51 protein-coding genes (2 of these 51 cut by a window edge) are annotated in these 56016 nt (G+C 65.3%); 16 read left to right on the forward strand and 35 right to left on the reverse strand.

Features of this window, described 5'->3' with window-relative positions:
* From AC6H42_RS17765 to rfbB, 6 genes are all read right to left on the reverse strand, one after another.
* Nucleotides 1-268 carry the 5' portion of an H-NS histone family protein gene (locus AC6H42_RS17765; RefSeq protein ID WP_057153186.1) on the reverse strand. 44 nt of this gene lie to the left of the window's left edge, so the window shows 268 of its 312 coding nt (coding positions 1-268); it begins with the start codon at nucleotides 266-268; its stop codon lies off the left edge, out of view.
* 66 nt (nucleotides 269-334) lie between these two features.
* Nucleotides 335-1426 (reverse strand): glycosyltransferase family 4 protein, encoded by a 1092-nt coding sequence (locus AC6H42_RS17770; RefSeq protein WP_057153185.1) that lies wholly within the window; start codon nucleotides 1424-1426, stop codon nucleotides 335-337.
* Between the two features lie 144 nt (nucleotides 1427-1570).
* Nucleotides 1571-2440: a dTDP-4-dehydrorhamnose reductase gene (rfbD, locus tag AC6H42_RS17775; RefSeq protein WP_057153184.1), complete on the reverse strand. Its 870-nt coding sequence runs from the start codon at nucleotides 2438-2440 to the stop codon at nucleotides 1571-1573.
* Nucleotides 2437-2982 carry a dTDP-4-dehydrorhamnose 3,5-epimerase gene (gene rfbC, locus AC6H42_RS17780; protein WP_057153183.1) on the reverse strand — a complete coding sequence of 182 codons (546 nt, stop codon included), beginning with the start codon at nucleotides 2980-2982 and terminating at the stop codon, nucleotides 2437-2439. The genes rfbD and rfbC overlap by 4 nt, the downstream gene beginning before the upstream one ends.
* On the reverse strand, nucleotides 2979-3905 hold the full coding sequence (gene rfbA, locus AC6H42_RS17785; protein ID WP_057153182.1) for a glucose-1-phosphate thymidylyltransferase RfbA: 927 nt from the start codon (nucleotides 3903-3905) through the stop codon (nucleotides 2979-2981). The genes rfbC and rfbA overlap by 4 nt, the downstream gene beginning before the upstream one ends.
* The gene (rfbB, locus tag AC6H42_RS17790) at nucleotides 3902-4972 is read right to left on the reverse strand and encodes a dTDP-glucose 4,6-dehydratase (RefSeq protein ID WP_497548608.1); all 1071 of its coding nucleotides are present in this window, start codon (nucleotides 4970-4972) and stop codon (nucleotides 3902-3904) included. The genes rfbA and rfbB overlap by 4 nt, the downstream gene beginning before the upstream one ends.
* Nucleotides 4973-5086: 114 nt before the next feature.
* Here rfbB and AC6H42_RS17795 point away from each other — a divergent pair, with 114 nt between their 5' ends.
* Entirely contained in the window at nucleotides 5087-5932 is an 846-nt protein-coding gene (locus tag AC6H42_RS17795) for a symmetrical bis(5'-nucleosyl)-tetraphosphatase (protein WP_057153180.1), read from the forward strand.
* Nucleotides 5933-6026: 94 nt separating this feature from the next.
* On the opposite strand, the gene AC6H42_RS17800 is transcribed toward AC6H42_RS17795, so the two are convergent.
* From AC6H42_RS17800 to AC6H42_RS17825, 6 genes are read right to left on the reverse strand one after another with little or no spacing between them, the layout of a single operon-like run.
* Nucleotides 6027-6797, reverse strand: a complete 771-nt coding sequence (locus AC6H42_RS17800) for a lysophospholipid acyltransferase family protein (protein ID WP_497548609.1) — start codon at nucleotides 6795-6797, stop codon at nucleotides 6027-6029.
* An 11-nt stretch (nucleotides 6798-6808) separates the two neighbouring features.
* On the reverse strand, nucleotides 6809-8128 hold the full coding sequence (locus AC6H42_RS17805) for a dihydroorotase (protein ID WP_057153178.1): 1320 nt from the start codon (nucleotides 8126-8128) through the stop codon (nucleotides 6809-6811).
* Nucleotides 8125-9090, reverse strand: a complete 966-nt coding sequence (locus AC6H42_RS17810) for an aspartate carbamoyltransferase catalytic subunit (protein WP_497548610.1) — start codon at nucleotides 9088-9090, stop codon at nucleotides 8125-8127. Before AC6H42_RS17810 ends, AC6H42_RS17805 begins: the two co-directional genes overlap by 4 nt.
* Entirely contained in the window at nucleotides 9083-9616 is a 534-nt protein-coding gene (pyrR, locus tag AC6H42_RS17815) for a bifunctional pyr operon transcriptional regulator/uracil phosphoribosyltransferase PyrR (protein ID WP_057153176.1), read from the reverse strand. Before pyrR ends, AC6H42_RS17810 begins: the two co-directional genes overlap by 8 nt.
* Complete coding sequence (gene ruvX, locus AC6H42_RS17820) at nucleotides 9600-10001, reverse strand: Holliday junction resolvase RuvX (protein WP_373888152.1); 402 nt, start codon at nucleotides 9999-10001, stop codon at nucleotides 9600-9602. The genes pyrR and ruvX overlap by 17 nt, the downstream gene beginning before the upstream one ends.
* 13 nt (nucleotides 10002-10014) lie before the next feature.
* Nucleotides 10015-10674 (reverse strand): YqgE/AlgH family protein, encoded by a 660-nt coding sequence (locus AC6H42_RS17825; RefSeq protein WP_057153175.1) that lies wholly within the window; start codon nucleotides 10672-10674, stop codon nucleotides 10015-10017.
* A 161-nt stretch (nucleotides 10675-10835) separates the two neighbouring features.
* Here AC6H42_RS17825 and AC6H42_RS17830 point away from each other — a divergent pair, with 161 nt between their 5' ends.
* Nucleotides 10836-12305 carry a cryptochrome/photolyase family protein gene (locus AC6H42_RS17830; RefSeq protein ID WP_497548611.1) on the forward strand — a complete coding sequence of 490 codons (1470 nt, stop codon included), beginning with the start codon at nucleotides 10836-10838 and terminating at the stop codon, nucleotides 12303-12305.
* 51 nt (nucleotides 12306-12356) lie between these two features.
* Here the strand turns inward: AC6H42_RS17830 and AC6H42_RS17835 are convergent, their stop codons facing one another.
* Genes AC6H42_RS17835 through AC6H42_RS17860 form a run of 6 tightly spaced genes read right to left on the reverse strand, consistent with a single transcriptional unit; the run spans nucleotide 12357 to nucleotide 22341 of the window.
* Nucleotides 12357-18386, reverse strand: coding sequence for a hybrid sensor histidine kinase/response regulator (locus AC6H42_RS17835; RefSeq protein WP_497548612.1), 6030 nt, complete (start codon nucleotides 18384-18386; stop codon nucleotides 12357-12359).
* Nucleotides 18387-18405: 19 nt separating this feature from the next.
* Nucleotides 18406-20784 carry a methyl-accepting chemotaxis protein gene (locus AC6H42_RS17840; RefSeq protein ID WP_497548613.1) on the reverse strand — a complete coding sequence of 793 codons (2379 nt, stop codon included), beginning with the start codon at nucleotides 20782-20784 and terminating at the stop codon, nucleotides 18406-18408.
* Between the two features lie 26 nt (nucleotides 20785-20810).
* Nucleotides 20811-21365 carry a chemotaxis protein CheW gene (locus AC6H42_RS17845; protein WP_057153171.1) on the reverse strand — a complete coding sequence of 185 codons (555 nt, stop codon included), beginning with the start codon at nucleotides 21363-21365 and terminating at the stop codon, nucleotides 20811-20813.
* 3 nt (nucleotides 21366-21368) lie between these two features.
* Nucleotides 21369-21737, reverse strand: a complete 369-nt coding sequence (locus AC6H42_RS17850; RefSeq protein ID WP_056393017.1) for a response regulator transcription factor — start codon at nucleotides 21735-21737, stop codon at nucleotides 21369-21371.
* Nucleotides 21738-21754: 17 nt separating this feature from the next.
* Complete coding sequence (locus AC6H42_RS17855) at nucleotides 21755-22156, reverse strand: response regulator (protein WP_057153667.1); 402 nt, start codon at nucleotides 22154-22156, stop codon at nucleotides 21755-21757.
* A 32-nt stretch (nucleotides 22157-22188) separates the two neighbouring features.
* Entirely contained in the window at nucleotides 22189-22341 is a 153-nt protein-coding gene (locus AC6H42_RS17860; protein ID WP_057153170.1) for a rubredoxin, read from the reverse strand.
* A 95-nt stretch (nucleotides 22342-22436) separates the two neighbouring features.
* Here AC6H42_RS17860 and thiD point away from each other — a divergent pair, with 95 nt between their 5' ends.
* The 4 genes from thiD (at nucleotide 22437) to AC6H42_RS17880 (ending at nucleotide 26317) form a co-directional block, all read left to right on the forward strand.
* Nucleotides 22437-23291 carry a bifunctional hydroxymethylpyrimidine kinase/phosphomethylpyrimidine kinase gene (thiD, locus tag AC6H42_RS17865; protein WP_057153169.1) on the forward strand — a complete coding sequence of 285 codons (855 nt, stop codon included), beginning with the start codon at nucleotides 22437-22439 and terminating at the stop codon, nucleotides 23289-23291.
* A gap of 12 nt (nucleotides 23292-23303) precedes the next feature.
* Complete coding sequence (hemL, locus tag AC6H42_RS17870; protein ID WP_057153168.1) at nucleotides 23304-24593, forward strand: glutamate-1-semialdehyde 2,1-aminomutase; 1290 nt, start codon at nucleotides 23304-23306, stop codon at nucleotides 24591-24593.
* 181 nt (nucleotides 24594-24774) lie between these two features.
* Nucleotides 24775-25785 (forward strand): hypothetical protein, encoded by a 1011-nt coding sequence (locus AC6H42_RS17875; protein ID WP_497548614.1) that lies wholly within the window; start codon nucleotides 24775-24777, stop codon nucleotides 25783-25785.
* A gap of 124 nt (nucleotides 25786-25909) precedes the next feature.
* Nucleotides 25910-26317, forward strand: coding sequence for a hypothetical protein (locus AC6H42_RS17880; RefSeq protein ID WP_497548615.1), 408 nt, complete (start codon nucleotides 25910-25912; stop codon nucleotides 26315-26317).
* Nucleotides 26318-26335: 18 nt separating this feature from the next.
* Here the strand turns inward: AC6H42_RS17880 and corA are convergent, their stop codons facing one another.
* The 9 genes from corA to mpl all read right to left on the reverse strand — a co-directional run bounded on the left by corA (nucleotide 26336) and on the right by mpl (nucleotide 35021).
* Nucleotides 26336-27301, reverse strand: coding sequence for a magnesium/cobalt transporter CorA (gene corA, locus AC6H42_RS17885; protein WP_056393003.1), 966 nt, complete (start codon nucleotides 27299-27301; stop codon nucleotides 26336-26338).
* Nucleotides 27302-27389: 88 nt separating this feature from the next.
* The gene (locus AC6H42_RS17890; protein ID WP_057153165.1) at nucleotides 27390-27785 is read right to left on the reverse strand and encodes a hypothetical protein; all 396 of its coding nucleotides are present in this window, start codon (nucleotides 27783-27785) and stop codon (nucleotides 27390-27392) included.
* A 25-nt stretch (nucleotides 27786-27810) separates the two neighbouring features.
* Entirely contained in the window at nucleotides 27811-28533 is a 723-nt protein-coding gene (mtgA, locus tag AC6H42_RS17895; RefSeq protein ID WP_057153164.1) for a monofunctional biosynthetic peptidoglycan transglycosylase, read from the reverse strand.
* Nucleotides 28530-29348 (reverse strand): shikimate dehydrogenase, encoded by an 819-nt coding sequence (gene aroE, locus AC6H42_RS17900; protein ID WP_497548616.1) that lies wholly within the window; start codon nucleotides 29346-29348, stop codon nucleotides 28530-28532. The genes mtgA and aroE overlap by 4 nt, the downstream gene beginning before the upstream one ends.
* 18 nt (nucleotides 29349-29366) lie before the next feature.
* Nucleotides 29367-30251, reverse strand: a complete 885-nt coding sequence (locus tag AC6H42_RS17905) for a TonB family protein (RefSeq protein WP_057153162.1) — start codon at nucleotides 30249-30251, stop codon at nucleotides 29367-29369.
* A 126-nt stretch (nucleotides 30252-30377) separates the two neighbouring features.
* On the reverse strand, nucleotides 30378-32444 hold the full coding sequence (locus AC6H42_RS17910) for a ribonuclease catalytic domain-containing protein (protein WP_057153161.1): 2067 nt from the start codon (nucleotides 32442-32444) through the stop codon (nucleotides 30378-30380).
* Nucleotides 32445-32446: 2 nt separating this feature from the next.
* On the reverse strand, nucleotides 32447-33052 hold the full coding sequence (locus AC6H42_RS17915; protein WP_057153160.1) for a chorismate--pyruvate lyase family protein: 606 nt from the start codon (nucleotides 33050-33052) through the stop codon (nucleotides 32447-32449).
* Nucleotides 33049-33633 carry a YqiA/YcfP family alpha/beta fold hydrolase gene (locus AC6H42_RS17920; RefSeq protein ID WP_057153159.1) on the reverse strand — a complete coding sequence of 195 codons (585 nt, stop codon included), beginning with the start codon at nucleotides 33631-33633 and terminating at the stop codon, nucleotides 33049-33051. Before AC6H42_RS17920 ends, AC6H42_RS17915 begins: the two co-directional genes overlap by 4 nt.
* Nucleotides 33630-35021, reverse strand: coding sequence for a UDP-N-acetylmuramate:L-alanyl-gamma-D-glutamyl-meso-diaminopimelate ligase (gene mpl, locus AC6H42_RS17925; protein WP_497548617.1), 1392 nt, complete (start codon nucleotides 35019-35021; stop codon nucleotides 33630-33632). The genes AC6H42_RS17920 and mpl overlap by 4 nt, the downstream gene beginning before the upstream one ends.
* 96 nt (nucleotides 35022-35117) lie before the next feature.
* On the opposite strand from mpl, the gene AC6H42_RS17930 reads away from it, so the two are divergent.
* From AC6H42_RS17930 to AC6H42_RS17960, 7 genes are all read left to right on the forward strand, one after another.
* Nucleotides 35118-35744 carry a hypothetical protein gene (locus AC6H42_RS17930; protein ID WP_057153665.1) on the forward strand — a complete coding sequence of 209 codons (627 nt, stop codon included), beginning with the start codon at nucleotides 35118-35120 and terminating at the stop codon, nucleotides 35742-35744.
* 17 nt (nucleotides 35745-35761) lie between these two features.
* Nucleotides 35762-36310 (forward strand): TlpA family protein disulfide reductase, encoded by a 549-nt coding sequence (locus AC6H42_RS17935; RefSeq protein ID WP_057153157.1) that lies wholly within the window; start codon nucleotides 35762-35764, stop codon nucleotides 36308-36310.
* Between the two features lie 83 nt (nucleotides 36311-36393).
* Nucleotides 36394-36831, forward strand: a complete 438-nt coding sequence (gene aroQ, locus AC6H42_RS17940; RefSeq protein WP_057153156.1) for a type II 3-dehydroquinate dehydratase — start codon at nucleotides 36394-36396, stop codon at nucleotides 36829-36831.
* A 90-nt stretch (nucleotides 36832-36921) separates the two neighbouring features.
* Nucleotides 36922-37389: an acetyl-CoA carboxylase biotin carboxyl carrier protein gene (gene accB, locus AC6H42_RS17945; protein ID WP_497548618.1), complete on the forward strand. Its 468-nt coding sequence runs from the start codon at nucleotides 36922-36924 to the stop codon at nucleotides 37387-37389.
* Nucleotides 37390-37492: 103 nt separating this feature from the next.
* A complete protein-coding gene (accC, locus tag AC6H42_RS17950; RefSeq protein WP_057153154.1) occupies nucleotides 37493-38851 on the forward strand; it encodes an acetyl-CoA carboxylase biotin carboxylase subunit in 1359 nt (452 codons plus the stop codon).
* Nucleotides 38848-39783, forward strand: a complete 936-nt coding sequence (gene prmA, locus AC6H42_RS17955; protein ID WP_057153153.1) for a 50S ribosomal protein L11 methyltransferase — start codon at nucleotides 38848-38850, stop codon at nucleotides 39781-39783. The genes accC and prmA overlap by 4 nt, the downstream gene beginning before the upstream one ends.
* Before the next feature lie 14 nt (nucleotides 39784-39797).
* The gene (locus AC6H42_RS17960; RefSeq protein ID WP_497548619.1) at nucleotides 39798-41300 is read left to right on the forward strand and encodes a DUF3426 domain-containing protein; all 1503 of its coding nucleotides are present in this window, start codon (nucleotides 39798-39800) and stop codon (nucleotides 41298-41300) included.
* Nucleotides 41301-41326: 26 nt separating this feature from the next.
* Here the strand turns inward: AC6H42_RS17960 and AC6H42_RS17965 are convergent, their stop codons facing one another.
* A complete protein-coding gene (locus AC6H42_RS17965) occupies nucleotides 41327-42388 on the reverse strand; it encodes an RNA-guided endonuclease InsQ/TnpB family protein (RefSeq protein WP_497548620.1) in 1062 nt (353 codons plus the stop codon).
* Nucleotides 42389-42507: 119 nt separating this feature from the next.
* Here AC6H42_RS17965 and AC6H42_RS17970 point away from each other — a divergent pair, with 119 nt between their 5' ends.
* The gene (locus tag AC6H42_RS17970) at nucleotides 42508-43449 is read left to right on the forward strand and encodes a carbohydrate kinase family protein (protein WP_057153150.1); all 942 of its coding nucleotides are present in this window, start codon (nucleotides 42508-42510) and stop codon (nucleotides 43447-43449) included.
* Nucleotides 43450-43507: 58 nt separating this feature from the next.
* Here AC6H42_RS17970 and AC6H42_RS17975 read toward each other — a convergent pair whose 3' ends face one another.
* Nucleotides 43508-44020, reverse strand: a complete 513-nt coding sequence (locus AC6H42_RS17975; protein ID WP_057153149.1) for a YggT family protein — start codon at nucleotides 44018-44020, stop codon at nucleotides 43508-43510.
* A 358-nt stretch (nucleotides 44021-44378) separates the two neighbouring features.
* On the opposite strand from AC6H42_RS17975, the gene AC6H42_RS17980 reads away from it, so the two are divergent.
* Nucleotides 44379-45401 carry a hypothetical protein gene (locus AC6H42_RS17980; protein ID WP_200953903.1) on the forward strand — a complete coding sequence of 341 codons (1023 nt, stop codon included), beginning with the start codon at nucleotides 44379-44381 and terminating at the stop codon, nucleotides 45399-45401.
* Between the two features lie 528 nt (nucleotides 45402-45929).
* Here the strand turns inward: AC6H42_RS17980 and AC6H42_RS17985 are convergent.
* On the reverse strand, nucleotides 45930-46820 hold the full coding sequence (locus AC6H42_RS17985; protein WP_057153148.1) for a LysR substrate-binding domain-containing protein: 891 nt from the start codon (nucleotides 46818-46820) through the stop codon (nucleotides 45930-45932).
* Between the two features lie 119 nt (nucleotides 46821-46939).
* Between AC6H42_RS17985 and AC6H42_RS17990 the strand changes: the two genes are divergently transcribed.
* Nucleotides 46940-47326, forward strand: coding sequence for a RidA family protein (locus AC6H42_RS17990; RefSeq protein WP_497548621.1), 387 nt, complete (start codon nucleotides 46940-46942; stop codon nucleotides 47324-47326).
* Here the strand turns inward: AC6H42_RS17990 and AC6H42_RS17995 are convergent.
* From AC6H42_RS17995 to AC6H42_RS18015, 5 genes are all read right to left on the reverse strand, one after another.
* On the reverse strand, nucleotides 47323-48471 hold the full coding sequence (locus tag AC6H42_RS17995; protein WP_497548622.1) for a Fic family protein: 1149 nt from the start codon (nucleotides 48469-48471) through the stop codon (nucleotides 47323-47325). The genes AC6H42_RS17990 and AC6H42_RS17995 overlap by 4 nt on opposite strands.
* A gap of 239 nt (nucleotides 48472-48710) precedes the next feature.
* Nucleotides 48711-49811 (reverse strand): ribonucleotide-diphosphate reductase subunit beta, encoded by a 1101-nt coding sequence (locus AC6H42_RS18000; RefSeq protein WP_200953902.1) that lies wholly within the window; start codon nucleotides 49809-49811, stop codon nucleotides 48711-48713.
* Between the two features lie 68 nt (nucleotides 49812-49879).
* Nucleotides 49880-52810: a ribonucleoside-diphosphate reductase subunit alpha gene (locus tag AC6H42_RS18005; protein WP_057153145.1), complete on the reverse strand. Its 2931-nt coding sequence runs from the start codon at nucleotides 52808-52810 to the stop codon at nucleotides 49880-49882.
* Between the two features lie 412 nt (nucleotides 52811-53222).
* Complete coding sequence (locus AC6H42_RS18010) at nucleotides 53223-54794, reverse strand: sigma-54-dependent transcriptional regulator (RefSeq protein ID WP_497548623.1); 1572 nt, start codon at nucleotides 54792-54794, stop codon at nucleotides 53223-53225.
* Between the two features lie 28 nt (nucleotides 54795-54822).
* Nucleotides 54823-56016: the 3' portion of a sensor histidine kinase gene (locus AC6H42_RS18015; RefSeq protein WP_497548624.1), read on the reverse strand. It continues 492 nt past the right edge of the window; the window shows 1194 of its 1686 coding nt (coding positions 493-1686); its start codon lies beyond the right edge, outside the window; it ends in the stop codon at nucleotides 54823-54825.

Consider the following 56016-nt stretch of genomic DNA (forward strand, 5'->3'; position numbering starts at 1 on the left):
CCTTGACCCATTTCGGCTGGCGGCCGCGGCCGGTCCATTGCTGCGACGAGTCGGCCGGATTGCGGTAGCGGGCCGCCACCGTGCCGCCGGTTTTAACGCGCACCGCGTTGCCGATCAGGTCTTTCACCGGTACGCCAACGGATTGGGCGATGGCCAGTATCTGCTCGCGGGCTTTCGCCAGGTCTTCGCTTTCGCGTTTCTTCAATTCGCGCTCCAGTTGCTTTTGCAGATCGCGCAATTGAGCCGAAGACAGATTCGTCAGATCCATAACTTTATCCTTGTGTGATTGGGTAAAAAGATTCTGATCGAAATATACTACAAAATGTAAAATTTTCTAGTGTTTCTTGTGCCGTATCATCCATCGCGGTGCTTTAAATCGCACAATACGCACATATAACCAGATGTAGCTGGTCATAAACAACAGGCAGAAGATCATCAAAACCCAGGTGTGGCGCCAGAACACGGTGGCGGGAATAACCGCCATCAGCGAAAACATCCACAGATAAGGTGACGTCAATGAATTGCGGCGCAATAAGGCGCGCCCTTCCTTGCGGCCCACCGCCCATTGCACGATGCGGCGGAATATCAGGCTATGCAAATGTATGCCATCGGGCATGGTCGGCGATTTGCCGCGCACGAACATGCGGCGATAAGCGGAAAATAGCGTTTCAAAAGCCGGATAGATCAGCAGCAGCGCGGCGTACCAGGTCGATACCTGCGGGTTGCGCACCACCAGCAACAGCGCCAGTTCCCCTAGCATGAATCCAATAAAGTAGGCGCCGCCGTCGCCCAGGAAAATCAGGCCGACCGGGTAGTTCCAAATCAGGAAGCCGGCGGTGGCGCCGGCCACCATCAGCGCCGCCACCAGCACGAACATATCATTTACTTGCAAGGCCACATAACCGAGGGAGAGCAGCATGCAGATAGTGACCACGCTGGCCAGGCCATTAAATCCGTCGATAATATTAATTGCGTTGGCAATACCGGCCACCGCCAGTACCGACAGCGGCAGCGCCAGCCAGATGGCCAGCGGCCATACGGAGAATGGCCAATCGATGCGGTCCAGGCGGGCATCCAGCAGGAAATAGGCGAGCAAGGCGGCCGCCATGGTCAACAGCAGGCGGCGCATGGCGCTGACCTTGCCCGTATAATCTTCCACGATGCCGCCGGCGAAGGCGATAAAGGAACAGGCCATCAGCGACACCATCCAGCTGGTCATGGCCGGCACCCGCCAAATGGAGATGCACGCGCTTAATGCGACGGCAAAGAATATCGAAAGCCCGCCGATACGCGCCACCGAATGGGCGTGGTTTTTTTGTACGCCGCCGAAATCCGCATCAAGCGCCGGTCCGTGCAATTTCGCTTCTTTAATGACCAGCAAGGTCAGGAGCGCGGACGCAATAAAGCTGACTAAGAATGAAAACATTATTATTTATCAATACAAGATTCCGGAGCGCGTGCTAACCCGCAATGCGGCCAGCCAGGCGCGAACGCAGCGCGCGGCAGGATTTTATCAAATACCACCGCGCGCCGCGCCGCGCTTACCATTCGATACAATTGCGCGCCAGGCCTAGCGCATGCACAGGGCCAGTGCGTCGCGCCAGTGCGGCAGCCGGCAGAACTGCTGCTGCAGGCGCTGCGAAGACAGCACTGAATACTGCGGCCGGCGCGCCGGCACCGGATACTCGGCGCTGGTGATGGGCTGCAGCCGGCATTCGATGCCGGCCTGCTCGACGATGGCCTGGGTGAATTCGAACCAGGTGGTCTGGCCCTGGCTGCTCAGGTGATAGATGCCGCCATGGCGCGTCCACCAGTCCGCCGCGGCCGCCGGGCCTGCGGCTGCGGCCTGCGCCAGGATCAACGCGGTGGCGTCGGCGATGGTGCGGCTCCAGGTGGGGGCGCCGTGCTGGTCGGCCACGATGCGCAGCTCGTCGCGCTCGCGCGCCAGTTTCAACATGGTGAGCAGGAAATTTTTGCCGCGCATGCCGTACACCCAGCTGGTGCGGAAGATCAGGTGCGGAATGCCGGCCGCCGCGATGGCTTGCTCGCCGGCCAGCTTGCTGGCGCCGTAGACGTTGATGGGGCCGGTGGCGTCGCCCTCCGCGCGCGGCGCCGGGTCGTTGCCGGGGAACACGTAGTCGGTGGAGTAATGCACCAGCGCGGCGCCCAGCTTTTTCGCTTCCTCGGCCATGACCCCGGGCGCCTCGGCGTTGATGCGGAAGGCCAGTTCCGGCTCGCTTTCCGCCTTGTCCACCGCCGTGTAGGCGGCCGGGTTGACGATCAGCCCCGGCTGCTCGGCGCGGATCACGGCGCGCACCTGGTCCAGGTCGGCCAGGTCCATGCGGCTGCGGTCCACCGCCACCACCTGGCCCAGGCCCTGCAGGCTGCGCTCGAGTTCGTAGCCTACCTGGCCGCTGCAGCCCGTCAGCAATATCTTCATGGGAAAGTTTCCGCTTGCGCCAGCGGCACGCCGCCCTTGTCCTTGGCCGACAGCAGCGGTTCGCCGTCCAGCGGCCAGACGATGCCGACCGCCGGGTCGTTCCAGATCACCGAGCGCTCGAATTCGGGCGCCCAGTAGTCGGTGGTCTTGTACTGCACTTCGGCCATGTCGCTGGTGACGGTGAAACCGTGCGCGAAACCGGGCGGTATCCAGAGCTGCAGCTTGTTGTCCGCGGACAGCTCCACGCCATACCACCGGCCGAAGGTCGGCGAGCTCTTGCGCAAGTCCAGCACCGCGTCGAAGATGGCGCCGGCCGTCACCCGCACCAGCTTGCCCTGCGGCTGCTGGATCTGGTAGTGCATGCCGCGCAGCACGCCCTTGGCCGAGCGCGAGTGGTTGTCCTGCACGAACCCGGCCTGCACGCCGGTCAGCTCGGCGAAGCGGCGCGCGTTGAAACTCTCGTAGAAATAGCCGCGCGCGTCGCCGAACACGGTCGGCTCGATCAGCAGCAAGCCCGCGAGCGGGGTGGCGTGGATTTTCATCGCGGCACGACCTTGTCTTCCAGGATTTGCAGCAGGTACTGGCCGTAGTTGTTTTTCTTCAGCGGCTCGGCCAGGCTGCGCAGCTGGGCCGCGTCGATATAGCCCTTGCGGTAGGCGATCTCTTCCGGACAAGCCACTTTCAGGCCCTGGCGCTTTTCAATCGTGGCGATGAACTGCGAGGCGTCCAGCAGCGACTCGTGGGTGCCGGTGTCGAGCCAGGCCATGCCGCGCCCCATCACCTCCACGTTGAGCTGCTGCGCTGCCAGGTAGGCGCGGTTGACGTCGGTGATCTCCAGCTCGCCGCGCGCGGACGGCTTGATGCCGGCGGCGATGTCGCACACTTGCTTGTCGTAGAAGTACAAGCCGGTGACCGCGTAGTTGGACTTCGGCGCCGCCGGCTTTTCCTCGATGCTGACGGCGCGGCGCTCCTTGTCGAACTCCACCACGCCATAGCGCTCGGGGTCGTGCACGTGGTAGGCGAACACGGTGGCGCCCGACTCCTGCTCGGCCGCGCTGCGCAGCAAGGCGTCCAGGTCGTTGCCGTAATAAATGTTGTCGCCCAGGATAAGCGCGGACGGCGAGTCGCCGACGAATTCGCGGCCGATGATGAAGGCTTGCGCCAGGCCGTCCGGCGAAGGCTGCACCGCATAGCTCAGCTTGATGCCCCACTGGCTGCCGTCGCCCAGCAGGTCCTGGAAGCGCGGCGTGTCCTGCGGCGTGGAGATGATGAGGATCTCGCGCATGCCGGCCAGCATCAGCGTGGTCAGCGGATGGTAGATCATCGGCTTGTCGTAGATCGGCAGCAGCTGCTTGGACACGCTCATGGTAACCGGATACAGCCGGGTGCCGGAACCGCCGGCCAGGATGATGCCTTTACGGCCGCTCACGGGCGAGGCCGATGACTTGCTGACAGGATTGGTCATTGCGCGCCGTCCCGGTTGAAGTAATTGGTTGCCACCCAGTTCGCATAGCTGCCCGACTGCACGTCGGCCACCCAGGGCTGGTTGTCGAGATACCACTGCACGGTTTTCTGGATGCCGGTCTGGAAGGTCTCGGCCGGCTTCCAGCCCAGTTCGCGCTCCAGCTTGCGTGCGTCGATCGCGTAGCGGCGGTCGTGGCCGGGGCGGTCTTTGACGAAGGTGATCTGGTCGCGGTAGCTGCCGGCCGCCTTCGGTTTCAGCTGGTCCAGCATGTCGCACAGCGTGTGCACCACGTCCAGGTTGGCCATTTCGTTCCAGCCGCCGACATTGTAGGTCTCGCCCAGGCGGCCGCCGTCCAGCACGCGGCGGATGGCGGCGCAGTGGTCGCTCACGTAGAGCCAGTCCCGCACTTGCTGGCCGTCGCCGTAAATCGGCAGCGGCTTGCCCGCCTGCGCGTTGGCGATGATCAGCGGGATCAGCTTTTCCGGGAAATGGTAAGGGCCGTAATTGTTGGAACAGTTGGTGGTCAGCGTGGGCAAGCCGTAGGTGTGGTGGTAGGACCGCACCAGGTGGTCCGAGGCGGCCTTGGAAGCCGAATACGGGCTGTTCGGCGCGTACGCCGTGGTCTCGGTAAACGGCGCGTCCTCCGGGCCCAGGGTGCCGTAGACCTCGTCGGTGGACACGTGCAGGAAGCGGAACGCGGCGCGCCCGGTTTCGGGCAGTTCGCTCCAGTAACTGCGCGACGCTTCGAGCAGGCTGAAAGTGCCGTTGATATTGGTGTTAATGAATTCGCCGGGGCCGTGGATGGAACGGTCGACATGGCTTTCGGCGGCGAAATGGACGATGGCGCGCGGTTTATGGGTACGCAGCAATTCCAGCACCAGGGCCTGGTCGCAGATATCGCCGCGCACAAACACATGGCGGCTGTCGTTCTTCAGCGTGGCCAGGTTATTCAAATTGCCCGCGTAGGTCAGCTTGTCGAAATTCAGGACAGGCTCATCCGATTGTGCCAGCCAGTCGAGTACAAAGTTAGAGCCGATAAAGCCCGCACCGCCTGTAACAAAAATCATTTAGCATCCCGCTCAGAGCGTTGAATTAGTCATAGGCATGATTTTATGTGAAACTCGCCGGGTTCCGCGAGATTTTAGCGCCGCTTACAACTTATTTCTTCAATTGCAACACTTATGAAAACTTATGTGATTGGCGACCTGCAAGGCTGCCACGACCAGACCGTCGCCCTGGTCGACCGCATCCTTGCCCAGGAAGAACAGGCGCCGTCCATTTTGTTTACGGGCGACCTGATTAACCGGGGGCCGGACTCGCTGGCCACCCTGCGCTATGTGCACGCGCTGGCGCAAGCCAGCGACGGCCGCATCGACACGGTGCTGGGCAACCACGACCTGCACCTGCTGGCGGTGGCCAACGGCATCCGCCCCGCTTCCGGTTCCGACACGCTGGAGCACATCCTGGAAGCGCCGGACGGCGCCGAACTGCTGGACTGGCTGCGTGCGCGGCCCATGGCCATGCTGCGCGACGGCCACCTGCTGGTGCACGGCGGCGTGCTGCCGCAGTGGGACGCGGCGCAGGTGATGGCGCTGGCGGGGGAAGTGGAGACGGCGCTGCGCGGCGCCGCCTGGACCGGCTTCCTGGCGCAGATGTACGGCAACCAGCCGGACGCCTGGCACGACGAGCTGCACGGCCCGGCCCGGCTGCGCTGCATCGTCAACGCGTTGACGCGGCTGCGCTTTTGCAGCATGGACGGGGTGATGGATTTCAAGATGAAGGAAAGCGCCAAGGCCGATCCGGCCAGCGGCCTGATGCCATGGTTCGAGGTGCCGGGGCGGCGCACGCAGGACGTGACGGTGGTGTTCGGCCACTGGTCGGCGCTGGGGCTGATGCTGAAACCGAAGCTGATCGCGCTCGACACCGGCTGCGTGTGGGGCGGCTACCTGTCTGCCGTGTGCCTGGACGACCGGTCGCTGATGCAGGTGCAGTGTCCGGAGTACCGCGAGCATTCCGGTAAACAGTAGGCCGGCGGTGCGCCGGCCGGCTACGCGGGCGCCCGCCAAGCCGTCCTGCCGCCGCCTGCGCGCCCGCAGCCCGTGGGCCCCGGCGCAGGGCAGCTTAGGCCGCGTGCGGCCGCAAGCCGCCGGGCTGCGGCGCAATGCCCAGCCCGGCCGCGACGGCGTCGTGCGCGGCCTGCGCCAGTTCGCGGCGGTGGCCGCCGGCGGCGTCCATGGCCGGCATGTACTTCAGGCGCGCGCACACCGGCGAGCCGCGCAGGATGGCCAGCACGCTCTCGGCAAAGGTGGTCTCGCCGATAAAGTCCACGTTTGGATGATGCCCGCCGGACGCGTCCGAATAGCTGAGTGCGAGCGGCTGCACCATCACCTTGGCGTCCACCGCCGCCTCGAACAGATTGGCATGGAACGGCAGCAGCGAACCCTGCGGCGCGGTGGTGCCCTCCGGGAAGAACGCCACCCGCTCGCCGACCTGCAGGCTGTGCACCAGGCCCTTGAAGATATTGCGCAGGTCGCGCTTGCTGCCGCGCGCAATGAACACCGTGCCCGCCTTCTCGGCCAGCCAGCCGGCCAGCGGCCAGGAGCGGATCTCCGCCTTGGCCACGAAGCGGCAGGGATAGAGCGCATCGACCACGAAGATATCGAGCCACGACACGTGGTTGGCGACGATCATGGCGTGCTCCAGCGGCTGGGCGCTGTCCGGCGCCATCTCCACCGTCACATTGCAGATGCCAAGCAAGGTGCGCGACCAGCGCCGGATATGGCGGTTGCGCGCCTCGACGCCGATCCACGGAAAGATGGTGGCGCACACGGCCATGCCGTACAGCACGTGCAACACCATCCGCAGCAAGCGGAAAATAAGCAAAATGTTCAACCCTGCGGCAGTCAGCGGGCGTTGCGCTGGTAGGCGACGCGGCCGGCAACCAGGGTGGCTTGCACTTGCCCTGCCAGCTCGTAGCCGAGGAAGGGCGTGTGCTTGCCCTGGCTGGCCAGCGCGCTGCCGTCCACCGTCCAGCGCACGGCCGGGTCGAAGATGCAGACGTCGGCCACGCTGCCGACACCCAGCTGGCCCGCGCCCAGGCGGTCCAGGCCGGACACGCGCGCGGCATCGGCGCTGATGCGGCTGATGGCCAGCGCCAGCGCGCCGCCCTCTTGCATGCCCGGCTGCGCGGCGGCGTAGTCGTCGGCCCATTTCAGCGCCAGCGACAGCAGCAGTTCCAGGCCGGTGGCGCCCGGCGAGGCTTCGCCGAAGGGCAGCAGCTTTTCGTCGTCGTCGACCGGGGTGTGGTCGGAGCAGATGGCGTCCACCGTGCCGTCCAGCACGGCGGCGCGGATGGCGTCGCGGTCGCGCTGGGATCGGAACGGCGGCGTGACGCGCGCATTGGAGTCGAAGAAGCCGATGTCGGCGTCGGTCAGGTGCACGTGGTGGGCACCCACGTCGCAGCTGACCGGCAAGCCTTCAGCCTTGGCGGCACGCACCAGTTCCAGGCCGGCGGCCGAGGAGATGCGGCACAGGTGCACGCGGGCGCCGGTGGCGCGCATCAGTTCGAAAATGGTGTGCAGGGCAATGGTCTCGGCCATCACCGGCACGCCCGACAGGCCCAGGCGCGAAGCCAGCGGGCCGCTGTGGGCCACGCCGCCACGGCCGATGTGGGCGTCCTGCGGACGCAGCCAGACGGTGTAGTCGAAGGTCTTGGCGTATTGCAGCGCGCGCAGCAGCACGGTGGTGTCTTCCACCGGCACTTCGGCCTGCGAGAAGCCGATGCAGCCGGAGCCGGTCAGCTCGGCCATCTCGGTGATGGACTGGCCCTTCAGGCCCATGGTGAGCGCGCCCAGCGGGTGCACGTGGGCCTGGTTCAGGCGGCGCGCGCGGTGCTTGAGCATTTCCACCAGGCCCGGCTCGTCCAGCACCGGGTCGGTGTCCGGCGGGCACACCAGGCTGGTGACGCCGCCCTGCATGGCGGCCTGCATTTCCGATTCCAGCGTGGCCTTGTATTCGTAGCCCGGTTCGCGCAGGCGCACGGCCAGGTCGACCAGGCCGGGCGCCACCACCAGGCCGGTGGCGTCGACGCTGTGCTCGGCGACGAAGCCCGCAGGCGCGCTGCCAAGCGCAGCGATTTTGCCGTCTTCAATGTACAGGTCCTGCACGCCGTCCACGCCGTTGGCCGGGTCGATCACGCGGCCGTTCTTGATTACCAGTTTCATTCCTTCGCCCCTGCCAGAATACTCATCACCGCCATGCGGACTGCAATACCGAACGTCACCTGCGGCAGGATCACCGCCTGCGGGCCGTCGGCCACGGCGGAGTCGATCTCCACGCCGCGGTTCATCGGACCCGGGTGCATCACGATGGCGTCCGGCTTGGCCAGCGCCAGGCGCTCCGGCGTGAGGCCGTAGTTCTTGAAATATTCCTGCGCCGACGGCAGCAGCGCGCCGTTCATGCGCTCGTTCTGCAGGCGCAGCATGATGATCACGTCCACGCCCTTCAGGCCCTCGTCCATATTGGTGAAGGTGCGCACGCCCATCTGCTCCAGGCCGCCCGGCAGCAGCGTGTGCGGGCCGATGGCGCGCACTTCCGGCACGCCCAGCGTGGTCAGCGCGTGGATATCGGAGCGGGCCACGCGGCTGTGCAGGATGTCGCCGACGATGGCCACCGTCAGCTTGGTGAAGTCGTTCTTGTAGTGGCGGATGGTGTACATGTCCAGCAGGCCCTGGGTCGGGTGCGCGTGGCGGCCGTCGCCCGCGTTCACCACGTGCACGTGGTTCTGCTTGTGGTCGTTCAGGTGCTTGGCGATCAGGTAGGGGGCGCCGGACTGCGAGTGGCGCACCACGAACATGTCGGCGTGCATGGCCGACAGGTTGTCGATGGTGTCGAGCAGCGATTCGCCCTTGCTGGCCGAGGACGCCTGGATGTTCAGGTTGATCACGTCCGCCGACAGGCGCTTGGAAGCGATCTCGAAGGTGGTGCGGGTGCGGGTGGAGTTCTCGAAGAACAGGTTGAACACGCTCTTGCCGCGCATCAGCGGCACTTTCTTCACTTCGCGGTCGGACACGCCGACGAAGGAGGACGCGGTGTCCAGGATGTGGTTGACGATGGACTTGGGCAGTCCCTCGATCGACAGCAAGTGCTGGAGCTCGCCGTGTTTGTTCAGTTGCGGATTAAGCATGGTCGTTTTCGATGGTAAGCGTGAATTGTCCGGCGTCGCTGCGTTTCAGGCGCAGCGCCTGGCCCGGCTGCACCGCGACCCGCGCGGCGACGAAGTCGGCGGCCACCGGCAACTGGCGCTCGCCGCGGTCGACCAGCGCGGCCAGCATGATGCGCGCCGGGCGGCCGTAGTCGAACAGCTCGTTGATGGCGGCGCGGGTGGTGCGGCCGGTGTAGAGCACGTCGTCCACCAGCAGCAGGGTGGCGCCGGCCACGTCGAAGCCGATCTGGGTCGGCTTCACTTCGGCCGGCAGGCCCTTCTTCGCGAAGTCGTCGCGGTAGAAGGACACGTCCAGCACGCCGCAGCGCGCCGACAGGCCGAGGTCGGCCGCGAGCCGCTCGGCCAGCCAGGCGCCGCCGGAATGGATGCCGACGATGGCCGGTTCGTGGGCGTCGGCCAGGCCGGCCTTCACCTGCTGCAGCAACTCGGCGTACAGCGCTTCCGCGTCCAGCGGGGCCGGCGCGGTGGGGTTAGTTGGTAGGGACATATTCGTCAAAGTATTGTTGCAGAATGATGGAGGCGGCGCGGTCGTCGATGACCTCCCCGCGCTTGGCCGGGATGACGGCCGACGAGTAGCGCTCGTCGACCAGCACCACCGGCAGGTTGAAGCGGCCGTTGAGCTGGTTGGCGAACTTGCGGCAGCGCGCGGTCATGTCGTGCGCGGTGCCGTCCGGATGGCTGGGCAGCCCGACCACGAAGCGGGTCGGCTCCCATTGCTTGATCAGTTCGGCGATTTCGCCGAAGCGCGCGTCGTTGCCGATGCTGGCAATGACCGCCAGCGGCGTCGCCTGGCGCAGCACGCTGTTGCCGATGGCAACGCCGATGCGCTTGATGCCGAAATCGAAGCCGAGGATGGTGTCGAGTTGCTCCACGCTCAGCACCGCATCAGGCGTGGCCCGCTTCGGACGCCAGCATCAGCGGGTCGAAGCCAAGCAGCTTCATGGCCGCGAAATAGCGCTCCTCCACCGGCACCTCGAACAGGATGTGGGCGTCGGCGCCGACCGTGAGCCAGCCGTTGCGGCTGATTTCGTCTTCCAGCTGGCCCGGGCTCCAGCCCGAGTAGCCGATCGATACCAGCATGCGTTCCGGGCCGGCGCCGCGCGCCACCGCTTCCAGCACGTCGATCGAGGTGGTGAAGGCCACGTCGTCGGTCACCGTCAGCGACGACGAGTAGCGGGCGCCGGGCGTGTGCAGCACGAAGCCGCGGTCGTCTTGCACCGGACCGCCGAACATGATGGGTTCATCGACGATAGCGGGCGCCAGGCTGGGCGCCGGCTCGAGGTCGATGCGCTCGAACAGCACTTGCATGGTCATGTCGGTGGGTTTGTTGATGACCACGCCAAGCACGCCGTTTTCGTTGTGTTCGCACACGTAGACGACGGTGCCGCCGAATACGGGGTCTTGCATGGCGGGCATGGCGATCAGGAAGTGATTCGCCAGGTTCAGCGCGGCGGGGTCCTTGGACGCGGCGGGCGCCAACGGATCATCCGGCTCCTGGAGTCGGCCGGGAGCGGGCAGAGCGTGACCAGCTTTAGTTTTCTTCATACGCGTTGCTCTCTCTGCTGGGCTGCGGGTGTTCTTTTATAATGGTTCAGGCGATAGTTTACTATGAAACGCCGTTGCGGCCACTTCCGGTGCTGCCGCACCCCTATATTAGGCCGGAAATCGGCCCCGGTCTTGACCCGGCACACGAGTTTGGCAATCCCATGACACTGACTACTTCGCTGGTGTGGTTCCGGCGCGACCTGCGCGCTTTCGACCATGCTGCCCTGCACCACGCCTTGCAACGCAGCGAACGCGTGCATTGCGCTTTCATTTTTGACAAGACCATCCTGGACAGCCTGCCGCGCGCGGACCGGCGGGTGGAATTCATCCACGCCTGCGTGGCGGAACTGGCGGCGGAATTGCAACAGCTGGGCGGGCATCTGATCGTGCGGCACGCGGTGGCGGAGCAGGAAATACCGCGCCTGGCGGCCGCGCTGGCGGTGGACGCGGTGTTCGCCAGCCACGACTATGAACCGGCAGCCATTGCCCGCGACGATGCCGTGGCCAAGGCACTGGCGGCCGATGCGCGGCCCTTTTTCACCTTCAAGGACCAGGTGGTGTTCGAGAAAAGCGAAGTGCTGTCGCAGTCGGGCACGCCGTTTTCGGTGTTCACGCCGTACAAGAACGCCTGGCTGAAAAAGATGCTGGCCGAGCCGGAGTGTCTGGCGGCGCTGCCGGTGGAGCCGCTGGCGGCCCATTTCGCGCCGGCGCCCCCTTGCGGGCCGGACGCCACGTCCGCCCTGCCCACGCTGGCGCAGCTGGGCTTCGAACCCACCAACCTGGCCGAGCTGAAGATCCCGGCCGGCATGAGCGGCGGCGCGCAGCTGTTCGGGGACTTCCTGACGCGGGTGGCCGATTACGGCACGGCGCGCGATTACCCGGCCGTGAAGGGGCCGTCGTATCTGTCGCTGCACCTGCGCTTCGGCACGGTGTCGATCCGGCACCTGGTGCGCACGGTGTCCGAGCTGTCGGCGCGCGGCCTGGCGGGAGAAGGCGGCGCGGTATGGCTGTCGGAGCTGATCTGGCGCGAGTTCTACATGATGATCCTGTACCACCATCCGCATGTGGCGGGAGCGTCGTTCAAGCCGGCGTACGACGCCATCGAATGGGAAACCGGGCCGGAGGCGGACGTGCTGTTCGCGGCCTGGTGCGACGGCCGCACCGGCTATCCGCTGGTGGACGCGGCCATGCTGCAGTTGAACCGCACCGGCTACATGCACAACCGGCTGCGCATGGTGACGGCCTGCTTCCTGATCAAGGACCTGGGCATAGACTGGCGCCGCGGCGAGGCGTATTTTGCGCAGCACCTGAACGACTTCGATTTGTCGGCCAACAACGGCGGCTGGCAGTGGGCGTCCTCGTCGGGATGCGATGCGCAGCCCTACTTCCGCATTTTCAACCCGGTCACGCAGTCGCAGAAGTTCGACAGCGAGGGCAAGTTCATCAAGCGCTATCTGCCGCAGCTGGCGCAATTGGACGGCAAGGAAATCCACGCGCCGTGGCTGGCGCCGCGCATGCTGCTGGCCGACAAGGGCGTACGCCTCGGGGACAACTATCCCGAGCCGCTGGTGATGCACGACGAGGCTCGCAAACGCACCCTGGAGCGCTACGCGGTGGTTAAAGCCGGATGACGCGCTTGGGCGGGTTACGGCCCGTACTCCGTAGGCCGGGTTAGCGTACTGCTACGCGGGTGCGATTACGCGCCGCTGGTCCGCCAGCAGTCCCTCGATCGCGCCCAGCAGCACCGGCTCCTGGAACGGCTTGCCAAAGTAGGCGTTCACCCCCAGCTGCATGGCGTAGTTGCGGTGCTTGTCCGCGCTGCGCGATGTGATCATGATGATGGGGATGTCCTTGGTGCGCTCGTCGCCGCGCACGTTGCGGGTCAGGTCGAAGCCGTCCATGCGCGGCATTTCGATATCGACCAGCATCAGGTCCGGGCGCCCTTCCTGCATCTGCTCCAGCGCGTCCTGGCCGTCCTTGGCCAGCAGCACGCGGTAGCCTTCGCGTTCCAGCAGGCGCTGCGACACGCGGCGCACGGTGAGCGAATCGTCCACCACCATGATGGTGCTGCCCAGCGCGCCCGGGGCCGCCGGGGCGCAGGCCGGAACAGCGTCGCCGGCAGCGGCGGCAGCGCCGTCCTGCCGTCCCACCAGGTCCGGCCGCGCGGCCAGGTGCTGCGCCAGCGCCACCGGATTCAAAATCAGAACAATCTCGCCGGAACCCAGTACGGTGGCGCCGGAAATACCGGGCATGCGCGCCAGCTGCTGGCCGATGTTCTTGACCACCACTTCGCGGTTGCCCACCACTTCATCCACTTGCAGCGCCACGCGGTCGTTACCGCTGCGTAGCATCAGCACCGGCGCCGAGCGCTGCGCCGGCGGCTGCGGTTTGGCCAGGCCAAGCATCGCCGGCAGGTAGTGCAGCGCCGATTGCTGCCCTTGCAGTGTCACGTGGCCTTTGCCGCGCGCGTCATGCAACGCGCTTTCCTTCATCTGCAGCACCTGTTCGACCAGCGTCGACGGCAGCGCGTAAGTGCGGCCGCCGGCGGACAGCAGCACCACCTGCGTGACGGCCAGCGTGAGCGGCAGGTGGATGGTGAAGCGCACGCCTTTGCCGCTTTCGGTGGCGGTGTCCACGCGGCCGCCGAGGGCCTGCGCTTCGGAGCGCACGATGTCCATGCCCACGCCGCGGCCGGCCAGTTCGGTCAGCGCGTCCGCCGTGGAGAAGCCTGGCTCGAAGATCAGGCCGGCCGTGTCGGCATCGCTCAGATGTTCGCCCTCTTGCAGCAGGCCGATGCGGCGCGCCTTGTCGCGGATGCGCTCCAGGTCCAGGCCGGCGCCGTCGTCGCTGAACTCCAGCACCACTTCGTTGCCTTGCTGGCTGACCTGCACCAGCAGCTCGCCGGTTTCATCCTTGCCGGCCGCGCTGCGCTGGGCGCGGCTTTCCACACCGTGCACGATGGCGTTGCGCAGCAGGTGCTCGAACGGGGCGGCCATGCGTTCCAGCACGCTGCGGTCGATTTCAACCGCGCCGCCCCGGATGTCGAGGTTGACGCGCTTGTCCATTTCCTTGGCGCTCAGGCGCGCCACGCGGAACAGGCGTTCGGAGATGCTGGCGAAAGGCACCATGCGCACGCGCATCAGGTCGCGCTGCAGGTCGCGCGTCATGCGCGCTTGCTGGGCCAGGTCGCCGCTGGCGCTGTCCACGCTGCGGGTAAGGCTTTCGTGGAAAGAGGCCACGTCGTTGACGCTTTCGGCCATCATGCGGGTTAGTTCCTGCAGGCGCGTGAAGCGGTCGAACTCAAGCGGGTCGAATTCGCGGTCGCTGGAAATGGCCATGCGGGAGGCGATCTGCGATTCGGCCTGCATCTCGATCTCGCGCAGCTGGCGGCGCAGGCGGGTGAGGTTGTCCGAGAAGTCGGCCAGCGAAGTGCGCAGCGTGCCAACTTCGTTTTCCAGGCGCGAGCGGGTGATGGAGACCTCGCCGGCCTGGTTCACCAGGCGATCCAGGATGTCGGCGCGCACGCGCACCAGCGGTGAGCGGGCGGCGGGGTCGCCTTCGTCGGCGGGCGCGGCGCGCGGGGCGGGTGCTGCTGCGCGCGGTGGGGCGCCGGCTTCGGCTGCGGCGGCGTCGGGCATTGGCACGCTGTCCGCATGAAGCGATGCAGCGGCTTCGGCTGCGGCACGGCCTGAGGCTGCATCGGGCACGGGGTGGCCGGCAGCGGCGCCGGCCAGCGCGGCCGGGTGCTGGAGCTGTTCGAACAGCACCAGCGCGTGGTCGTAGTGGGCCAGCAGTTCCTCGAACGCCTGGGGCGACGCGCTGTTGGCGTGCACCATGTTTTCGATATGGGTCTCGATCTCGTGCGCGTGCTGGCCGAGGCGCATGGCGCCGGCCATGCGGGCGCTGCCCTTCACGGTGTGCAGCACACGCTGCAGCATGTGGGCGTGGCTGAAGTCGGCCGGGTTGCGCTGCCAGGTACGCAGCGACTGGCCGATTTGCGGCAGCAAGTCGGCGCCCTCTTCCAGGAACACCGGCAGCAGGTCGGCGTCCAGTTCGTCATGGAAGCCCGCGGGTGCGGCGCCCGACAATTCGGCGGGCGCTTCCGGCAGCGGGATAACGACGACGTCCGGCTCGGCTTCAGGTTCGGGAACGGCGGTGTCCGGCCCGGCGGCGGCAGCTTCCGCTTCGGCAGCTTCCGCTTCGGTAGCGTCGGCGACCCGTTCGGCTTCGGCGCCCACTTCGGCGACAGCGCCGGCGGCGGGGGCCGCCGCGTCGGCGCTTGCTGCCGGCAGCGGCTCGACGGAGGCGGGAGCTTCGGCGTCGGCCAGGGATTCGGCTTCGGTGGGGGCGGCGATTTGCGACAACGGAGCGGCGAAGGCGTCGTCAAAGGCGGAGTCGAACAGGTCGTCGAAGTCGTCGCGTGCGACGGGGGCGGATGGATTCGGCGCCGAGCCGCTTCCGGCCGGAGCGCGGCTGGCGAAATCGGAGGCCGGCGGTGGGCTGGCGATCAAGCTTTCATAGGCGGCGGCGAACAGCGCGTCCAGTTTGGCGGCCGGGTCCTCCAGGCCGGCGGCTGCCGCGTCGCCCGCGCCAGCGGCGGCGAATGCGGCGTCGGCTTCGGCGGGCATGCCTTCGCCGGCGGCGGCAAACAGCGTGTCGAGGCGCTCGTCCAGGTCGGGACTGGCGCCGGCCGGGACGGACAGTTCGTCGCGCAGCTTGTGCAGGGCGCTGATCAACTCCGGCTGCTCGGGCGCGACCTCGCCGAGCGCAAAGCTCTGCAGCATCTGGCGGATGCGTTCGACGGCGAAGTCCAGCAAGTCGTGCTGGGCATGGTCGAGGTGCGGCGCAGGGGCTTGCAGGCCTTCCAGCGTCTGCTCCAGCGCGTGGGCCAAATCGCGCAGTGATTTGAAGCCCACCGTGCCGGAGGTGCCGGTCAACGTATGCGCGGCTTGCAGCGCTTCGGGATTGACCGGACGGCGCGCCTCATGGCGCCACTCGCCAAAGTCGCGCGCCAGCAGGCGCACCAGCTCGTCGGTTTCGGCGAGGTAGATGTTGTAAAGCGGCAGCGGGATGGTCAGCGCGCCGATGTGCTTGACGTTGTCTTCCTCGGGCGGGACCAGCGGCACGGCGGTGGTCGGGAATTCGATCACGTTGCCGTTCGATGGCACAGGCTCGCGGGATGGAACGGGCGGCGCGCCGGCTGCCAGCGTGTCTTCGGGGATGACGTCGGTGGCGGACGCAGCGTCTGCGGCCGGCACGGCCTCTTCCGGCTCGGCGGGCGCTGGCGGCGTTGCTGCGGAAGCGTCTGCGACGACGGCGTCATCGGTGGCGGGCGGGGAATCTTCGGCTGCTTGAGGCAACCCGGCGGAGGTATCGGCGGCGCTGTCCAGTGGCGGGGTGGCGGCGATATCAGCGGCGGCGCCCGGCGGCGTGGCGATAGGGGCATCGATCGCGGCGGGCGGCTCGAACGGGGCGCCTTCCTGGACGCGGGCGGCAGCGGCGCCGAGCGCGTCGGCGCTGCGGCTGGAGACGCCTTGCGCAATCAGCTCGGCTACCCAGGCAGACATGTCCTGCGCGGCGTATTCGAGCAATCCGAACAGGGCTTCCGTTGCAGGACGCTCTTCGGCCAGCCAGACGTTCATGGTGCGCTCGATGCTGGCGGCAGCTTCGGCGAACTGGTTCAGCCCCACCATGCGTCCGCTGCCCTTGAGCGTGTGGAAGGAGCGCCGCAGCATGGCGAGATTTTCGGCGCTGCCGGCTTCCGCGCGCGGCCTGGCCAGCGTGCCGCGGACGAACTCCAGCACTTCCTGCGCTTCGGTAATGAAGATCTCCAGCAGCTCCGCTTCGACCGCCGCGTCGCTCGCTTCAGGCGCCGGTTCGGGCGCCGGCGCGGGCGTCGGCGAAGTAGTGGGCGAAACCTTTTCTTCGAGCACGGGCACCGGCACCAGACCGGCGGCGGCCAGTTTCTTGAACGGCACGGCGCGGAAGGTGCCCTCCCCTTCGTCAAACGCAAAGCGCTCGCGCGCGGCGGCCGCGTTCTGCGCCAGCATGTCGACGAAGAAGCCCAGCGCACCAACGTTCTGCGCAATGTCGTCCAGTTGCCTGGACTCCAGGGCCGCGTCGTCCTGGCCGGAAGCCAGTTTGGCCACCTCGCCTTTCACATGCAGCGCGGCGCGCATGGCGTCGTCCTGGTCCAGGATGGCCAGCGCCCCTTGCAGCTGGTGCAGCACGCTGTCCAGGCCTTGCAGCGGCGCGCGCAGCGACGGATCGCTGTAATACTCGTCCAGCACTTTTTCGACCTGGCGCAGGCCGGTCTTCATTTCCAGCGCCAGCGCCGCCACGGTGTCGTCCTGCTGCATCTGCTGCGCCAGGCCGCCCTGCCACTGCGCGGGATCGGGCGCCTCGCCGCCGGCCAGCAGCGCCTTCAGGCGCTCGGCGATGGTGTCGGCGTGCACCGAGAAGTCGTCCGGCAGGTGGCGGATGTGTTCCAGGCCGTGCTCGGCGAACAGCAGCGCGGTGGTCATTTCCATCGCGAGCGCTTCGCTGCGCCCGGCAGTGATGGCGGCATTGGCCACTTCGGCCAGTTGCCGCATCAGCGTGGCCAGCGCCGCCATGCCCAGTTTGTCACTGGTGACGGCCACCACCGCCAGCGCCTGGCCGAAGGCCTCGTCCAGCGCCGGATCGATCACCGCTTCCGACAGGTGCTGCCAGGCCGCCTTGGCCTCGGCCATGGCCTGCCGCGCACGGGCCAGCACCTCCGCGTCGATCTGGCCGTAGCGGCGCGCTTCGTAATCCTTCGGCACCGCGCCGTCCAGGCCGAATACGCTGCCCAGGTGCAGCACCAGCGGCGACACGTCGTCCGCATGCGGGCCGGCCAGCACGGTGGCGATGAAGAACAGCGCTTCGCGCAGCATGGCGTCCGGCAGCGCCGGGGTGCCCTGCGTGAGACGGCGCATCTGCAAATTGATCAGGCCGAACAGCTGCTTTACATACAGTCCCCCTTCCAGGTGGCCGGCCGCCACCAGCTCGGCGAAGCCTTGCAGCACCAGCCAGAAGGTGCGCGCCTTGGGGTCCTGCTGCGCGTCCGCCACTTGCGCCACCGCGTCGCGCAGCGCTGCCGCATGGGTTTGCTGGGCCGCAGCGTCCGTGCTTTTCAGGTAGGGCAGCAAGGCGCGCTCGAAACGCTGGCGGCAGGCCGGATAATCGGCGGCGCCGGCGCCAGCCGAGGCCGGGGCGGGCATGCGCGCCTGCAGCGACAGGTCCGGGAAGAACAGGTCGGCCGGGTGGATGCGTTCGGCGCCCAGCATTTCCTGCAGGGCGCGGTAGTAAGGGAACAGCCGCACCGGCTGGAACGGCGCACCGGCCAGCAGCTCCTCCAGGTATTCGGTGAGTGCCTGGTACAGATTGGCCACGGTCTGCGCGTTGTCCGGGCTGCATTTCAGCGCGCCGGACTTGAAGCGCTCCAGCGCCTCCTCGGCGGCCTGCGTCATGACTTCCACACCGTCCACGTCCACCATGTGCAGCGCGCCGTGCGCCTGGTGCAAATGGCTGCGCGCGTGCTGCAGCGAGGTGGCCTGGTCTTCCGGCGCCCGCCCGCCCGCCTCGAACAAGGCGGTCCTGGAGCGGACCAGCGCCTCGCGGATTTCCACCATCACCCACGACAGGGGGCCGGTGTCGAATTGCGCTGCGGTCGGAAAATCAGGTTTGGTCATGCTGGGGCTTTCAAAATAATCAGGATGCCGAGATGCGGAAGCGCGAAACCGAGTTTTTCAGTTCCTGCGCCAGCATGGACAGCTTGTGAATCGACTGCGCGGTTTGCTGGGTGCCGTCCTGCGCCTGCTCGGTGACGGACAGGATATGCTGGATATTCTGCGCTACTCCGCTGGCCGATGTCGCCTGCATGCCGGTGGCGTAGGAGATGCCCTGGATTAGCTCGGCCAGGCGGTTGGACACCTGCGAGATGTCCGACAGCGCCGCACCGGCCGCGTCGGACAGGCGCGCGCCCTCGACCACGCCCTGGGTGGACTTTTCCATTGCCGCCACCGCGTCGTGGGTGTCGGTCTGAATGGTGCGCACCAGCGCGCCGATCTGCTTGGCCGCATCGCCGGAGCGTTCGGCCAGGCGCTGCACCTCCTCGGCCACCACCGAGAAGCCGCGTCCAGCCTCGCCGGCCGACGCGGCCTGGATGGCGGCGTTCAGCGCCAGCACGTTGGTCTGCTCGGTAATGTCCGAAATCAGTTCGGTGATCTCGCCGATCTCCTGCGACGATTCGCCCAGGCGCTTGATGCGCTTGGAGGTTTCCTGGATCTGCTCGCGGATCTCGTGCATGCCCTTGATGGCGTTTTCCACCGCCGTCGAACCCTGGCGCGCCGCCGCCACCGACTGGCGCGCCACGTCGGCCGATTCGGAGGCCGATTTCGACACCTCGGTGATCTCGTTGGCCATCTTCACCACGGTGGCGCTGGCGTCCTGGATTTCGCGCGACTGCTGCTGCGACGCCAGCAGCAGGTCGCTGGAGATATTCTGCGCATGGCTGGAGGCGGAGGTGACCTGCTCGGCGGTGGTGGTGACGCGGCCGACCAGGCCGCGCAGCTCTTCCACCGTGTAGTTGACCGAGTCGGCGATGGCGCCGGTGATGTCCTCGGACACGGTGGCCTGCACCGTCAGGTCGCCGTCGGCCACTTCCTGCAGTTCGTTCATCAGGCGCAGAATCGCGGCCTGGTTCTGGTCGTTCATGGCCTTGGCTTCCTCCTCCTTGCGCTGCGCCTGCAGGCGCATGGCTTCCGCTTCCTGGCGGCGGCGGTCGGCGCCGCGGGTGCGGTTGTTGGAGTCCTGCAGCAGCACGCGGCCGATGGCGGCGGCGGCCAGCAGCGTGAGCAGGCCGGCGGCCACCATCAGCCAGAAGCTCAGCGTGAGCGAATCCTGCTGCGCGCGGTATTCCGTCAGTACGGCGCCCAGGCGTTCGCGCAATGCTTCGTTTTCGCTGAAGATCTGCTGTTCGGCCACCTTGGCGGCGGTGAATTTATCGAGCTTGTCGAGCACCGAGCCGACCAGCTGCTGGTAGGTTTCGAACGGGGTTTTCAGTTCGGTAAACAAGGTGCGCAGCTCGGCGTCGCGGGTGGCCGGCAGGGCCAGCGCCTCGCTGCCGTTGAGGAAGCCGTCCACCGTGTTGCGGAACACGGTGATGTCGCGCCCCAGCTGGAAGGCGGTTTCCGCGCTGATGCCGCCGGCGGTGATGAATTCGCTGACGCTGCGGTTCATGCGCTGGGTCAGCATGGTGAGCTTGCCGAGGGCGGCCATCTCGCGCGCCGTGCCGCCGCGCAGCAGCTTGAGCGCGGCAATCGCTTCGGTCTGCTCCAGCAGGTCCGGCGACAGGCGGTCCAGCTGCTTGAGGGTTTTCTCCAGTCCGGTCAGCTCCGGTTTCAGGCGCAGGATGGTGTCGGCCGAGCGCTCGGAGGTGTCCCACACCTTGCGCGCGGCCGCCACGGCGCTGGCCATGGCGGCGTTCGGCGAGCCCACGTTGCGGCCCTGGTAGGCGCCGCCGGCCTGCATCAGCTTGAAGTCCTGGTTCAGTTCCTTGCGGCTGTCCTCCAGCTGGCGGAACGCTTCCGGATTGCCCTGCACCGCGTTGGGCGCGGCCTTGCCGACGCGCTGCGAGTGCATCAGCGCATCGGCGGCGATCTGGGTCTGGGCCGAGGTGATGCTGCTGTTGCGGATGTTGAGGCCGACCGCGCCCACGCTGAGCAGGATGCAGGCGGCCAGCGCGGTCGACAGGATGTTGAGCTGGCGCTGTGCGGGCAGGTGGCCGATCAGCGGCAGCTTGATACCGGGGGCGGTGTCCGCCACGCTGCCGCTGCCACGGCGGCGCAGCGCGTCGCGCAGGCGCAGCGGTGCGCTGGCCTCGCCGCTGTCGGCGTCGGACGATGCGGCCGGGACGTCTACGTGGGCCGGCCGCGCTGCGGCCGCAGCCGAGGCGGCAAGCGATGCAGCAGCAGACGGCGCCGCAGCGGCCCCGCTTCCGGCGCCATAGCTGGCGAATTCCGAATCAGGGGCCGCTTCCTGGAGCGCGTCCTGCTTGGAGCGTGCGAACAAATTCTTGATGAATCCCATTACACCGTCCCTCATTTGCAAAAGTATTACAGACCGACGTGCAGGAACCTTTCTTCCTGCACCAGCAGGGCCAGGTCCAGCCGCGACCACAGCTGTCCTTCCTGGTCCAGGAACTGCTGCACGCACCAGGATGGAACGTCGTCCGCCAGCGGCGCCGGCGTCATGTCGTCGAGCTTGCGCAGGCCCAGCACCCGCGCGCTGAGCAGCGCGCAGTTGAAGCCCAGGCCGGGCGCGAATGTGATGATGCGGCTGTCCGCCGCGGGAGGGGTGGCAGCGTAATCGAGATAACGCGCGAAATCGATGATGCCGGTGAGCTGGCCGCGCACATTGGCCAGGCCCAGGTACCAGTCCTGCGCCAGCGGCACCGGGCTGACCGGCTGCCACGGCACGATCTCGCCGATCTGGGTCAGGTCCAGCAGGCAGCGGCTGGCGCCGAACTGCACGCCCAGCTCGCGCCCGGCGGCGCTGCCGCCGCTTTGCGCGTCATGCATGCGCTCGAGCAGCTGCGCCTGGTAACGGCGCAGCCGGCTGCGGCGCTCGGCGCCGGAGGGGGTGGGCAGTCCAGTCTCGGCGCTGCTCATCGCTTAGCCGCCAAGGGCGGCGATCTTGGCCAGCAGTTCGGCCGCGTCAACCGGCTTGACCAGGTAATCCTTGGCGCCCTGGCGCAAGCCCCAGATGCGGTCGGTTTCCTGGTTTTTGCTGGAACAGATAATCACCGGCACGTCCTGCAGGTCAGGATCGCGCGCGATGGAGCGCGTGACCTGGAAGCCGTTCGCGCCGGGCATCACCACGTCCATCAAGATGAGCTGGGGCTTGTCGGCCTTGATTTTCACCAGCGCCTCTTCGCCGTTTTCGGCGGTGGAAACGGAAAAGCCGTTCTTGACCAGGATGTCGGTCAGGTAGTAGCGCTCGGTCGGCGAATCGTCGACGATCAGTATTCTTTGTATGGCCATAATGCCCTCGCTGTTCTTCAGACCCCCGCCGCGCCTGCGGTATGCTCGCGCACGGCCGCCAGCAGGCTGTCTTTGGTAAATGGTTTGGTCAGGTAGGCGGCCGAGCCGACCATGGTGCCGCGCGCGCGGTCGAACAGGCCATCCTTGGAGGACAGCATCAGGACCGGCGTGGCATGGAATTTGGCGCTCTTCTTGATCAGGGCGCAGGTCTGGTAGCCATCCAGGCGCGGCATCAGGATGTCGCAGAAGATGAGAGCCGGGTGGTGGTCGTTGATCTTGGCCAGGGCCTCGAAGCCGTCTTCGGCCAGCACCACCTGGTAGCCGGCCTGGCTGAGGAATATCTCGGCCGACCGGCGAATGGTGCTGCTATCGTCGATCACCATGATCTTCAAACCTGTCGCTTGCGGCGTAGTCGTCATATTCATTCACCGGGATGTACCGACACGATAGCTTAAATCGCCACCATTTCAAAATCGTCCTTGCGGGCGCCGCATTCCGGGCAGGTCCAGTTGATCGGCACATCGGCCCAGCGCGTGCCCGGTGCGATACCTTCTTCCGGCAGGCCGGCTTCCTCGTCGTAGATCCAGCCGCAGATCAGGCACATCCAGGTTTGGTATGCCTGCGTTGTATCATTGCTACTCACGTTGTGTCACCTTCTATCAAGTAAAATGCCGAATCAGGTATCTTAATCTACCAGCCGTGCAAAACCAAACTTCTCCCCTTATCCTGACATTCGGCGCCGTCGATCCGGTAGGCGCCGCCGGCGTGACCGCCGACCTGGCCGTGTTTTCCGCCCTGGCCTGCCAGGGCCTGGCCGTGACCACCGCGTTGCTGATCGGCGACAGCGCCCGCATCGAGGACTTGCAGGAGACCGATCCGGACTGGGTCTCCGACCAGGCCCGCGTGCTGCTCGAGGACGCGCAAGTGTCGGCCTTCAAGATCGGCGCGCTGCAGAACATGGAGCACGCCTCGGCCATTGCCGAAATCGTATCGGACTATCCGGACGCGCCGCTGGTGCTGGATCCGTTCAGTTCGCGCCTGCCCGATGCGGGCGAGGACGCCGACGAATTGCTCACCATCGTGCGCCAGCTGCTGGTGCCGCAGGCGTCGGTGCTGATGCTGTCGCAGGTGGAACTGGGCCGCCTGGCCGAGACCTGGCGCGAGATGGATGGCAATGCGGACGGCAGCCCGGACGGCAACGGCGAGCCCTCGCTGGAAGACGATGTGCGCTACCTGATTGAACTGGGCTGCGAATTCGTGCTGGTCACCGGCACTCCGGCCGGCGCCGGCCATGGCGACGCGGTGCGCGCCAACACGCTGTACGGCGCCGACGGCATCGTGCGGCACGACGCCTGGCAGCACTTGCCCGGCCCCTTCCTCGGCGCGGGCGGCACGCTGTCGGCCGCCATCGCCGCCTATCTGGCGTGCGGCGCGGACACGCCGACCGCCGTCGCACTGGCACAGGACTATACCCAGGGCGCGCTGGCCCATGCGCAACGCTACGGCATGGGCAAGCTGGTGCCCAACCGGACCTTCCGGTCCACTCCAACTTAGCAAAGAGACATCATGACGACTGAATCGAAGAACGACACGCTGTTCGCGCGCGCCCAGAAAACCACACCCGGCGGCGTCAATTCACCGGTGCGCGCTTTCCGCTCGGTGGGCGGCACGCCGCGTTTCATCACCCGCGCCGAAGGCCCCTACTTCTGGGATGCGGACGGCAAGCGTTATATAGATTACATCGGCTCCTGGGGCCCGGCCATCGTCGGCCATGCGCATCCGGACGTGGTGAAGGCAGTGCAGGAAGCGGCCACGCGCGGCCTGTCCTTCGGCGCGCCGACCGAAGCTGAAATCGAGATGGCGGAAGAGATCTGCCGCCTGGTGCCGTCGATCGAGCAGGTGCGCCTGGTGTCGTCCGGCACCGAAGCGACCATGAGCGCGCTGCGCCTGGCGCGCGGCGCCACCGGCCGCGACAAGATTATCAAGTTCGAAGGCTGCTATCACGGCCATGCCGATTCCTTATTGGTGAAAGCCGGCAGCGGTTTGCTGACTTTCGGCAATCCAACGTCGGCCGGCGTACCGGAAGATTTCGTCAAGCACACCCTGGTGCTGGACTATAACAATGTGGAACAGATTACCGAGGCATTCGCCAATTTCGGTTCCGACATCGCCTGCGTTATTGTGGAGCCGGTGGCGGGCAATATGAATCTGATTAAAGGTACGCCGGCATTCCTGCAAGCCTTGCGCGATTTGTGCACCAAGCACGGCGCGATACTGATATTCGACGAAGTGATGTGCGGTTTCCGCGTAGGCCTGGGCGGCGCGCAGGAACTGTATGGCATTAAACCGGACCTGACCGCGCTGGGCAAAGTAATCGGCGGCGGTTTGCCGGTGGCGGCGTTCGGCGGCAGCGCGGAACTGATGGGCAAAATGGCGCCATTGGGCGCGGTTTATCAGGCCGGCACCTTGTCGGGTAATCCGGTGGCGGTGGCTGCCGGCATGACCACGCTGAAGATTATCCAGCAGCCTGGTTTCTACGACAAACTGGCCGCCTCGGCGAAACGCCTGGCGGCCGGATTAACCGCAGCAGCCAAAGAAGCCGGCGTGACTTTCTGCGCCGATGCCGAAGGCGGCATGTTCGGTTTGTATTTCAGCGAGGTACCGCCCAATAACTACGCTGAAATGATGGCCGGCGACCGCGCCAAATTCAATACCTTCTTCCACGCCATGCTGGACCAGGGCGTCTATTTCGCCCCGGCGGCGTTCGAAGCGGGATTCGTCTCCGCCCAGCACGACGATGCGGTGATCGACGAAACCATCGCGGCAGCGCGGAGAGTATTTGCGTCGCTGAAGTAATCCGGCGCCGTGAAAAGCCGCCGCAATGCCCTGCCCGGGCTGCGGCGGCTTTTTTTCGTCCATTTCATGCCAGTTTCTGGCTTGAACACGCCAGAATCGGGCAGGTTAAGCCCTTCCGGCAGGCGGCGGACAAAGCTTGGCTGAGGTATAGTACTTAGTAAAATCACCCAACGAGACAAGCATGGCTCTACTGCCGCAACGGAAATACTGGTTCGCCCTCATTCTGCTGGCGATGACGGCCAGCTATTACATCGCGTTCCGATTGCGCGTGGTGCCGGAATGGACATTGCTGTTCGACTTTACCGTAACACTGCCGCTGATTTACTGGTGGCTGTACCGCCCGGGATTAAAGAAAATGCTGATGCGCTGGCTGTCGCTGGCGATGCTGGCCATCTTTATCGGTCGCTATATTATTCCCGAGCAAAGCAAGGCGATATTCCACGCACTGGAGGACTACCGGTATATTTCGCTGGCATTGGGCGCAATCGCGGAAATCGCCGTCGGCGCCTTCCTGATTTATAAGCTGACCGGCATGCTGAGGCTCTCCCGCAATGCCGACGAGGCATTAAAACAATCCATAGCGGGGTTGCTGGGGCAGAATACCTATGCCGCGCTTGCGCTGTTCGAGGCGCGGATCTGGTATTACGCGCTATTCATGCGCAAAGGCGCGTCGCTGGAATTCAGCGGCGGGCGGCGTTTCGGCTATGCACGCAACGGCGGCAATGCGTCGAATCAGCTCGGCTTCATTATTGCCATCCTGTTCGAGCTGCCGCTGATGCATATGCTGCTGCATTTCATCTGGTCGCCCACGGCGGCTATCGTGGCAAGCGCATTGAGCGCGTGGGCATTGCTGTATATGGTTGCCGACTACCGCGCGACTTTATATCGGCCGGTATCGCTGGCAAATGACGCGATTTTAATCCGCTGCGGCGTGCTGGCAGCCGACGCCGCGATTCCCTATTCCATGGTGCAGGCGGTCCACGCGGCCGGCGGCACGGTGCGGCGGCGCGCCGGCGTACGCCGCTATATCCAGTTGGGCGCGCCGAACGTGCTGATCGAATTGAAGCCCGGCAGCGGCCTGCCCGACCTGTTCGGCCGCCAGCAGAGCCTGGAAAAGGTTTACCTGAGCCTGGATGACCCGGCTGAATTCATCCAGGAAGTATGGAAAAAGGTTTTCGTGACCGTTGGATAGAATTCAACAATGTTAAAAAAGGCATACTGCTGCAATGAAACTTATTGCAGAAAAACGTTCCAGTAATGACAAGTATGATGTACTCCGCTTTGTGCGCAACAACGGCAGCGCCACGGATGCGCTGATGCCACGCCAGGGCATCCTGCCGCATGACCTGATCCATTACGTGGTGGAATCCGCGCTGCCGCTGCGCCATGGTTTCCTGAGCCAGGTGGCGCTGGGCGCGGACGCGCAGCTGCTCGAGCAGGCTGGGCACGGCGCAGGCAACCCGGCGGCGCACCAGCAGGCGGCGCAGGTGGAAGCCATCGTCGAAGGCCTGCAAACCCAGCTCTGGTGCGGCAGTTTCAATCTGGACGCCTTCCTGGCAGCGGCCAACAGCGCCTGCGCGGCGCGCGGCCACCGGCCGTTCGACCTGAGCGGCATCGATGTGCACGCCACGCTGTACCAGCGCGCCCAGGCGCTGCACGCGCAATGGCAGGAAATTCCTTTCAATCACGCCCTGTCGCTCGATTTCAGCCCGCGCGTGGTATAGCCTGCGGGCCGCACGGCGTTATTTCAGCCAGCCGCGGTGGCGGAAGTAGAGGAAGGGGGCGATGGCGCTGGTGATCATCAGGCCCCAGGCCCACGGATAGCCCAGCGCCCATTTCAGCTCGGGGATATTGTCGAAGTTCATGCCGTAGACGCTGGCGATCAGCGTCGGCGGCAGGAAAGCCACGCTGGCCACCGAGAAGATCTTGATGATCTTGTTCTGGTTAATGTTGATGAAGCCGACGGTGGCGTCCATCAGGAAGTTGATCTTGTCGAACAGGAAAGAGGTGTGGCCGTCCAGCGATTCGATGTCGCGCAGAATCTGGCGCGCTTCCTCGAACTGCTCGGAATTGAGCAGGCGGCCGCGCATCAGGAAGCTGACCGCGCGCCGCGTGTCCATCATGTTGCGGCGGATACGGCCGTTCAAGTCTTCCTCGTGGGCGATGGCGCTCAGCGCGTCGGCCGCGTCCTTGTCGGTGAATTCTTCCTGCAGCACGCGGCCCGACACTTCCTCCAGGTTCTGGTAGATGCCTTCCAGCGCATCGGCCGAGTACTCGGCGTCGGTGGCGTACAGGTCCAGCAGCACGTCCATGTAGTCGGCGATGGAGCCGGGGCGCGAACGGGCGCGCATGCGCACCAGGCGGAACACCGGCAGGTCGTCCGTATGGACGGAGAACAGCATTTTCTTGGCCAGGATGAAGGCCACGGTGACGATGCGCGAGGGGCCGTCGTCTTCTTCCAGCAGGAAGTCGGTGCGCAGGTGCAGGTCGCCGTTTTCCGCCTCGTAATAGCGGGCCGAGGCTTCAATGTCTTTGACTTCGTCTTCGCCCGGCAGCGTTACGCCGTAAATGGCTTTGACCCAGGCACGCTCGTCGTCGTTCGGGTCGGTCAGGTCGACCCAGACGGGTTCGAGCTTTTCCAGGTCTTCACGGGATTCGATGGGAACCTGGTTGAGACGGCCATTTTGTAAGACGAAGACATTGATCATAGGCACTCTCAGCCAGCGGTGGGAACGAAACAGCGCAAGTGTACCCGCAAGCCCTTTTTTCGGCCACCTTTGCTTGCTGTTTTTTGCCTCAGCGGGTGGCGTTTTCTATCATTTTCGCGCGCAGGTCCTGCGGCGCGGCGGCGGCCGGGTCCGGCTTGGGCGCCTTGGGCGCTTCTATGCCCTTTGTTTCATGCACGATAACGTTTTTGGCGGTGGCGTTGGCGGCGCCGCATTCGGTGTCGGAAAACACGGTTTTGCCGTCGATGACGCAACGGCGCAGCTGGTTGGCGGGGGAGGGAGCCACGGCAGCGGCGGCAGCCGTCCCCTGTCCGGCCGCCGGCTTGCCGGCCAGCTTGGCGAGCCCCTCGGCAAACAGGTTGCGCTCGTAGCGCATGGAGAAGATGGCCGCCATCGCCAGCGCCGCCACGCCCGCCATCAGCACCGCCACTAGAACCAGACTGATACCGCGCTGCCGATGAAGCATGAAGCCCCCGAAATAGAATGATGCCCTATGGTAACTCAGCCGAGCCCATCCGTCTCAAGATCACGCCGGTGCGGCGCGCCAGGTAATTCGAGTCGCGGTGTTTGTCGTAAAAACGCGGATTGGGCAGCATCACGGCCAGCTTGGCGGCCTGGGCCGCGCCCAGCTTGGATGCACTGATGCCGTAGTAATGCTTGGCGGCCGCTTCCGCGCCGAAGATGCCTTTGCCGAACTCCACCACGTTCAGGTAGATCTCGAAGATGCGCTCCTTGTCCATCAGCGCTTCCAGCATGTAGGTAATGATCAGCTCCTGGCCCTTGCGCAGATAGCTGCGCGAGCCGGACAGGAACAGGTTCTTGGCCAACTGCTGCGTGATGGTGGAGCCGCCCGACACCACTTTCTTCTTCTTGTTGTTCTTTTCGTAGGCCTTTTGCAGCGCTTCCCAATCCACGCCTTCATGATCGGAGAAATTGGCGTCTTCGGAGGCGATAATCGCCCGCTTCAGGTTGCCCGAAATGCGGGCGTACGGCACCCACTGCTGCTGGATGTTGGCCTTGGGGTTGACCTCCTGCAGCGCGGCGCGCTGGGCGCGCATGAAGGCGGTGGTGGTGGGGTTATGCCCCACCCACCACCAGATCTGCAGCAGGAAATACAGCTGCACCACCACGAACAGCAGCACCGGGGCAATGAAGAGCCACTTCACCCACCACCACTTGCCGCGCTTTGCAGCAGGGTTGCGCACTTTTGTCATAATTTTGCACGCAGTTGTGCCAGTAATTCCGTGGTTTGCGGGCGCACGCCGCGCCAGGCCAGGAACGCCTCGGCGGCCTGCTCGACCAGCATGCCCAGGCCGTCGCGCACGATCGCGCCGTGATCGGCCGCGAACTGCATGAACACCGTCGGCTCTTTGCCGTACATCATGTCCAGCGCCAGGGTGCCGGGGCCGAATATCTCCGGCGGCACCGGCGGCAGGTCGGCGCTCAGGCTGGCCGAGGTGGCGTTGATGACGATGTCGTACTGGCCGCGCGGCGCGTCGAAGCCGCAGGCCGACAGTGCCGCGCCGCCGGACAGCGCGGCGAACTGTTCGACCAAGGCCTCGGCCGTGGCGACGGTGCGGTTGGCAATGGTGAGCTGGGCCGGGTGGTGTTCCAGCAGCGGCAGCACCACGCCGCGCGCGGCGCCGCCGGCGCCCAGCAGCAGCACCCGCTTGCCGGTGATGGGCACGCCGGCGTTCGAGACGATGTCGTTCACCAGGCCGGCGCCGTCGGTATTGTCGCCGATGGTGCCGTCGTCGGTGAACAGCAAGGTGTTGACGGCGCCCGCCGCCTGCGCGCGCATGGTCAACGCGCCGCACAGCTTGTGGGCCTCGAGCTTGAAGGGCACGGTGACGTTGGCGCCCTTGCCGCCTTCGGCGACGAAGGCGCGCACGGCGGCCGGGAAGCCGTCCAGCGGCGCCAGCCGCTTTTCATAGCTCAGCTGCTGGCCCGTTTGCTGCGCATAGGCGGCGTGGATGTCGGGCGATTTGCTGTGGCCGATGGGGTTGCCGAAGACGCAATACTTATCCATTGAAGCGATCCATGTTTTCTAGTTTGTTCCGCTCAGGTCGGACTCCAGTTTTTCTTCACGGGTGAATTTGAAGCGGGTGATGATGACCCACAGGTCGTCGCGCTCGCTGGACAGCATGTTCGGCGGGAATTTGCCGAACGGCGCGGAGCGGCGCACGATGCGCAGCGCGGCCTCGTCCAGCGCGTCGTTGCCGGAGCTTTTCTCGACGCGCACGCCGCCTTCCTTTTCGTAGATGGTGCCGTCCTGGAAGATGGGGATGTAGACCACCAGTTCGCCGTACAGCTTGCGGCCATTCTTCTGCGGGAAGTTCAGCGTGCCGATCTCTTCCACCTTGCGCTGCAGGCGCTGGTAGTACATGGCGTAGCCCACTTCGCGCGTGCTGGGGGTGATGAAGGTTTTCTTGGGGCGCTTGTTCTGGTCGTCGATGGTCTGGGTAATCTCGGCGGCCATGCGGGCGATCGCTTTGCTGCTTTCCAGCAGGTCGGCGCCGCTGGGCATGGGGTCGGGCTTGACCTTTTCCGTCACCGGGGCGGCGGTCAGCGGGTTCGGCCTGGCGGCCTGGGTCAGCAGCTTGCGCTGGGTTTCCTCCAGCTCGGCGATGCGGCGCTTGGTGGCTTTCACGCTTTCGCCGGTTTCGTTCTTGCGCATGTCCGGCAGCGGCGACTTGGCGCGGCCGGCGTCGGCCTTGCCGCCGCCGTCCAGGTTGGCTTGCGCGAGCGCGTCGGCCTTCAGCGGCGCCTTGTCGTGCTTGGCGTTCACCAGGATCACTTCCAGGCCGGGGTCGGTGGGCTCGATCTTGAAGTTTTTCGGCGCCACAAAGGTCACGGCCAGCAATACGCCGTGCGCCAGCAGGGAAACGCCAGTTGCGAAATACAGGAAGCGGTTTTCTTGTAAAGACTTCACGCAGGGACCGTCGGCAACATCAAAGATGGGACATTCTACGACAAGCGGAGGCTGGCGGGGACCCGGGCTTGGCATAGTCGGGCCACGGCGCGCACGCCTGACCCGGCCTGCCCGCCCGGACCTGGCCTATGGCGCCTCGGGGGCCGGCTCGGTAACGGCGGTTTCGCTGGCGAGCTCGGCCACCTCGGCTTGCTCGTCGGTGGGCGCGGCGGCGGCGGCCAGTTCCTGCTCATGCTCGGCCGGGGTTTCCTCTTCCTCTTCGTAATCCAGCTCGGCATCGGCGGCGGCCGGGGCGGTGACGATTTCCAGCAGGCGCGCTTCGATGCTCAGGTCGACCTCGTCCCAGCGCAGGATGTCCAGCTTGACCTGGGCGCCGCGCGCGGCGGGCGGCATGCCGGCCAGGCGGATGATGAGCGGGATGTCGGACAGGCGCAACACCTCGTCCTTGAGCACCACCGCCTCAACGTGGCGCTGCTCCTGCTGGCCCAGCCAGCGCAGGCACCAGTAGCGTTCCATATTGCTCTGGTGATCGTTGTAGGCCGAGTAGGCGGCGTCGAACTGCGAAACGATGGCAAACAGATTGGCGTCCTTGTGCTTGAACGGCGCCACGAACGGCGCGGCCACGCCCTTCTCGGCCACGGCCAGGATCTGCCACTGGTTCACCAGGTCGGTGTAGCGGCGCAGCGGCGAGGTGCTCCACGCGTACTGGTCCACCCCCAGGCCCTGGTGCGGCGCGGCGTGCGTGAGCATGCGCACCTGCATCTTGGCGGCCCAGCCGCCCACGCCCTGGCCCTGGCTGCGGTAGATGCCGGGCACGCCATGGTCGTGCATCAGCTTGCCCCAGGTGCTGTTGGCGAAGATCATCAGTTCGGCGACGATCTTGTCGAGCGGCGCGCCGCGCTTGCGCCGGGTCACCGTCACCACGTCGTCCTCGACGTAGAAGTTGTAGTCGACCCGGTTGTTCTGCTCCGGCTTCAGGCCGAAGCCTTCGCGCTTGACCATGCGGCCCGCTTCCAGCTGCAGCGCCCATTTCCACAGCAGGCCCAGCTCGGCCTTGCGCGGGTACTCGCCCTCGCCGCTGGCCAAGGTCTCTTCGTTGACCAGGTCGTCCAGCGTGTTGTGGCGCAAATTGTTGGCGATGGGCACCAGCTCGGCGCGCGTCTCGGTACCGACCACGCTCCAGTCGGCCGGGTCTAGCGTGGCGTACAGCGACAGCGCCGGGCAGGTCTTGCCTTCGGCCAGGGTGAACGCGTCGACGATGGCGTCCGGCAGCATGGTGATCTTGTCGCCGGGCATATACACGGTGGACATGCGCGCGCGCGCCATCTTGTCGACCGCGTCGTCCGGGCGGATGCCCAGGCCGGGCGCGGCGATGTGGATGCCGACCTTGACCTTGCCGTCCGCCAGGTGCGTGACGGAGAAGGCGTCGTCGATCTCGGTGGTGGTGACGTCGTCGATCGAGAACGCTTCCACGGCAGCCAGCGGCAGGTTGGCCGGCGCGCTGGGCACCGGCACGTCCGGGAAGCCGGCGCCTTTCGGGAAGTTCTCGAACAGGAACTTGGACATGTGCAAGTCCTTCGGCGAGGCAATGCCGCCGGCGGCCAGCATCAGGCGCTGCGGGCTCTGGTGCGTGTCATTGCAGGCCGCTTCCAGCGCCTTGTATTCGATGGTGTTCTTGTCCGGCTTGAACAGCAGCTGCCAGACGATGGGCTTCATGCTGTCGGGCAGTTTGTTGGCTTTCAGCTCTTCCACGTACTGGGCCTGGATCACGGCCTGCTGCTTTTTCTTTTCGATGCCGGCCAGCGCGGCGCGCAGCGACTGCTCGGGCGCCTTCTTGTAGCGGCCGCGGCCCTTCTTGTAGAAATAGATGGGCGCGTTGTGCAGGCCCAGGATCAGGCCGGCCGCCTCGTGCGGCAGCGGCGCGTGGCCGAAGTACTCGGCGCCCAGCTCGGCAAAGCCGAACTCTTCTTCGCCGGCCACTTCCCACAGGAATTCCAGGTCGATCTCGGCGGCGACCGCCTTGGCCTGCTCCAGCAGCTCGGCCGGGGCCGGCTTTTCGTACTGCAGCAGCACGTCCTTGGCTTTGACCTTGTTGCGCTTGCCGCTGGCCATTTCCACCTGGTAGGCCTCGCCCGCGTGGGACATGACGGAGCCGACCTTGAAGTCGCCGGATTCTTCGAAAAATACGTTCATTATTATGTTCTGTTCTCTAAAGTCGAGTTGACTGCGGATGGGACCAGGTCCAGCACTTGGGGCATGAACACTTCGGTCACCAGCAGCAATCCATTGTGGCGCTGATACAGGCAGCGCCGTGCATACAATATCTGTTCGTCCTGCAAGCCCGTCGCCGCCTGCCCCACAGCGGCCCGGGCGCGCCGGGCCAGCGGGTGGCTGGCGCGCAGGCGCGCGAACTCCAGCTCGCCGCGCCGCACCTGCGGGTCGCCGAACAGCGTGGAGCCGAGCGAGCGTTCGCCCAGCGCGCTGAACAGCGGCCAGTCGCCGGCGTCGGCCGAGGTCGGCACGACCGTGTGCCCGAACACCACGGGCGTATTATCACACCGCAGCAGCACCTCGCGTTCAATCACCCGGCTGGGCCGGTGCAGGCCGATGGCGGCCGCCTCGTCGGCCAGGCAGAGCGCCGGGCTCTGGTGCAGTTTCTGCACGCGGAAGGCGCGGCTGTGCGCTTTCAATTTGTTCGTCAGCGAACCGCCGCCGGTGAGCCAGTGGCGCACGGCTTCCGGCGCGTTGACGGCGATCACATGGCTGTGCCAGTTCGCAAGACGCAGCGAACGGCCCTTCACCGCGGGCCGCCGGCGCCGATGCCGCAGAACGCCAGCACCTCATCTATATAGTCGGCGAATTCGCTGATGCCGTGGTCGCTGCCCTGGATCACATGCTGGCGCGCGCCTTGATAGTGCGCCACCATGTCGCGGTAGTCCAGCACTTCGTCGCCGGTGGCGGCAATCAGGAAGTAGCGCCCGGGCTGGCTGATCCGCGCCACATCCAGCGCGCGCAGTTCGTCTATATATTCAGGCTTGAACTCGAACGGCGCGTCGGAATGGTACTGGGTGGTGACGCCGACGTGCTTCTGCAGGTCCTGGCGCGGCACGATGGCCGGGTTGAGCAGCACGGCGCGGCAGCCGAGGCGCTCGGCCAGCCAGGTGGCGTAGTAGCCGCCCAGCGAGGAGCCGACCACCGCCAGTTCCCCGGCTGGCACGCCATCCACCAGAGACAGCGCCAGTTCCATGGCCAGCCTGGGCGAGGCCGGCAACTGCGGGCACAGGTAGTCGGCGCTGCGGCCCAGCCCGGCCATGCGCTCGCCCATCAGCCGCGCCTTCATCGATTGCGGCGAGGAGCGGAATCCGTGCAGATACAAAATCATCGGGCCAGCGCCTCCAGCAGCTTCTGGTGCACGCCGCCGAAGCCGCCGTTGCTCATGACCACTACGTGGTCGCCCGGCCGCGCGTGCCCGACGATGGCTTGTACCATGGCGTCGAGGTCGTCGTAGGCGCTGGCCACCTCGCCCATGGGCGCGAGCGCGGCGCCCAGGCTCCAGCCGAGCGACTGTTCGCTGCCGAAACCGAACACCAGGTCGGCCTCGGCCAGGCTGCCGGGCAAGGCGTCTTTCATGGCGCCCAGCTTCATGGTGTTGGAGCGCGGCTCGAGCACGGCCAGGATGCGTCCGGCGGCGGCCCCGGCCTTGAGCTTCTGGCGCAGGCCGCCCACGGTGGTGGCGATGGCGGTAGGATGGTGGGCGAAGTCGTCGTAGACGGTGACGTCCTTGACCACGCCGCGCACTTCCATGCGCCGCTTGACGCTCTCGAATTTGGCCAGCGACTCGGCCGCCTGCGCGATCGGCACGCCGACGTGGCGCGCGGCGGCAATGGCGGCCAGCGCGTTGCTGCGGTTATGGCGGCCGGTCAGCTGCCACTGCACCTTGCCGGCCACGGCGCCGTTGAAGATGACGTCGAAGCTGCCGTCGTCGTGCTCTTTCAATTTCCAGTTGGCGTCGTCGACGCCACCGAAGCTTTCCTTCTCGCTCCAGCAGCCGCGCTTGAGCACGCGGCCCAACGCCGCCTCGTCGGCGTTGGCGATGACGCGGCCGATGCCGGGCACGGTGCGCACCAGGTGGTGGAATTGGGTTTCGATGGCGCCCAGATCGGGGAAGATGTCGGCGTGATCGTATTCCAGGTTGTTCAGCACGGCGGTCTTGGCGTGGTAGTGCACGAACTTGCTGCGCTTGTCGAAGAAGGCGGTGTCGTATTCGTCCGCTTCGATGACGAAGAAGTCCGAGTCCACGGCCTTGCCGCCGGCAGTGCCGCTCAGGCGCGCCGAGATGCCGAAGTTCATCGGCACGCCGCCAATCAGGAAGCCGGGCGCGTAGCCGGCGTCTTCCAGGATCCAGGCCAGCATGGCCGAGGTGGTGGTCTTGCCGTGCGTGCCGGCCACGGCCAGCACCCATTTGTTGCGCAGGATGTGCTCGCCCATCCACTGCGGGCCGGACACGTAGGGCAAGCTGCGGTTGAGGATTTCCTCCACCAGCGGATTGCCGCGCGAGACAACGTTGCCTATTACATACAGATCGGGGTTGAGCGCCACCTGTTCCGGGCCGAAGCCCTGTATCAGCTCGATGCCCTGGGCTTCGAGCTGGGTGCTCATCGGCGGGTAGACGTTGGCGTCGCAGCCGGTGACGCGGTGGCCCGCCTCTTTGGCCAGCACGGCCAGGCCGCCCATGAAGGTGCCGCAAATACCTAGTATATGAATATGCATGTTGAGGGTGCTTATGAAACAAGGGTCGGACAAACTGTCAGGACGGTGATTTTACCTGACGCGTGGCTTCTTCCGGTTCAGAGTATGATCTCGGACATGACGCCTCCCCCAAACGATGACATTCAACTGCTGCGCGCACAGGTGGCGGCGGCCGCGGCGCGGCTGATTGCCGCCGACGGCGCCGACTACGCCACCGCCAAGCGCAAGGCCGCGCGCCAGGTGCTGGGCGAACAGCACAACGGCAGCGCCAGCGTATTGCCGGACAACAGCCAGATCGAAGAAGAGGTGCGGCTGTACCACGCGCTGTTCAACGCGGACACGCAGCCGGCGCGCCTGTTCCGGCTGCGCACCGCCGCGCTGCAGGTGATGGAAGCGCTGGAGCAGTACAATCCCTTCCTCACCGGCGCCGTGCTGAACGGCACGGCAGGGCCGCACGACGATATCCACCTGCAGCTGTTTGCCGACAGCGCCAAGGAGGTGGAGATCTTCCTGCTGAATAAGAACGTCAACATCGACATCTCGGAAACGCCGCACTTCAAGGGGCCGCGCTACGAACCGGTCGAGACGGTGAGCTTCCTGTGGCACAAGGAGGGCGTGCACGCGGCACTGTATGAACTGGACGATATGCGCGGCGCGCTGAAAGCGCGCAGCGACGGCAGGCCGATCCGTGCCGACATCGCGGGCGTACGGGCCTTGCTACTATCTGACAGCCACGATATTTAATACAACTCAGAAATATAATGTTTAAGAAGAACTATCTTGTATACGCGGCGATTGCTATCGCCTGCGGCGCGGCCGGCGTGTGGGCCAATATGAAGACCACAGCCCCCGCCGCCAAACCCGCTGCAGCGGCTGGCACGGCGGCAGCGGCGCCGGTGGCGGCGCTGTACCAGCAAAAGCTCAAGGACGGCAAAGGCGTGGAGCAGGCGCTGGCGCAGTGGCAGGGCAAGCCGCTGGTGGTGAACTTCTGGGCCACCTGGTGCGCGCCCTGCGTGGAAGAAATGCCGGAATTGTCGGCGCTGCAGGGCGAACAGGCCGTCAAGGGCTTGCAAATCATTGGCATCGGCATCGATAGCCCCGCCAACATCGCCGAATTCGCCGAAAAACACAAAATCGCCTATCCTGTGTACGTGGGCGGCATGAGCGGCACGGACTTGTCGCGCCAGCTGGGCAACGCCCACGGCGGCTTGCCGTTCACCGTACTCATCAGCGCCGATGGCCAGGTCAAAAAGACCTATCTGGGCCGCCTGAAGTTCGATGAATTGCGTGCGGATCTTGCAAGCATGTAATAATTTCGGCAATATATTTTCACTTGCCAAGGGTCGCTGTTGGCGGCAAAATGCGAAACTTTCGCGGAAAACGGTCTGAACACATGGCAAAAAACCTCCTGCTACTGAATGGCCCCAACCTGAATTTGCTGGGGACGCGCGAGCCTGAGGTTTACGGCAGTGACACCCTGGCCGATGTGGAACGGGCCGCGCAAGCGCAGGCGCAAGCCGCCGGCGCCCAGCTGTCTTGTTTCCAGAGCAACCACGAAGGGGCGCTGATCGACCGTATCCATGCCGCGCGCGGCGAAGGCGTGGACATGATCGTCATCAACCCGGGCGGCCTGACGCACACCAGCGTGGCCCTGCGCGATGCGCTGGCCGGGGTGGCGATTCCGTTCGTGGAAGTCCATATTTCGAACATTTACCGGCGTGAGGAATTCCGCCACCATTCTTTTCTCAGCGCGGTCGCGCAAGGAACGATCTGCGGCCTGGGCATAGACGGGTATCGCTTAGCCATCGACTTTGCTCTTAAAAAACGTTAATCTACGCGATCTGCGCGCATTTATCGCGGCGCCGCCCCACAATGGCGCGCTGCCCACAATCACATAACAAAGATACACAGGGAGTCTCAGATGGATCTACGCAAGCTCAAGACGTTGATTGACTTGGTCGCTGAATCGGATATTGCCGAGCTCGAAGTGACGGAAGGCGAGAGCAAAGTACGCATCGTCAAGTCGTCCGCCATGCCGCAAAACCAGGTTGTGATGATGCAACCGCAAGGCATGCAGCCGCAGTACCAGCAGCACGCCGCGCCTGTGGCGGCCGCACCAGTCGCCAGCGTCCCGGCTGCCCCCGCTGAGCCGACCGGCCACGTGGTCAAGTCGCCGATGGTGGGCACCTTCTACCGCTCCTCGGCGCCGGGCGCCGCCGCCTTCGTCGAAGTGGGCCAGTCCATCAAGGAAGGCGACACCCTGTGCATCATCGAAGCGATGAAGCTGCTTAACGAAATCGACGCGGACGTGGCCGGCGTTGTGACCCAGGTCCTGGTGGAAAACGGCCAACCGGTCGAGTTCGGCCAACCCCTGTTTGTGATCGGCTAAATCGGGCGCGCGGCCCGTGGATGCTTCCGCCGGCCGCCCCGATCTGGTTCCGCACTCTCTCTACACCCTGGAGCAGCCGCTCCCCACAAACACAGAACCTGCCATGTTTGAAAAAATCCTCATTGCCAACCGCGGCGAAATCGCGCTGCGCATCCAGCGCGCCTGCCGAGAAATGGGCATCAAGACGGTGGTGGTCCACTCCGAAGCCGACAAGGACGCCAAGTACGTGAAGCTGGCCGACGAGTCGGTCTGCATCGGTCCGGCCGCCTCCACCCTGAGCTATCTGAACATGCCGGCCATCATCAGCGCGGCTGAAGTGACCGACGCCGAAGCGATCCACCCGGGCTACGGCTTCCTGTCGGAGAACGCCAACTTCGCCGAGCGCGTGGAGAAATCCGGCTTCGTGTTCATCGGCCCGCGCGCCGAATCGATCCGCATCATGGGCGACAAGGTGTCGGCCAAGCAGGCCATGATCAAGGCCGGCGTGCCATGCGTGCCCGGTTCGGAAGGCGCGCTGCCGGAAGACCCGAAAGCCATCGTGCAGATCGCCCGCAAGGTGGGCTACCCGGTCATCATCAAGGCAGCTGGCGGCGGCGGCGGTCGCGGCATGCGCGTGGTGCACACCGAGGCGGCGCTGATCAACGCAGTGGCCATGACCAAGGCGGAAGCCGGCGCTGCGTTCGGCAATCCGGAAGTGTATATGGAGAAGTACCTGGAAAATCCGCGCCATGTGGAGATCCAGATCCTGGCCGACGAGCACAAGAACGCCGTGTGGCTGGGCGAGCGCGACTGCTCGATGCAGCGCCGCCACCAGAAAGTGATTGAAGAAGCGCCAGCGCCTGGCATCCCGCGCAAGCTGATCGAGAAGATCGGCGACCGCTGCGCAGAAGCCTGCCGCAAGATCGGCTACCGCGGCGCGGGCACCTTCGAGTTCCTGTACGAGAACGGCGAGTTCTACTTCATCGAGATGAACACCCGCGTGCAGGTAGAGCATCCGGTAACCGAAATGATCACCGGCATCGACATCGTGCAGGAGCAGATCCGTATCGCCGCCGGCGAGAAGCTGCGCTTCCGCCAGCGCGACGTGATGCTGGCCGGCCACGCCATCGAGTGCCGCATCAACGCCGAAGACCCGTTCAAGTTCACCCCGTCGCCGGGCCGCATCACCTCCTGGCACGCGCCGGGCGGTCCGGGCGTGCGCGTCGACTCGCATTCGTACGCCGGCTATTACGTTCCGCCGCACTACGATTCGATGATCGGCAAGGTCATCACCTACGGCGCCACCCGCGAGCAGGCTATCCGCCGCATGCAGATCGCGCTGTCGGAAATGGTGGTCGAGGGCATCCTGACCAACATCCCGCTGCACCGCGAACTGATGGTGGACGCGCGCTTCATCGAAGGCGGCACCAACATCCATTATCTGGAACAGAAACTGGCAGCGATGCCCAAGGCGGACAAATGAACTACGTAGAAATCGTCATCGAGGTCGCGCGCGACCACGCCGAGGCGCTGTCGGACGCGTTGATGGAAGCGGGCGCGCTGTCGGTCTCGGTGGAAGATGCCGATGAGGGCACCGACGCCGAGAAGCCGTTGTTCGGCGAGCCGGGCATGGAGCCGGAAGAAGCGGCGTGGGACCATTCCCGCGTCGTGGCGCTGACCGGTGAGGACGCCGACCAGGCGGCCATCGTGGCCGACGCGGCCGCCGCCATCAGCCTGGCCGAAGTGCCGAAGTACACGCTGCGCGGTGTGGAGGAGCAGGATTGGGTGCGTCTGACGCAGTCGCAGTTCGATCCCATCCACATCGGCAAGAACATCTGGGTGGTGCCGAGCTGGCACGAGGCGCCGGATCCGGACGCCCTGATCCTGGAACTGGACCCGGGCCTGGCCTTCGGCACCGGTTCGCATCCGACCACCCGCCTGTGCATGGAGTGGCTGGAAGCGCATCCGGCGCCGGGCAAGACGGTGCTGGACTACGGCTGCGGCTCGGGCATCCTGGCCATGGTGGCCAAGAAGCTGGGCGCGGGCGCGGTGGCCGGCGTGGACATCGATCCGCAGGCGATCGAGTCGGCGCGCGACAATGCGCAGCGCAACCAGGTCGGTGAGATCGAATACTTCCTGCCGGACAGCTTCGCGGCGTCGGCGCATGCGAATGCACGCTTCGACACCGTGGTGGCCAACATCCTGTCGAGCCCACTGAAGCTGATGGCGCCGATGCTGTCGGGCCGCGTGGCCGAAGGCGGCTCGCTGATCCTGTCCGGCGTGCTGGCGCGCCAGGCGGAGGAAGTGGCAGCCGCGTACGCGCCGTTCATCAAGCTGGGCGTGTGGGCGGAGCTGGACGGCTGGGTTGCGCTGCACGGCGTGCTTGGCAGCGATACTGCACCGCAAGCCCGCTAAGCTCACGCTAGCCGATGGCGCTCGCCACCAAATGCCCCCACTGCAACACGATATTTCGGGTCGCCCACGACCAGCTGAAATTACGTGGGGGCATAGTGCGCTGCGGCGCCTGCCATGAAGTTTTCGACGGCAACGCCGCGCTGGTGGAAGCGGCGCTCAAGCAGCCCGTCATCATCGACATGCCAGCGGCGCCCACTCCGGCGCCCACCTCCTCTCCCGAACTTGAAGCCCTGATCACCACGCTCGACGCGCGCGCCGCCGAGGCGGAGGATGACGCTGCGCCGGAGCTGGAGCCGGAATTCTCGCCTGAGCCTGAGCCTGAGCCTGAGCTTATTACGCCTGAGCCGGAGTTTGTGCCCGAAGCCACGCTGGAACCCGAGCCCGAGCCCGAGCCCGAACCCGAGCCCGAGCCTGCTCCCAGCGCCCCGCCCGCGCAGCCCGACGACGAGGCAATCGAACTGGACCTGGACGTCGATATTGACGTCGATATTGACGTCGATGTCGACGACGAGCCGCAAGCGACCTCCCCTGCCCTGCCCGCGCCGGTCGACGACGAGCCGCACGGCCGCCGCGAGCCCACGCTGGACCTGCCCCCTGACGAACACCTGACCGCCGTGGCGCTGCACGACAGTTTCGAGCTGGACGCCTACCCGGCCCGCAGCGATGCGCCGGAGGACGACGATGAGGACATCGTCACGCTATCCGGTGCCGCTCCCCCGCCCGCAGATGCCGATGCCGCCACGGAGCAGCTCCCAGGCACGGAGTCGGATGCCCAAGCGGATACCGAATCGGATATTGAAGCGGGACTCCAGCCAGGCGCCGAAGCGCTCCCGCTCGCCGAAGACAACACCGCACGCGCCAGCAGCGGCCCAGCCACACCCGTCTCGGCCGGCTTGGCCAGCGCAGGTGCTGCAGCCAGCGCCGGCGCCGGCGCCGGCGCTGCGGACGACAACGAACCCGGCTTCGTGAAGCGTGGCCGCCGCCGCCAGCAGGTCGGCAAGGCCTCCCGCGTGGCCATGGCGCTTGGCATACCGCTGCTGCTGGCCGCGCTGGCCGCGCAGGTGCTGGGCACCTTCCGCAACCCGCTGGCCGCCGCCGTGCCTGCGCTGAAGCCGATGCTGGTGTCGGCCTGCGCGCTGGTTGGCTGCACCGTGGACCTGCCGGCGCAGATCGACGCGCTGAGCATCGAACAAGGCGAGCTGCAGACGCTGGCCGACAATGTATTCAGCTTCACCACCACCCTGCGCAACGGCGCGCGCAGCGCCCAGGCCTGGCCGCACATCGAGCTGATACTGAACGACGACGCCGGCAAGCCCGTGCTGCGGCGCGTGTTCTCGCCGCGCGACTACCTGGCCAACGCCGGCAACGCAGGCAACACTGGCAAGCCAGCCCTCCCGGCCAACCCGGCTGATATCGCCAAAGGTTTCGCCCCGCGCTCCGAGCAATCAGTTAAGCTGTATTTCGAGTTGGCCCAGATCAAGGCATCGGGCTATCACATCGCAGTTTTCTACCCATAAGACACTATCTTGACGTCCTCTCGGCCCTAAAGGAGGGAGATTCCTGCAGACAGCGTCGCACGTCCGCGACGGAGAATGTTTAACGCAGTATTGAGGTCTCGATCATGTTCAGCACCGCAATCCCCGCACCGCCATTCTCTTACTCCAAGGTCTGCGATACCTTTCGGTCCCCGCCTTGGCGCGAGGGTCTGGAATGGCTTTTCACAAGTCGAACAGATATGGGTGGTCAAACGTTCGTCCACTTCCTCGAACCAGGCGCCATGCTTAACAGCCTTGTACGCCAGTTGATTGCGAAAGGACGACCAGCCTGCATCAAGAACCGACTTCGCCATGCTGGTTCTGGCGAGGGCGGCGGCATGGACATTGCCAACCACGATGTAGTCGCAAGCGCGCACCATGCGGGTGGAAAGCTTGTGCAGAAAATCGCGCCGGCGGTTGGCAATCCTGGCATGGATGGCCTTGACCCGCCGCGTTTTGCGCGCGCGCTGCGCCACCGCCAGCGCCGCCTCAGCCTCGCGGTATATCTGCGGCGCGGCGATTTTTTCGCCATCGGACAGCGTAGCCAGATCCATCAAGCCAAGGTCGATGCCGACGCCGCGTACCGGCATCCGGGCAGGCGGCTCCGCTACGTCGAGCACGATGTTCAGAAACCAATTGCCAAGCAGGTCGCGCGAAAAATTGGTGCCATCGAGGATCTTCCCTTCGGGCAACGGCCTCGAGTAAAATACGCGAAAGGTATTGCCTGCAAAACGGAAGGCATTACCCTCCCGCTTCAGTTCGCGCCCTTTGAGCGGCACCCAGCCCAAAGACTTCCGGCCACGGTAGCGCAGATAGGGGCGGCGAGACTGGCTGCGCGATTTTGCATACTGCTGGCACACGTCGTTCACCGTTCCCGAATGCAGCTTCAGTTCCTTGCTGCAGCCGGTGGTCAGCCTAATCAGATCAAAACCGCTATGCCAGGGCCGGTTAAAGCGCAACGCATCCTTCTGCCTGTCGTTGCAGTAGTTCCACACGAAGTTGACTGCCCGCGCCTGCTGGTTCAGCAAGCCGGTCAAGGACTTCACACGATAACGGTAGACCAGATTCATATTGGTTTGACCTGCGGAGCCGAATTTGGTTCCGTACTCATCATGCGAGTTCGATGGCTTCGCCGTCGGCTCCTTTCACTCCCCGTCCTGAAGGACGGGGTTTCACGGAGAAAAATCAGATGAACCAGACTTCCCTGATCTGCGGATCGCTCGCCATCGACTTCATCATGCAGCATGAGGGCCGCTTCGCCGACAGCCTGCTGGCCGACCAGCTGCACAAGGTGAACGTGTCCTTCCTGGTGCCGACCATGCGCACCGAATTCGGCGGCTGCTCCGGCAACATCGCCTACAACCTGAAACTGCTGGGCGGCGACGGCCGCATCGTCGGCGTGATGGGCCAGGACAGCGGCCCCTACCTGGCGCGCCTGCAGAAGCTGGGCATCTCGACGGCCAACATCCTGGTCAAGGGCGACGCCTACACGGCGCAGTGCTTCGTCACCGCCGACAGCGAGAACAACCAGATCAACGCCTTCCACCCGGGTGCGATGTCGTTCGCGCACGAGAACCCGGTGGCCAACGCCGGCGCGGCGCGCGTGGCCATCATTTCGCCGGACGGCCACCTGGGCATGCTCAAGCACGCCGACGACCTGGCCGCGCTGGGCATTCCCTTCATGTTCGACCCGGGCCAGCAGATGCCGATGTTCAACGGCGAGCAGCTGATCGCCTTCATCGACAAGGCCACCTATGTGACCTGCAACGATTACGAGATCGAGCTGCTGATGTCGAAGACCGGCCTGACCCTGCAAGACATCGCATCCCGCCTGGAGGCGCTGATCGTCACGCGCGGAGAGCAGGGTTCGGAAATCTACACCGGCGGCCAGCGCATCGTCATCCCGGCCGTGACGGCCGAAGCGGTGCTGGACCCGACCGGCTGCGGCGACGCTTACCGCGCCGGCCTGCTGTACGGCATCACGCACGACCTGAACTGGGAAACCACCGGCCGCCTGGCCAGCCTGCTGGGCGCGATCAAGATCGCCCACAAGGGCGCGCAGAACCACGTGCTGACGAAGCAGCAGATTGCCGACCGCTTCGAAGCGGCCTTCGGCTACCGTTACGAGTGAAATTGACGCGCCGGCGGCGCAATGAAGAAGGGGACGCCGCGGCGTCCCCTTTTTTTGTCTAGCGGCCGAACAGCATGCCTAGCACCAGCTGCGCGATCTGCAGCAGGATCAGGGCCACCAGCAGCGACAGGTCCAGGTTACCCACCAGCGGCACCACCTTGCGCAGAGGACGCAGCAGCGGCTCGTTGAGGGCCCGGATGAAGGGCGCCAGCGGCGCGTGCGGGTTGACCCAGCTGAAGATCGCCTCAATCACCAGCATGGCCATGAAGCCGTACAGTATCCATTGCAGGAAGCGGTGCAGCGCGGCCAGCAGCACGGTCTGCCACGGCGCGCCGACGAAGAACAGCACCGAGGTGGCCAGGAAAACGATCAGGAAGGCGCCGATCAGGCTGGCCCAATCGAAGCCGCCCACCCCCGGCACCACGCGGCGCAGCGGGCGCACCAGCCAGTCCGACAGCTGGAAGGTGAACTGGGCCACCGACGACGGCGGACGCACGCGGATGGCTTGCATCCAGAAGCGCAACAACAGGACAGCGCCAAGCAAACCGGCGATGGTGTCCACTATCAGCATGACGATACTAAGCACGGGCTCCCTCCATAAAAAAACCGCTGTGTGATTGTCTCACACAGCGGCCTCGCCTCATAAGGCTAGCGACGACTCAGCTCAGGATGGACGAGTGCTGGTCGGGAACGGCCATGCGGCCGCCGGGGTTGGCACGGTCTTGGCGGCTGGCGCGGCAGCAGGAGCGGCGGCAGCAGCAGGTGCTGCAGGCTTGGCGGCTTCCTTCTTAGGCGCAGCGGCTTTCGGCGCGGCCGGCTTTTTCGCTGCCGGTTTGGCGGCTACTGGAGCGGGTGCGGCCGGCGCGGCAGCAGCGGCCGGCGCTGCTGCGGGAGCAGCAGGCGCGGCTACTGGCTTGGCAGCTGCCGGCTTGGCAGCTGCCTTAACGGCCTTTTTTGCTGCTGGCTTGGCGACGCCTTTCGCCGCAGGCTTGGCTGCTGCTTTGGCCGCAGGCTTGGCGGCAGGCTTGGCAGCGGCTTTAGCGGCCGGCTTGGCTGCAGGTTTCGCGGCTGGCTTGGCGGCTGGTTTAGCAGCAGCTTTGGCGGCCGGCTTGGCTGCAGGTTTCGCGGCAGCTTTTTTCGCAGCCGGTTTAGCTGCAGGCTTGGCGGCAGTTTTCTTGGCAGCTGGTTTAGCGGCAGCTTTGGCGGCCGGTTTGGCAGCAGCTTTCTTGGCAGCTGGTTTGGCAGCGGCTTTTTTCGCAGCTGGTTTAGCGGCTGGCTTGGCGGCGGCCTTCTTCGCTGCTGGCTTGGCTGCTGGCTTAGCAGCGGCTTTCTTGGCAACTGGCTTAGCTGCTGGCTTAGCTGCGGCTTTCTTCGCCGCTGGTTTGGCGGCTGGCTTAGCGGCGGCTTTCTTCGCTACCGGCTTGACTGCTGCTTTCGCTGCTGGCTTGGCTGCTGGCTTGGCTGCAGCTTTTTTCGCTACTGGCTTCGCTGCGGCTTTCTTCGCTACCGGCTTGGCTGCGGCTTTCTTGGCTGCTGGTTTCGCTGCCGGCTTGGCTGCTGCCTTAGCGGCTGGCTTGGCTGCCGGTTTCGCGGCGGCTTTCTTCGCTGCTGGTTTAGCAGCCGGTTTAGCGGCAGCTTTCACCGCTGGCTTGGCTGCCGGCTTGGCGGCGGCCTTCTTAGCGGCTGGTTTGGCGGCAGCGGCTGGTTTAGCCGCTGGTTTCTTTACTTCTTTCTTTGCTTTTGCTGTAGCCATTTTGGTCTCTCCTTCATCTAGAGATGAGAATTACGCACAAGATTTAAACCCGTCCGGCCCCCTGGCCAGGCGAATTATTCATCGGCGCAAACGACGGTTTGCGCTAATGAATTCGGCACCAGCTGAACTGCTGCAACTCCTCACGTTTGCAGCGCTTCAGCCCTGGCGTCGCCGTTCACTTGAACGGCCGACGCACTAAATCTTGTTGCGATGTTCGCGGGTCGCGGGCGTGCGCTCAGCTCCGGTCGTCCCCATCGCAGCCACATCGCGTTTTGATTTTCGAAGAAAAAACCGCCCGACCTGAGTCGTTCTCAGGCAAGGCGGTCATCGAAAAAACGGTGTGGTCTTGTGCATACTCGTGCGTGTTCGTATCCCATTTTGTTGATCGTTTTGCGGGGCCGCGCGGTTCAAAAAACCGCACAAAAAAAATCACGCAAATTCAATCTCGTAAAGTACACGAAAACCTTGTCGGTGCGCAACCGGCACAACTCACTTTCGCACTCTTTTTTGCACGTTAGGCGCGCTATCGCACATTAGTTCGTCAAATGAAGACACTGCACAGCGATTTTCGGCGCTCCGATCACGCCGATGCGCGCGCGCGAATTCGAAAAGTGCGTGCGCATTTTTTCGGTGCGCGGGCAAGGAAGCCTTGTGCGCGCAGGCGCACTTCGACGCGCAGTTTTGGCGTATGGACGCGCGCGGTTTTGGGTGCGCCGGCGCGCGCCGGTCAGTGCGCGCCGAAGTGCTCGCGCACCCAATGGCGCAACACCGTCGTGGCCGGCCGCGCCGACGCGCGCGCGCTGTACACCAGGTCGTAGCGGAAGCTCTCGAGCGACAACTCGAACGGCTGCACCAGCACGCCGGCCGCGAGCTCCTCCTCCACCAAAGTGAGACTCAGCAAGCCGATGCCCTGGCCGGCGATGGTCGCCTGCACCGCGTGCAGTTCCTCGCTGAAGGAGACGCCGGTGTCGGCGTCGATGCCGGCCGCGCCGGCGGCCGACAACCACTGGCGCCACTCGACCGCGCGCTCGTCGCCGCGCACCGCGTCGCCCCACTCGAAGTGGATCAGGGTGGCGCGGCGCAGCTCGCGCATGCTGCGGATGTTGAGCAGCGGACTGCACACGGGCGCGAAGCGGTCCTCGAACAAGTGCTCGACCAGCAGGCCGGGATACAGGCCGCTGCCGTAGCGGATGGCCGCGTCGGCATCGGCGTCGAGGTCCACCAGTTCGTTGGAGGCGTCCAGGCGCAGCGTCCAGTCGGGGTAAGCGTCGCGGAAGGCGCCGGCGCGGGTGGCCAGCCGGCGCGCCATGAAGGCCACCGTCGACGACAGCCGCGCCACCTGCGCGCCCTGCGCGCGCACCAGCTGCTCGATGGCGCGCTCGATGCTGTCGAAGCCGTCGCGCAAGGTGGGGAACAGCTGGCGCCCGGCGGCGGTCAGGGTGACGCGGCGCGGACCGCGCTCGAACAGCGCCACGCCGATGGCCTGCTCCAGGTGCTTGATCTGGTGGCTGACGGCGGTGGGCGTGACGTTCAGCTCCTCGGCAGCGTCCTTGAAGCTGAGGCGGCGCGCGGCCGCTTCGAACACGCGCAGGGCGCCGATGGCGGGCAGTTTTCTCATGCTGTCGATGGCTTAGTTTTTCTCATCTATCGAATGAGGAATGATCGTTTGCCGCCATGGAGCGGCGTTCGCATAATGGGCTTCGATTCATTTTAACTCAGTCATTGAAAGGATTCGCCATGCAGCTTGAACAGATCCACACCACGCCCGACCCGTACGCGCCCTACCTGCTGTCGCAGGCGATCCGCGCCGGCGGGCTGCTCTATATATCCGGCCAGGCCGGCGTGGGCGACGACGGCGCCATCGTCGGCGCGGACGATTTCGACGCGCAAGCCGCGCAGGCTTTCCGCAACCTGGAGCGGGTGCTGCTGGCCGGCGGCTCAAGCTTGCAGCGCGTCATCAAGGTGACCATCTACCTGACGTCGATGCGGCACTTCGGCAAGATCGTCGAGCTGCGGCGCCAGTGGTTCGCGCCGCCCTACCCGGCCGACACCATCGTGGAAGTGGCGGCGCTGTACGCGCCGGAGGCGATGTTAGAGATCGAGGCGATCGCCGCCGCCGGCTAGTTCAGCGACGGCGGGATGAAGCCCTGCTCGCCCAGCGCCTTGACCACGCCGCGCAGCAGATAGCTGGAAGTGAAGGACAGCGAGTACTGCCGCGCGCCCCCGTGGATGGGCTGCAGCATCTTCCGATCCACCAGCTTTCTGAGCTGGTAGGTGCGCTGCGCGTCGCTGAGCGCAGGCAGACTGGGGGCGAGGTCGGCCGACTTGGCGGTCTTCAGCTTCATCACGGTCAGCAGCACGGCGTGTTCGTCCGCAGTGATGAGACCGCGCTCGCGCGACACGGCCAGCGCCGGGACGAGGATTTTTTCCTGGAAGTAGCTGTAGTCGGCGAGGCGGTCGACCTTGCGCAACTCGTCCAGGATGCCTTGCAGGACGTAGATGCACCAGCCTTCCAGTGCGGCGTCGTGGCCCAGGTCGGCGAGGGCCAGCATCTCATAATAGTGGTCGCGGTCGTTGCAGAACACGGCGGTCGGGTTAAGCACGCGGCCCCCTTCGCGCACGTTGTAGCCGTACTTAATTAGCAGCGCATAGGTCAGGAGGCGGACCACGCGGCCATTGCCGTTGCCGAAGGGATGTATCCAGGCGAAGCGGTGATGGGCAGTCGCCACTTTGATGAGGTCGTATTTCGGCGGTGCGCCGTGGTTGATAAAGGCGATCAGTTCCTGCATATAGGCTGGCACTTGGAGCGGTGGCGGCGGCAGGTGGCGGGACTGGGCGATCCGTACCGGCTCGCTACGATAGGCGCCGGGGTTGCGGTCGCCCTCTCTAGTCAGACCAAGCACCGCCATGCTATGCAACTCGCGCACGAAGCGCTCGCTGATCGGGCCGCCTGGTTCGACGGTCCGCTCTATATATTGCATGGCGTCTTCTATATTAGATATCTCGCGCAGCTGGTCGCTGTCCTGCGTGCGGCCTTCGACGGCCGACTCTACATAGTCTGCCAACGTGGTGTGGTTGCCCTCGATGCGCGCCGAGCCCAGGCTCTCAAGCATGTGGAAGATTTGCTTGAGCTGGAGAAAAACCGGCGCTGGCGTGCTGCCGACGATCTGCAGGCGGCGCAGCTGCTCCAGTTCCGTCAACACGTCGACCAGCGACGAATCGAAGGAAGGATTCAGCAGCTTGAGGTCGGCGTGGCGGAACTCCGGCATGATGATTATCTGAAATGGGGCGATTCAGCTATCTTAAAAAACCAGAAAAATTCTGAATCAAATCAAACGGCTATCACCATCACTCTAGATCATCATCTTGAATTTGCCACCGGATTATCTGGAATCACTCGTCCGGCAGCATCCAATTCGACATGTTAGGCAGAGGGGCTGCGTGGGCTCACCCCTCACCCATAAAAAAACCCGGCGCGTGGCCGGGTTCCTGGTGACGCAGAAACGGATCAGTCCCAGTTCAGGGCGCCGCCGGTCTGGTATTCGGTCACGCGGGTCTCGAAGAAGTTGCGTTCCTTCTTCAGGTCGATCATCTCGCTCATCCACGGGAATGGATTCTCAGGCTGGTCGAACAGCGTTTCCAGGCCGATCTGGGTGGCGCGGCGGTTGGCGATGAAGCGCAGGTAGCCCTTGAACATGGCCGCGTTCAGGCCCAGCACGCCGCGTGGCATGGTGTCCTCGGCGTAGGCGTACTCCAGCTCCACGGCCTTCAGGAACAGGCCCTTGATCTCTTCCTTGAAAGCTGGCGTCCACAGCAGCGGATTTTCCATCTTGATGGTGTTGATCAGGTCGATGCCGAAATTGCAATGCATCGATTCGTCGCGCAGGATGTACTGGTACTGCTCGGCAGCGCCCATCATCTTGTTCTGGCGGCCCAGCGCCAGGATCTGGGTGAAGCCGACGTAGAAGAACAGGCCTTCCATCAGGCAGGCGAACACGATCAGCGACTTGAGCAGCTTCTGGTCGTTTTCCACGGTGCCGGTGGTGAAGGCCGGGTCGGTCAGCGTGTTGATGAACGGAATCAGGAACTCGTCCTTGTCGCGGATCGACTTCACTTCGTTGTAGGCGTTGAAGATTTCCTGCTCGTCCAGGCCCAGCGACTCCACGATGTACTGGTAGGCGTGGGTGTGGATGGCTTCCTCGAAGGCCTGGCGCAGCAGGTACTGGCGGCATTCCGGCGCCGTGATGTGGCGGTAGGTGCCCAGCACGATGTTGTTGGCGGCCAGCGAGTCGGCGGTGACGAAAAAGCCCAGGTTGCGCTTCACCAGGCGGCGCTCGTCTTCGGACAGGCCGTTCGGGTTCTTCCACAGCTCGATGTCGCGCTGCATGTTTACTTCCTGCGGCATCCAGTGGTTGGCGCAGCCGGCCAGGTATTTGTCCCAGGCCCATTTGTACTTGAACGGCACCAGCTGGTTGACGTCGGTCTGGCCGTTGATGACGCGCTTGTCGTCGGCGTTCACGCGGCGGGCGATCTGCTCGGCGGTGCCTTCGGCGTTGAGTGGTGCTTGGGGTTGCGCGGCTGGCGCAGTGTCTTCGTCCCAGGACAGCATGATATTTCCTTCTTGAATTAACGACGGAACCGCGCCATCGGGCGCGGTCTTCCTAACTTCCTATTGTATTACTGGCAGGCTTCGCATTCCTCGAAACCATCGTCACCCGGACGCAGGTAGCAGGCGGCGCCGTCTTCCACGGCGGCGGCCGATGCCGCGGCGGCGGCAGCGGCAGGGGCCGCAGCGGCGATGGCGCTGGCCGACATGCCGCCGTCCACGGCCACCGCGTTCAGCGCGCCGGTCTTGGAGGTCGATTTCTCCATGTGGGTGGCGGCGATGGTGCGCAGGTAGTAGGTGGTCTTCAGGCCGCGCAGCCAGGCCAGCTTGTAGGTCTCGTCCAGCTTCTTGCCCGAGGCGCCGGCCATGTAGATGTTCAGCGACTGGGCCTGGTCGATCCACTTCTGGCGGCGGGAAGCCGCTTCCACCAGCCAGCTCGGCGAGACTTCAAACGCGGTGGCGTAGATGTCGCGCAGGTCTTGCGGCACGCGGTCGATCTTGGTCAGCGAACCGTCGAAGTACTTCAGGTCGGCGATCATGACCTCGTCCCACAGGTCGCGCGCCTTCAGGTCGCGCACCAGGTAGGAGTTGATCTCGGTGAACTCGCCCGACAGGTTGGACTTCACGTACAGGTTCTGGAACGTTGGCTCGATGCAAGCGGACACGCCGATGATGTTCGAGATGGTGGCGGTCGGAGCGATCGCCACGCAGTTCGAGTTGCGCATGCCGAACTTCTTGATGCGCTCGCGCACCGGGGTCCAGTCCATGGCCGCCGAGCGGTCCTGCTCCAGGTAGCCGCCGCGCTCTTCGGCCAGCAGCGCGATCGAGTCCTGCGGCAAGATGCCGCGGTCCCACAGCGAACCCTTGTACGATTCATAGTGGCCGCGCTCTTCGGCCAGCTCGGTCGAAGCCAGGTAGGCGTAGTAGCACACCGCTTCCATCGAGGTATCGGCGAAGTTCACGCATTCCTGCGACGAGAACGGCACGCGCATCATGTGCAGGCAGTCCTGGAAGCCCATCACGCCCAGGCCCACCGGACGGTGGCGCATGTTGGCGTTGCGGGCCTTGTCCACGGCGTAGTAGTTGATGTCGATCACGTTGTCGAGCATGCGCATCGCGGTGCGGATGGTCTTTTGCAGCTTCACGTGGTCCAGCTTGCCCTCTTTCATATGGGCCGGCAGGTTCACCGAACCCAGGTTGCAGACGGCGATTTCGTCCGGGCCGGTGTTCAGGGTGATCTCGGTGCACAGGTTGGACGAGTGCACCACGCCCACGTGCGACTGCGGCGAACGGATGTTGCACGGATCCTTGAAGGTGATCCATGGGTGGCCGGTTTCGAACAGCATCGACAGCATCTTGCGCCACAGGTCCAGCGCGGCGATCTTCTTGAACACGCGGATTTCGCCGGCGGCGGCCTTGGCTTCGTAGCCGGTGTAGGCCAGTTCGAAGGCTTTGCCCACCTTGTCGTGCAGGTCCGGCGTTTCGGACGGCGAGAACAGGGTCCACTCGCCCTTTTCCATCACGCGCTTCATGAACAGGTCGGGAATCCAGTTGGCCGTGTTCATGTCGTGGGTGCGGCGGCGGTCGTCGCCGGTGTTCTTGCGCAGGTCGAGGAATTCCTCGATGTCCATGTGCCAGGTTTCCAGGTAGGCGCACACCGCGCCCTTGCGCTTGCCGCCCTGGTTGACCGCCACGGCGGTGTCGTTGACCACTTTCAGGAACGGCACCACGCCTTGCGATTTGCCGTTGGTGCCCTTGATGTGGGCGCCCAGCGCGCGCACCGGGGTCCAGTCGTTGCCCAGGCCGCCGGCGAACTTGGCCAGCAGCGCGTTTTCCTTGATGGCGTCGTAGATGCCTTCCAGGTCGTCCGACACGGTGGTCAGGTAGCACGACGACAACTGCGAACGCAGGGTGCCCGAGTTGAACAGGGTTGGCGTCGAGCTCATGAAGTCGAAGGTCGACAACAGGTTGTAGAACTCGATGGCGCGCGCTTCGCGGTTCTCTTCGCGCAGCGACAGGCCCATGGCCACGCGCATGTAGAACGCCTGCGGCATCTCGATGCGCACTTCGCGCACGTGCAGGAAGTAGCGGTCATACAGGGTCTGCAGGCCGATGTAGCCGAACTGCAGGTCGCGGTCGGCCACCAGGGCCTTGGCCAGCTTGGCCAGGTCGAACTTGGCCAGCTCGGCGTCCAGCAGCTCGTTCTCGATGCCCTTGGCGATGTACTGCGGGAAATAGGTAATGTACTCGGCGGCAGCCTTGGCTTGCGGCACTTCATGGCCGAACACTTCCTTGCGGATGGTGTGCAGCAGGATGCGGGCCGTCACTTGCGAGTAGGCCGGGTCTTTTTCCATCAGCGCGCGGGCGGCCAGGATGGCGGACTTGTGCAGTTCCTCGACCGGAACGCCGTCGTACAGGTTTTTCACGGTCTCGGCCAGGATGGCGTCCGCGTCCACGTGCTTTTCCAGGCCGGAGCAGGCTGCGTTGATCAGGTCGCGCACTTCCTGCATCACCAGCGGACGGCGCACGCCGTTCTCGGTCACGCTCAGTTCAGGCTCGGCGGCGGCGGCGGTGCCGGCGGCGTCCTTCTTGGCGCGGCGCTCTTCCATGTGCTTGGCGCGGTACAGCACATAGGCGCGCGCCACGTCGTGCTGGCCCGAGCGCATCAGCGCCAGTTCCACCTGGTCCTGCACGTCTTCAATATGGAAGGTGCCGCCGGACGGCTGGCGGCGCACCAGCGCCGACACCACGCTGTTGGTCAACTCTTCGACGATTTCACGTACGCTGGCAGAGGCGGCGCTCTGGCCGCCGTGCACGGCCAGGAAAGCCTTGGTCATGGCGACATTGATCTTGGACGGTTCGAACGCCACCACCGCGCCGTTGCGGCGGATGATGCGGTAATCGCCCAGCGCGCTGGCTGCCGTGGCCAGGCCGCTGACGGCGCCCGCCGATGCCGGCGCTTGTGGCGCCACTTGGTTCGTGATGTCTTGAGTTGATTGCATTTAAGCTCCCGAAATAGCAGTGTGTTGCCAGCGTGATTTGATAATAAAGTTCGTCAATTGCTCTAGAGTATCTTTGAGCGATTGCCAAGATTTAGTACTACATCTAGTGAACGGACCAAATTTAGACACTAATTGTAGTTAGCCTGCCTGGGCAAGACAAGGGAAAATTGGCGCAAAAACGGCAATTTTTCTATTGACATTTAGCGACGCCCGAAGCCCCGGGCCGGAGCCGGATAGCAAGCACTAACGCCGCGTTTGGCGCACCGTTTCGCGCTGCCTTATCCTTGGGCAGCCGGGCCGGCGCGGCCGTATATTGCACTGGCGAAAACACAACATTGCCGCTTGCGCCAGCCGCCGGCACCCTGGCCGGAACCGGGCGGCGGGGCAGCATTATAGTCTACCCGGCACGGTCCTACCCTTCCGGCTCCTGGATGTTGAGCTTTTGCATCTGGTAGCGCAGCTGGCGGAAGCTGATGCCCAGCAGGCTGGCGGCCTGGGTACGGTTGTACTGGGTCTGCGCCAGCGCGCGCATGATGATGTCGCGCTCGACCTGGGCCAGGTAGTCGGGCAGGTTGCTCGGCAGCGCGTCCGGGGCGGCGGGCAGGCCGCCAGCCGCCGGCGCCGGTGTGGGCGCCGGCGCGGACGCGGCGGGTGCGGGTGCGGGCGGCGCGGGCAGGTGCATGTAGCCCTGCGGCGTGCCCGGCCCCTGCGGCGCGCCGGTGTCGTGGCGCAGCTCGGCCGGGGGCGGCAGGTAGCCGGGCGGCGCATCCGGGCTCTTGCCCACCTTGAGCGCCAGGTCGCGCACCTCGATCACGCCGTCGTTGGCGAAGGCCAGCGCGCGCTCCAGGATATTCTCCAGCTCGCGCACATTGCCGGGGAAGGCGTAGCCGCGCAGCGCTTCCAGCACGCCCGGCCCCAGCACCACGCGCTGCTCGAAAGTGCCCAGCCGGGCCAGGATGGCGTCGGTCAGCAGGCCCAGGTCGTCGGCCCGCTCGCGCAGCGGCGGCAAACTCAGCTCGATCACGTTAAGCCGGTAAAACAAGTCCTGCCGGAACGCGCCGCGCTCGACCAGCTGCTCCAGGTTCTTGTGGGTGGCGCTGATGATGCGCACGTCCACGGCCTCCTCGGCGGTGGCGCCGATCTTGCGCACGCGCCGCTCCTGGATCGCGCGCAGCAGCTTGACTTGCATGGCCAGCGGCAGGTCGGCCACCTCGTCGAGCATCAGGGTGCCGCCGTTGGCGGCCTGGAAAAACCCGTCGCGCTCGTCGGCCGCGCCGGTGAAAGCGCCCTTGCGGTAGCCGAAGAATTCGGCCTCCATCAGCGCCTCGGGAATCGCGCCGCAGTTGACGGCGATGAAGGGCTTGCCGGCGCGCGAGCTTTGCGCGTGGATCTCGCGCGCGGCCAGCTCCTTGCCGCTGCCGGACTCGCCGTTGATGGCGATCGGCGCCATCGAGCGCGCCAGGCGCGCGATCTGCGCGCGCAGCGCCTGCATCACGGCCGAGTCGCCCTTGAGCCGGCTCGGCGCGCGCGGCGCCGCGTCCGCCGCCTCGGCCGCCGGTGCGTTCAGCCGCAGCGCCGACTGCACCATCACGCGCAGCTGGTCCAGTGCCACCGGCTTGCTGATGTAGTCGAAGGCGCCCGCTTTGAGCGCCACCACCGCATTGTCGGCGCTGCCGTAGGCCGTCACCACCGCGATCGGCGTATTGCGGAAGCTGGCCGACACTTCGCGCACCAGCTCCAGCCCCAGCCCGTCGGGCAGGCGCATATCGGTCAGCACCAGCGCGTAGGGCGCCGCGCCCTTGCCGTCCGCGCCCTCCCCTTGCGCCTGGGCCTGGGCTTGCGCCAGATAGGCGCGCGCCTGCGCCAGGTTTTCGGCACTGTCCACGTCCAGCCCCATCTTGAGCAGGGTAATTTCCAGCAGCTCGCGCAGGTCGGCTTCGTCGTCGACGACCAGCACGCGCGGGGAATTGCGGGGAGCACTCATGGGTGTCCTTCTCTATATAGTAGGTGGTTCAGGCGCCCGGCCTGGCAAACGTGATCACGAAACGGCCGCTGGACTGGCGGCTGCCGTCGGCCTGCACGCCCTGGTCGTAGCGGTATTCATAGTCCAGCATGGCCTCGTTATTCAAGCACAATTCGCGCGCCAGATACAGCCCCAGCCCGGTGCCCTTGCTGGAGGTGGTGTAGAACGGTTCGAACAGGTGGGCCCGCACCTCGGGCGAAATGCCGGGACCGTCGTCCTGCACGTGCAGCTCCAGGCCCGCGCCGCGCCCGCGCCCGCCCACCACGAACACCCGGATGCTGCCCGGCCGGCCGCTCGCGTAGCGCACCGCGTTGTTGAGCAGGTTGAGCACCACCTCGCGCAGGTGCAGCGCGTCGAAGCGCACCGTGGCCGCGCCGCCGCCCACCTCCAGCCGCACGATGCCCGGCGCCAGCGCGTGCGTGTCCTGGAACTCGGCGGCCAGCTCGGCGAGAAAGCCGGCCAGCGCCAGCGGCTCGCTGTGCGGCTGCACCTTGCGCGACAGCTGCAGGATGTCCTCCACCATGCGGTTCACGCGCGCCACGTTGTCGGCCACGATCTTGAGCAAGCGCGTGTGCACCGGCCCGGCCAGGTCCTCGCTCAGCAGCGAGGTGGCATGGCCGATGGCCGACAGCGGGTTGCGCACCTCGTGCGCGATGCTGGCCGTGAGCCGTCCCATCGAGGCCAGCTTCAAGTCCTGCGCCTGGTTTTCGATGGCCGTCACGTCCTGCAGGAAGATCACGCTGCGCTCCACGTCCAGGCCGTCGGCCTCGACCGGCGCGAAGCGCACCTTCAAATGCGCGGCCAGTTCGCGCCGCGCGCTCCAGGCCGCCGTCACGTCCTGCAGCGCCGGGTCGGTGTAGGGCTTGATGGTCAGGAACGCCGTGGCCTGCAGCGGGTCGGCGCGCCAGTCGCGGTAGGCGCGCGCCAGCGGCGCCAGTGCCGGCGCCGACGCCAGGTCGAACTGCGCGTCGCCGGCCAGGCCCAGCATTTGCTGCGCGGCCGGGTTGCCGGCCACCACCTGGCCGCCGGCGTCGACCACCACGATGCCGTCGCTCATGTGCGACATCACCAGCCGGTTGACCGCCTGCTGCACGCCGATCTCCACCCCGCGCCGCGCCGCCAGCTCTTCCTGGCCGATCAGCTTGGCCGCCATGCGGTTGACCACCAGCACCGCCGCCAGGAA

The organism is Massilia sp. NBRC 108631, from assembly GCF_059704565.1.

Excerpts from the sequence above, each read along its gene's own strand:
- AC6H42_RS17935 (WP_057153157.1), top strand. The coding sequence starts at position 35,762 with ATGTTTAAGAAGAACTATCTTGTATACGCGGCGATTGCTATCGCCTGC.
- AC6H42_RS17985 (WP_057153148.1), bottom strand. The coding sequence starts at position 46,820 with ATGAGAAAACTGCCCGCCATCGGCGCCCTGCGCGTGTTCGAAGCGGCC.
- AC6H42_RS17975 (WP_057153149.1), bottom strand. The coding sequence starts at position 44,020 with ATGCTGATAGTGGACACCATCGCCGGTTTGCTTGGCGCTGTCCTGTTG.
- AC6H42_RS17855 (WP_057153667.1), bottom strand. The coding sequence starts at position 22,156 with ATGACGACTACGCCGCAAGCGACAGGTTTGAAGATCATGGTGATCGAC.
- pyrR (WP_057153176.1), bottom strand. The coding sequence starts at position 9,616 with ATGTCCCTACCAACTAACCCCACCGCGCCGGCCCCGCTGGACGCGGAA.
- prmA (WP_057153153.1), top strand. The coding sequence starts at position 38,848 with ATGAACTACGTAGAAATCGTCATCGAGGTCGCGCGCGACCACGCCGAG.
- AC6H42_RS17770 (WP_057153185.1), bottom strand. The coding sequence starts at position 1,426 with ATGTTTTCATTCTTAGTCAGCTTTATTGCGTCCGCGCTCCTGACCTTG.
- AC6H42_RS17835 (WP_497548612.1), bottom strand. The coding sequence starts at position 18,386 with ATGACCAAACCTGATTTTCCGACCGCAGCGCAATTCGACACCGGCCCC.
- corA (WP_056393003.1), bottom strand. The coding sequence starts at position 27,301 with ATGATCAATGTCTTCGTCTTACAAAATGGCCGTCTCAACCAGGTTCCC.
- AC6H42_RS18005 (WP_057153145.1), bottom strand. The coding sequence starts at position 52,810 with ATGCAATCAACTCAAGACATCACGAACCAAGTGGCGCCACAAGCGCCG.
- AC6H42_RS17990 (WP_497548621.1), top strand. The coding sequence starts at position 46,940 with ATGCAGCTTGAACAGATCCACACCACGCCCGACCCGTACGCGCCCTAC.
- AC6H42_RS17840 (WP_497548613.1), bottom strand. The coding sequence starts at position 20,784 with ATGGGATTCATCAAGAATTTGTTCGCACGCTCCAAGCAGGACGCGCTC.
- accB (WP_497548618.1), top strand. The coding sequence starts at position 36,922 with ATGGATCTACGCAAGCTCAAGACGTTGATTGACTTGGTCGCTGAATCG.
- AC6H42_RS17910 (WP_057153161.1), bottom strand. The coding sequence starts at position 32,444 with ATGAACGTATTTTTCGAAGAATCCGGCGACTTCAAGGTCGGCTCCGTC.
- AC6H42_RS17825 (WP_057153175.1), bottom strand. The coding sequence starts at position 10,674 with ATGAAGAAAACTAAAGCTGGTCACGCTCTGCCCGCTCCCGGCCGACTC.
- AC6H42_RS17860 (WP_057153170.1), bottom strand. The coding sequence starts at position 22,341 with ATGTGCCTGATCTGCGGCTGGATCTACGACGAGGAAGCCGGCCTGCCG.
- AC6H42_RS17965 (WP_497548620.1), bottom strand. The coding sequence starts at position 42,388 with ATGAATCTGGTCTACCGTTATCGTGTGAAGTCCTTGACCGGCTTGCTG.
- AC6H42_RS17920 (WP_057153159.1), bottom strand. The coding sequence starts at position 33,633 with ATGATTTTGTATCTGCACGGATTCCGCTCCTCGCCGCAATCGATGAAG.
- AC6H42_RS17875 (WP_497548614.1), top strand. The coding sequence starts at position 24,775 with ATGGCTCTACTGCCGCAACGGAAATACTGGTTCGCCCTCATTCTGCTG.
- rfbD (WP_057153184.1), bottom strand. The coding sequence starts at position 2,440 with ATGAAGATATTGCTGACGGGCTGCAGCGGCCAGGTAGGCTACGAACTC.
- AC6H42_RS17805 (WP_057153178.1), bottom strand. The coding sequence starts at position 8,128 with ATGAAACTGGTAATCAAGAACGGCCGCGTGATCGACCCGGCCAACGGC.
- AC6H42_RS17810 (WP_497548610.1), bottom strand. The coding sequence starts at position 9,090 with ATGCTTAATCCGCAACTGAACAAACACGGCGAGCTCCAGCACTTGCTG.
- mtgA (WP_057153164.1), bottom strand. The coding sequence starts at position 28,533 with ATGACAAAAGTGCGCAACCCTGCTGCAAAGCGCGGCAAGTGGTGGTGG.
- aroE (WP_497548616.1), bottom strand. The coding sequence starts at position 29,348 with ATGGATAAGTATTGCGTCTTCGGCAACCCCATCGGCCACAGCAAATCG.
- AC6H42_RS17795 (WP_057153180.1), top strand. The coding sequence starts at position 5,087 with ATGAAAACTTATGTGATTGGCGACCTGCAAGGCTGCCACGACCAGACC.
- hemL (WP_057153168.1), top strand. The coding sequence starts at position 23,304 with ATGACGACTGAATCGAAGAACGACACGCTGTTCGCGCGCGCCCAGAAA.
- AC6H42_RS17845 (WP_057153171.1), bottom strand. The coding sequence starts at position 21,365 with ATGAGCAGCGCCGAGACTGGACTGCCCACCCCCTCCGGCGCCGAGCGC.
- rfbA (WP_057153182.1), bottom strand. The coding sequence starts at position 3,905 with ATGACCAATCCTGTCAGCAAGTCATCGGCCTCGCCCGTGAGCGGCCGT.
- AC6H42_RS17960 (WP_497548619.1), top strand. The coding sequence starts at position 39,798 with ATGGCGCTCGCCACCAAATGCCCCCACTGCAACACGATATTTCGGGTC.
- AC6H42_RS17850 (WP_056393017.1), bottom strand. The coding sequence starts at position 21,737 with ATGGCCATACAAAGAATACTGATCGTCGACGATTCGCCGACCGAGCGC.
- rfbC (WP_057153183.1), bottom strand. The coding sequence starts at position 2,982 with ATGAAAATCCACGCCACCCCGCTCGCGGGCTTGCTGCTGATCGAGCCG.
- AC6H42_RS17890 (WP_057153165.1), bottom strand. The coding sequence starts at position 27,785 with ATGCTTCATCGGCAGCGCGGTATCAGTCTGGTTCTAGTGGCGGTGCTG.
- mpl (WP_497548617.1), bottom strand. The coding sequence starts at position 35,021 with ATGCATATTCATATACTAGGTATTTGCGGCACCTTCATGGGCGGCCTG.
- AC6H42_RS17995 (WP_497548622.1), bottom strand. The coding sequence starts at position 48,471 with ATGCCGGAGTTCCGCCACGCCGACCTCAAGCTGCTGAATCCTTCCTTC.
- AC6H42_RS18000 (WP_200953902.1), bottom strand. The coding sequence starts at position 49,811 with ATGCTGTCCTGGGACGAAGACACTGCGCCAGCCGCGCAACCCCAAGCA.
- aroQ (WP_057153156.1), top strand. The coding sequence starts at position 36,394 with ATGGCAAAAAACCTCCTGCTACTGAATGGCCCCAACCTGAATTTGCTG.
- AC6H42_RS17830 (WP_497548611.1), top strand. The coding sequence starts at position 10,836 with ATGACACTGACTACTTCGCTGGTGTGGTTCCGGCGCGACCTGCGCGCT.
- AC6H42_RS17930 (WP_057153665.1), top strand. The coding sequence starts at position 35,118 with ATGACGCCTCCCCCAAACGATGACATTCAACTGCTGCGCGCACAGGTG.
- AC6H42_RS17970 (WP_057153150.1), top strand. The coding sequence starts at position 42,508 with ATGAACCAGACTTCCCTGATCTGCGGATCGCTCGCCATCGACTTCATC.
- accC (WP_057153154.1), top strand. The coding sequence starts at position 37,493 with ATGTTTGAAAAAATCCTCATTGCCAACCGCGGCGAAATCGCGCTGCGC.
- AC6H42_RS17880 (WP_497548615.1), top strand. The coding sequence starts at position 25,910 with ATGCCACGCCAGGGCATCCTGCCGCATGACCTGATCCATTACGTGGTG.
- AC6H42_RS18010 (WP_497548623.1), bottom strand. The coding sequence starts at position 54,794 with ATGAGTGCTCCCCGCAATTCCCCGCGCGTGCTGGTCGTCGACGACGAA.
- rfbB (WP_497548608.1), bottom strand. The coding sequence starts at position 4,972 with ATGATTTTTGTTACAGGCGGTGCGGGCTTTATCGGCTCTAACTTTGTA.